The organism is Paenarthrobacter sp. NPDC090520 (assembly GCF_044769205.1).
Taxonomy (GTDB): domain Bacteria; phylum Actinomycetota; class Actinomycetes; order Actinomycetales; family Micrococcaceae; genus Arthrobacter.
Genome location: NZ_JBIVXM010000005.1, coordinates 1 through 56,250, shown reverse-complemented (window position 1 = coordinate 56,250; position 56,250 = coordinate 1). Strand labels below are relative to the sequence as shown.

Annotated in this window: 54 protein-coding genes, 1 tRNA gene and 1 pseudogene (1 of these 56 only partly in view); 35 read left to right on the top strand and 21 right to left on the bottom strand. The window is 62.8% G+C overall.

Annotation, left to right across the window (positions count from 1 at the left end):
* A protein-coding gene (locus ACIQTZ_RS08050; RefSeq protein ID WP_402979297.1) for an ABC transporter substrate-binding protein crosses the window boundary here: on the bottom strand, positions 1-1,021 show its 5' portion. The gene continues 299 nt to the left of window position 1, outside the view; the window shows 1,021 of its 1,320 coding nt (coding positions 1-1,021); it begins with the start codon at positions 1,019-1,021; the stop codon falls past the left edge of the window.
* Between the two features lie 204 nt (positions 1,022-1,225).
* Here ACIQTZ_RS08050 and ACIQTZ_RS08045 point away from each other — a divergent pair, with 204 nt between their 5' ends.
* The 4 genes from ACIQTZ_RS08045 to ACIQTZ_RS08030 all read left to right on the top strand — a co-directional run bounded on the left by ACIQTZ_RS08045 (position 1,226) and on the right by ACIQTZ_RS08030 (position 4,805).
* Entirely contained in the window at positions 1,226-2,248 is a 1,023-nt protein-coding gene (locus ACIQTZ_RS08045) for a LacI family DNA-binding transcriptional regulator (RefSeq protein ID WP_402979294.1), read from the top strand.
* 159 nt (positions 2,249-2,407) lie between these two features.
* On the top strand, positions 2,408-2,647 hold the full coding sequence (locus tag ACIQTZ_RS08040) for a hypothetical protein (RefSeq protein ID WP_400333848.1): 240 nt from the start codon (positions 2,408-2,410) through the stop codon (positions 2,645-2,647).
* A 78-nt stretch (positions 2,648-2,725) separates the two neighbouring features.
* Positions 2,726-3,490, top strand: coding sequence for a DUF6882 domain-containing protein (locus tag ACIQTZ_RS08035; RefSeq protein WP_402979291.1), 765 nt, complete (start codon positions 2,726-2,728; stop codon positions 3,488-3,490).
* Positions 3,491-3,596: 106 nt separating this feature from the next.
* On the top strand, positions 3,597-4,805 hold the full coding sequence (locus ACIQTZ_RS08030; protein WP_402979288.1) for a MinD/ParA family protein: 1,209 nt from the start codon (positions 3,597-3,599) through the stop codon (positions 4,803-4,805).
* On the opposite strand, the gene ACIQTZ_RS08025 is transcribed toward ACIQTZ_RS08030, so the two are convergent.
* From ACIQTZ_RS08025 to ACIQTZ_RS08000, 6 genes are all read right to left on the bottom strand, one after another.
* Entirely contained in the window at positions 4,796-5,548 is a 753-nt protein-coding gene (locus ACIQTZ_RS08025) for a DUF6177 family protein (protein WP_402979285.1), read from the bottom strand. The genes ACIQTZ_RS08030 and ACIQTZ_RS08025 overlap by 10 nt on opposite strands.
* 71 nt (positions 5,549-5,619) lie before the next feature.
* Positions 5,620-6,000 carry a hypothetical protein gene (locus ACIQTZ_RS08020; RefSeq protein WP_400333839.1) on the bottom strand — a complete coding sequence of 127 codons (381 nt, stop codon included), beginning with the start codon at positions 5,998-6,000 and terminating at the stop codon, positions 5,620-5,622.
* A complete protein-coding gene (gene eccCa / locus ACIQTZ_RS08015; RefSeq protein WP_402979282.1) occupies positions 5,990-9,967 on the bottom strand; it encodes a type VII secretion protein EccCa in 3,978 nt (1,325 codons plus the stop codon). The genes ACIQTZ_RS08020 and eccCa overlap by 11 nt, the downstream gene beginning before the upstream one ends.
* A 4-nt stretch (positions 9,968-9,971) precedes the next feature.
* Positions 9,972-10,898: a hypothetical protein gene (locus ACIQTZ_RS08010; protein WP_402979279.1), complete on the bottom strand. Its 927-nt coding sequence runs from the start codon at positions 10,896-10,898 to the stop codon at positions 9,972-9,974.
* Positions 10,899-11,064: 166 nt separating this feature from the next.
* On the bottom strand, positions 11,065-12,420 hold the full coding sequence (locus ACIQTZ_RS08005) for an EsaB/YukD family protein (RefSeq protein WP_402979276.1): 1,356 nt from the start codon (positions 12,418-12,420) through the stop codon (positions 11,065-11,067).
* Positions 12,417-12,686, bottom strand: coding sequence for a hypothetical protein (locus tag ACIQTZ_RS08000; protein ID WP_400333828.1), 270 nt, complete (start codon positions 12,684-12,686; stop codon positions 12,417-12,419). The genes ACIQTZ_RS08005 and ACIQTZ_RS08000 overlap by 4 nt, the downstream gene beginning before the upstream one ends.
* Before the next feature lie 258 nt (positions 12,687-12,944).
* On the opposite strand from ACIQTZ_RS08000, the gene ACIQTZ_RS07995 reads away from it, so the two are divergent.
* The 12 genes from ACIQTZ_RS07995 (at position 12,945) to ACIQTZ_RS07940 (ending at position 22,277) form a co-directional block, all read left to right on the top strand.
* On the top strand, positions 12,945-13,283 hold the full coding sequence (locus ACIQTZ_RS07995) for a hypothetical protein (protein WP_402979273.1): 339 nt from the start codon (positions 12,945-12,947) through the stop codon (positions 13,281-13,283).
* A 6-nt stretch (positions 13,284-13,289) separates the two neighbouring features.
* The gene (locus tag ACIQTZ_RS07990) at positions 13,290-13,589 is read left to right on the top strand and encodes a pore-forming ESAT-6 family protein (RefSeq protein ID WP_402979270.1); all 300 of its coding nucleotides are present in this window, start codon (positions 13,290-13,292) and stop codon (positions 13,587-13,589) included.
* 15 nt (positions 13,590-13,604) lie between these two features.
* Positions 13,605-13,976, top strand: coding sequence for a DUF6507 family protein (locus ACIQTZ_RS07985; protein WP_402979267.1), 372 nt, complete (start codon positions 13,605-13,607; stop codon positions 13,974-13,976).
* Between the two features lie 5 nt (positions 13,977-13,981).
* Complete coding sequence (locus tag ACIQTZ_RS07980; protein ID WP_402979264.1) at positions 13,982-16,387, top strand: hypothetical protein; 2,406 nt, start codon at positions 13,982-13,984, stop codon at positions 16,385-16,387.
* Complete coding sequence (locus ACIQTZ_RS07975) at positions 16,384-17,046, top strand: hypothetical protein (protein WP_402979262.1); 663 nt, start codon at positions 16,384-16,386, stop codon at positions 17,044-17,046. The genes ACIQTZ_RS07980 and ACIQTZ_RS07975 overlap by 4 nt, the downstream gene beginning before the upstream one ends.
* A 78-nt stretch (positions 17,047-17,124) precedes the next feature.
* The gene (locus tag ACIQTZ_RS07970; protein ID WP_402979259.1) at positions 17,125-17,490 is read left to right on the top strand and encodes a hypothetical protein; all 366 of its coding nucleotides are present in this window, start codon (positions 17,125-17,127) and stop codon (positions 17,488-17,490) included.
* Positions 17,491-17,582: 92 nt separating this feature from the next.
* Positions 17,583-18,149, top strand: a complete 567-nt coding sequence (locus tag ACIQTZ_RS07965; RefSeq protein WP_402979256.1) for a hypothetical protein — start codon at positions 17,583-17,585, stop codon at positions 18,147-18,149.
* A 485-nt stretch (positions 18,150-18,634) separates the two neighbouring features.
* Entirely contained in the window at positions 18,635-19,297 is a 663-nt protein-coding gene (locus ACIQTZ_RS07960) for a hypothetical protein (protein WP_402979253.1), read from the top strand.
* 322 nt (positions 19,298-19,619) lie between these two features.
* The gene (locus tag ACIQTZ_RS07955; protein WP_402979250.1) at positions 19,620-20,282 is read left to right on the top strand and encodes a hypothetical protein; all 663 of its coding nucleotides are present in this window, start codon (positions 19,620-19,622) and stop codon (positions 20,280-20,282) included.
* A gap of 158 nt (positions 20,283-20,440) precedes the next feature.
* The gene (locus ACIQTZ_RS07950; RefSeq protein ID WP_402979247.1) at positions 20,441-20,902 is read left to right on the top strand and encodes a hypothetical protein; all 462 of its coding nucleotides are present in this window, start codon (positions 20,441-20,443) and stop codon (positions 20,900-20,902) included.
* Positions 20,903-21,381: 479 nt separating this feature from the next.
* A complete protein-coding gene (locus tag ACIQTZ_RS07945) occupies positions 21,382-21,555 on the top strand; it encodes a hypothetical protein (protein ID WP_402979244.1) in 174 nt (57 codons plus the stop codon).
* Positions 21,556-21,800: 245 nt separating this feature from the next.
* The gene (locus ACIQTZ_RS07940) at positions 21,801-22,277 is read left to right on the top strand and encodes a hypothetical protein (RefSeq protein ID WP_400333803.1); all 477 of its coding nucleotides are present in this window, start codon (positions 21,801-21,803) and stop codon (positions 22,275-22,277) included.
* A gap of 89 nt (positions 22,278-22,366) precedes the next feature.
* Here ACIQTZ_RS07940 and ACIQTZ_RS07935 read toward each other — a convergent pair whose 3' ends face one another.
* Entirely contained in the window at positions 22,367-23,071 is a 705-nt protein-coding gene (locus ACIQTZ_RS07935; RefSeq protein ID WP_402979241.1) for a hypothetical protein, read from the bottom strand.
* Positions 23,072-23,094: 23 nt separating this feature from the next.
* On the opposite strand from ACIQTZ_RS07935, the gene ACIQTZ_RS07930 reads away from it, so the two are divergent.
* Entirely contained in the window at positions 23,095-23,826 is a 732-nt protein-coding gene (locus tag ACIQTZ_RS07930; protein ID WP_402979238.1) for a DUF72 domain-containing protein, read from the top strand.
* A 24-nt stretch (positions 23,827-23,850) separates the two neighbouring features.
* Here the strand turns inward: ACIQTZ_RS07930 and ACIQTZ_RS07925 are convergent, their stop codons facing one another.
* The 3 genes from ACIQTZ_RS07925 to ACIQTZ_RS07915 all read right to left on the bottom strand — a co-directional run bounded on the left by ACIQTZ_RS07925 (position 23,851) and on the right by ACIQTZ_RS07915 (position 27,837).
* Positions 23,851-24,312 (bottom strand): GatB/YqeY domain-containing protein, encoded by a 462-nt coding sequence (locus ACIQTZ_RS07925; RefSeq protein WP_402979235.1) that lies wholly within the window; start codon positions 24,310-24,312, stop codon positions 23,851-23,853.
* 34 nt (positions 24,313-24,346) lie between these two features.
* The gene (locus tag ACIQTZ_RS07920; protein ID WP_402979232.1) at positions 24,347-25,672 is read right to left on the bottom strand and encodes an NAD(P)/FAD-dependent oxidoreductase; all 1,326 of its coding nucleotides are present in this window, start codon (positions 25,670-25,672) and stop codon (positions 24,347-24,349) included.
* Between the two features lie 113 nt (positions 25,673-25,785).
* Positions 25,786-27,837: an ALF repeat-containing protein gene (locus ACIQTZ_RS07915; RefSeq protein ID WP_402979229.1), complete on the bottom strand. Its 2,052-nt coding sequence runs from the start codon at positions 27,835-27,837 to the stop codon at positions 25,786-25,788.
* Between the two features lie 241 nt (positions 27,838-28,078).
* Here ACIQTZ_RS07915 and ACIQTZ_RS07910 point away from each other — a divergent pair, with 241 nt between their 5' ends.
* Complete coding sequence (locus ACIQTZ_RS07910; RefSeq protein WP_402979226.1) at positions 28,079-28,972, top strand: glucose 1-dehydrogenase; 894 nt, start codon at positions 28,079-28,081, stop codon at positions 28,970-28,972.
* 147 nt (positions 28,973-29,119) lie between these two features.
* Positions 29,120-30,310: a cation:proton antiporter gene (locus ACIQTZ_RS07905; protein WP_402979222.1), complete on the top strand. Its 1,191-nt coding sequence runs from the start codon at positions 29,120-29,122 to the stop codon at positions 30,308-30,310.
* An 11-nt stretch (positions 30,311-30,321) separates the two neighbouring features.
* Here the strand turns inward: ACIQTZ_RS07905 and ACIQTZ_RS07900 are convergent, their stop codons facing one another.
* Entirely contained in the window at positions 30,322-30,834 is a 513-nt protein-coding gene (locus tag ACIQTZ_RS07900; RefSeq protein WP_402979219.1) for a hypothetical protein, read from the bottom strand.
* Positions 30,835-30,885: 51 nt separating this feature from the next.
* The gene (locus ACIQTZ_RS07895) at positions 30,886-31,851 is read right to left on the bottom strand and encodes an NAD(P)H-binding protein (protein ID WP_402979216.1); all 966 of its coding nucleotides are present in this window, start codon (positions 31,849-31,851) and stop codon (positions 30,886-30,888) included.
* A gap of 67 nt (positions 31,852-31,918) precedes the next feature.
* Between ACIQTZ_RS07895 and ACIQTZ_RS07890 the strand changes: the two genes are divergently transcribed.
* The 5 genes from ACIQTZ_RS07890 (at position 31,919) to ACIQTZ_RS07870 (ending at position 36,911) form a co-directional block, all read left to right on the top strand.
* The gene (locus tag ACIQTZ_RS07890) at positions 31,919-32,257 is read left to right on the top strand and encodes a metalloregulator ArsR/SmtB family transcription factor (protein WP_402979213.1); all 339 of its coding nucleotides are present in this window, start codon (positions 31,919-31,921) and stop codon (positions 32,255-32,257) included.
* A gap of 454 nt (positions 32,258-32,711) precedes the next feature.
* Positions 32,712-34,229 carry a purine-cytosine permease family protein gene (locus tag ACIQTZ_RS07885; protein ID WP_402979210.1) on the top strand — a complete coding sequence of 506 codons (1,518 nt, stop codon included), beginning with the start codon at positions 32,712-32,714 and terminating at the stop codon, positions 34,227-34,229.
* A complete protein-coding gene (locus ACIQTZ_RS07880; RefSeq protein ID WP_402979207.1) occupies positions 34,222-34,818 on the top strand; it encodes a TetR/AcrR family transcriptional regulator in 597 nt (198 codons plus the stop codon). The genes ACIQTZ_RS07885 and ACIQTZ_RS07880 overlap by 8 nt, the downstream gene beginning before the upstream one ends.
* A gap of 87 nt (positions 34,819-34,905) precedes the next feature.
* Positions 34,906-35,895, top strand: a complete 990-nt coding sequence (locus tag ACIQTZ_RS07875) for a nitrilase-related carbon-nitrogen hydrolase (RefSeq protein WP_402979204.1) — start codon at positions 34,906-34,908, stop codon at positions 35,893-35,895.
* A gap of 8 nt (positions 35,896-35,903) precedes the next feature.
* Positions 35,904-36,911: an agmatine/peptidylarginine deiminase gene (locus ACIQTZ_RS07870; RefSeq protein ID WP_402979201.1), complete on the top strand. Its 1,008-nt coding sequence runs from the start codon at positions 35,904-35,906 to the stop codon at positions 36,909-36,911.
* A gap of 49 nt (positions 36,912-36,960) precedes the next feature.
* On the opposite strand, the gene ACIQTZ_RS07865 is transcribed toward ACIQTZ_RS07870, so the two are convergent.
* From ACIQTZ_RS07865 to ACIQTZ_RS07845, 5 genes are all read right to left on the bottom strand, one after another.
* Positions 36,961-37,515, bottom strand: coding sequence for a TOPRIM nucleotidyl transferase/hydrolase domain-containing protein (locus ACIQTZ_RS07865; RefSeq protein ID WP_397323281.1), 555 nt, complete (start codon positions 37,513-37,515; stop codon positions 36,961-36,963).
* Positions 37,516-37,566: 51 nt separating this feature from the next.
* Complete coding sequence (locus ACIQTZ_RS07860) at positions 37,567-37,746, bottom strand: hypothetical protein (protein WP_397323282.1); 180 nt, start codon at positions 37,744-37,746, stop codon at positions 37,567-37,569.
* Between the two features lie 125 nt (positions 37,747-37,871).
* Complete coding sequence (locus tag ACIQTZ_RS07855; RefSeq protein ID WP_402979198.1) at positions 37,872-38,231, bottom strand: hypothetical protein; 360 nt, start codon at positions 38,229-38,231, stop codon at positions 37,872-37,874.
* A gap of 23 nt (positions 38,232-38,254) precedes the next feature.
* Positions 38,255-38,331: transfer RNA gene (locus ACIQTZ_RS07850), tRNA-Thr, on the bottom strand.
* A 139-nt stretch (positions 38,332-38,470) separates the two neighbouring features.
* Positions 38,471-39,349, bottom strand: a complete 879-nt coding sequence (locus ACIQTZ_RS07845; protein ID WP_397323284.1) for a DsbA family protein — start codon at positions 39,347-39,349, stop codon at positions 38,471-38,473.
* A gap of 166 nt (positions 39,350-39,515) precedes the next feature.
* Here ACIQTZ_RS07845 and ACIQTZ_RS07840 point away from each other — a divergent pair, with 166 nt between their 5' ends.
* The 5 genes from ACIQTZ_RS07840 to ACIQTZ_RS07820 all read left to right on the top strand — a co-directional run bounded on the left by ACIQTZ_RS07840 (position 39,516) and on the right by ACIQTZ_RS07820 (position 46,183).
* Entirely contained in the window at positions 39,516-40,994 is a 1,479-nt protein-coding gene (locus tag ACIQTZ_RS07840; RefSeq protein WP_397323285.1) for a trehalose-6-phosphate synthase, read from the top strand.
* On the top strand, positions 40,984-41,787 hold the full coding sequence (otsB, locus tag ACIQTZ_RS07835) for a trehalose-phosphatase (RefSeq protein WP_400333746.1): 804 nt from the start codon (positions 40,984-40,986) through the stop codon (positions 41,785-41,787). The genes ACIQTZ_RS07840 and otsB overlap by 11 nt, the downstream gene beginning before the upstream one ends.
* A 207-nt stretch (positions 41,788-41,994) precedes the next feature.
* On the top strand, positions 41,995-43,077 hold the full coding sequence (locus tag ACIQTZ_RS07830; RefSeq protein WP_402949233.1) for an ABC transporter ATP-binding protein: 1,083 nt from the start codon (positions 41,995-41,997) through the stop codon (positions 43,075-43,077).
* A 95-nt stretch (positions 43,078-43,172) separates the two neighbouring features.
* Entirely contained in the window at positions 43,173-44,774 is a 1,602-nt protein-coding gene (locus tag ACIQTZ_RS07825; protein WP_402979194.1) for a beta-N-acetylhexosaminidase, read from the top strand.
* The gene (locus ACIQTZ_RS07820; protein ID WP_397323290.1) at positions 44,771-46,183 is read left to right on the top strand and encodes a DUF4032 domain-containing protein; all 1,413 of its coding nucleotides are present in this window, start codon (positions 44,771-44,773) and stop codon (positions 46,181-46,183) included. Before ACIQTZ_RS07825 ends, ACIQTZ_RS07820 begins: the two co-directional genes overlap by 4 nt.
* Before the next feature lie 21 nt (positions 46,184-46,204).
* On the opposite strand, the gene ACIQTZ_RS07815 is transcribed toward ACIQTZ_RS07820, so the two are convergent.
* Both ACIQTZ_RS07815 and ACIQTZ_RS07810 read right to left on the bottom strand, forming a co-directional pair.
* Positions 46,205-46,888 carry a GntR family transcriptional regulator gene (locus ACIQTZ_RS07815; protein ID WP_397323291.1) on the bottom strand — a complete coding sequence of 228 codons (684 nt, stop codon included), beginning with the start codon at positions 46,886-46,888 and terminating at the stop codon, positions 46,205-46,207.
* A 53-nt stretch (positions 46,889-46,941) separates the two neighbouring features.
* Positions 46,942-48,408 carry a chlorohydrolase family protein gene (locus ACIQTZ_RS07810; protein WP_402979191.1) on the bottom strand — a complete coding sequence of 489 codons (1,467 nt, stop codon included), beginning with the start codon at positions 48,406-48,408 and terminating at the stop codon, positions 46,942-46,944.
* Positions 48,409-48,552: 144 nt separating this feature from the next.
* Here ACIQTZ_RS07810 and ACIQTZ_RS07805 point away from each other — a divergent pair, with 144 nt between their 5' ends.
* The 6 genes from ACIQTZ_RS07805 to ACIQTZ_RS07780 are packed head-to-tail and all read left to right on the top strand — an operon-like array spanning position 48,553 to position 55,675.
* Entirely contained in the window at positions 48,553-49,590 is a 1,038-nt protein-coding gene (locus ACIQTZ_RS07805) for an ABC transporter permease (RefSeq protein WP_402979188.1), read from the top strand.
* Between the two features lie 34 nt (positions 49,591-49,624).
* Positions 49,625-51,346, top strand: coding sequence for an ABC transporter substrate-binding protein (locus tag ACIQTZ_RS07800; RefSeq protein ID WP_402979186.1), 1,722 nt, complete (start codon positions 49,625-49,627; stop codon positions 51,344-51,346).
* 11 nt (positions 51,347-51,357) lie between these two features.
* Positions 51,358-52,359 carry an ABC transporter permease gene (locus ACIQTZ_RS07795; protein WP_400272393.1) on the top strand — a complete coding sequence of 334 codons (1,002 nt, stop codon included), beginning with the start codon at positions 51,358-51,360 and terminating at the stop codon, positions 52,357-52,359.
* Between the two features lie 5 nt (positions 52,360-52,364).
* On the top strand, positions 52,365-53,405 hold the full coding sequence (locus ACIQTZ_RS07790) for an ABC transporter ATP-binding protein (RefSeq protein WP_402979183.1): 1,041 nt from the start codon (positions 52,365-52,367) through the stop codon (positions 53,403-53,405).
* A gap of 7 nt (positions 53,406-53,412) precedes the next feature.
* Positions 53,413-54,435: an ABC transporter ATP-binding protein gene (locus ACIQTZ_RS07785; RefSeq protein WP_402979180.1), complete on the top strand. Its 1,023-nt coding sequence runs from the start codon at positions 53,413-53,415 to the stop codon at positions 54,433-54,435.
* A 22-nt stretch (positions 54,436-54,457) separates the two neighbouring features.
* Positions 54,458-55,675 (top strand): amidohydrolase family protein, encoded by a 1,218-nt coding sequence (locus ACIQTZ_RS07780; RefSeq protein WP_400333720.1) that lies wholly within the window; start codon positions 54,458-54,460, stop codon positions 55,673-55,675.
* 97 nt (positions 55,676-55,772) lie between these two features.
* Here ACIQTZ_RS07780 and ACIQTZ_RS07775 read toward each other — a convergent pair.
* Positions 55,773-56,250: pseudogene (locus ACIQTZ_RS07775) on the bottom strand (hypothetical protein); the annotation flags it as partial.

The window sequence follows — 56,250 nt, the reverse complement described above, 5'->3', positions numbered from 1 at the left end:
TGGCGATGAAGGCCTGGAGTTTCTTGGCTTCTTCGAGATTCTTGGTGGATTTGGGGATGTAGGTGCCACCGGGCATCCACACCGTCAGTTTGTTCTTGGAGGCGTCGTCGCCCGGGAGCGGGAAGAGTCCCAGGTCATTGAGCTGGTCTGGGTATGTCACCTTGATGTTGTTGATGGCGAAGCTAAGGATCGGGTACTGAGCGCCCTCACCGTTGACCAGCTTCTCCTGGGCTTGCTGGTAGGTGGTGGAGGCGTAGTCATCGTTGAAGAGTCCGGCCTTACCCGCCTCCTCCAGGTGCTCAAAGCCCTTGATCGCTGCGGCGTTGGTGGAGTATTTGGCTTTGTTGGCTGTGTAGTCTGACGGGAAGTCCGGATCGGCCGTCACAACGTTCGCGAAGTCCCCCAGGACGAAGAGCTGTGATGTCCAGGTGGTTTGGTAGGACTGAATGATCGGCGCGATGCCGGCGTCCTTGATCTTGCGGCTGTTGGCCATGAACTCATCCCAGGTCTTGGGGATGGAGAGTCCGAGCTTCTCGTAGACCTTCTTGTTGTACAGCACCGCCCCCGCCATGCCTGTGCTGAAGGGGACACCGTAAACCTCTTTCCCGGACGTCACCACCGGCTTGAAGGAATCCGCAACGTTTCCGAGGTAGGACTCGCTGGTGATGGGCTGGAGATTGTGCTCCGGGTTGATCTGCTGCAGCAGGGACCCGGTGTTGTAGTTGAAGACGTCCGCCATGTCACCAGTGGAGAGGCGTGTCTTGACGATGTTGTCACCGTCGCCGCCCTGGGGGCGGGTTTCAATTTCCACTTTGATGCCGGGATTTGCGGCGGTGAACTCCTCAGCCACCTTCTCGGCGGAGCTTACGGTGTTTTCAGCATTGTCCACCAGCCACGTGATGGTCTTCTGCTCTCCCCCACCGGCGTTACTGCTTCCCCCGCTGCAACCGCTCAGAGCCAAGGCCAGGACGGTCACTCCGCCAGCCAAGGCAGCCAAGCGGTGTTTCCTCGTAGCAGCCATCTTTACCTCCTCGTAAAGCCACAGCCTCAGCGAGCCTGTGGAACGTTTCAAAAGGACCCTGCGCACACTGATTGGGCCATATGTTTGATCGTGTAGATCGGTCTACGTTTGTCTACTGTAAGTCATGTCACAGTGCTTGCCAAGAGTTTTTTGTAGATCAATCTACAATTACGTGCAGGGACACTGTGGAGAAGGGGATTTCCAATGACGGAGCAGCTCAAGCGCGCCACCATCAGCGACGTCGCGGAGCATGCCGGCGTGTCCCGGGCGGCAGTGTCCAAGGTCCTGCGCAACGCCTACGGCGTCAGCCCTGCCATGAGGACCAAGGTGGAGGAATCCATGGCTGCCCTCAACTACCGCCCCTTGGCGTTGGCCCGGGGCATGCGGGGGAACAGCTATACGCTGGGCGTTTTCCTGGTGGACCTCTCCAACACGTTCTTCTCCGTCCTGGTTGAAGGCGTGCGCGACGTTGCCGAAGAACTTGGTTACCAAGTCCTCATCGGCCAAGCGCGCCACGGGCTCGACGCCCAGAAAAAACTCATCGAGGCCATGGTCGACCGCCGCATGGATGGCCTCCTGCTCATCGCACCGTTCGGACCAAATGAGGAACTGGAACGCCTGGGCAGCACCATTCCGGTAGTAGTCCTCGGGCGGCACGGTCCGGCGAAACACTTCGACACCGTTGCCAGCGACGACATTGCGGGCAGCGCCCTCATCATCGACCACCTCGTCTCACTGGGACACGAGCGGATCTCCATGCTCGCCAACACCCAACCGGACAGTGAGCCGGGCATGCCGCAGACCGTCCGTCGCCGGGGTTATGACCTGGCCATGGAAAAGTACGGACTCTCGGAGTGGATCGATCACGTCCCCGGCCGTTGGGGCTACGCAAGCGGTCTCGAAGCCGGGCGCTCCATTGCCGCAAGGTCACACCGCCCAACTGCCCTGCACGGCGGCGCCGACATCGCGGCCCTGGGCGCCTTTACCGGCCTTTTCGATGCCGGCGTCAACATCCCGGGAGACATTTCCGTGGTGGGATACGACAATGTTCCCGCTGCCTCGCTCCCGCCGATTGGGCTCACTACGGTGGACCAATCCGGCGTGCAAATGGGCCGTCAGGCGGCAGAATTGCTGCTTTCCCGCATTGAGGGCCGCGGCGAGTCGGAGCATATACTCGTTCCTCCGCGGCTTATCGTCCGGAAGACCACCGCACCGCCAATCGGTTAGCCTCCCCCGAAACCCGTAGACAAGTGCACAAGCAAATGCCAGTCCGATATGCATCCGTCCATATCACCGGGTTTTCAGTTATGCAAGGATCAGAGTTCATATCCCTTTAAGCGTTTCCAAGGCTGCACCCGTGCGGCCCGCACTTTCCGGAATGGACCCATGAATCTCCCTCTCTTCCACGATCCCCTGCAGGGCTCCGTCACCGTCGACGCGCCCCTGCGTGAACCGAGGACGGCACGCGACGCCGCGTTCCGCCGCAACACGCAGCCGAGGACTTCCCAACCGCGCCAGGCCTCGAAACCCAAGCACGGTTCAGGCGTCCTGACGCGCAGCGCCCGCCAGGACAAGGTTGCCGAAGACCTTCAGGCCCTCATCGCGCGCACCGCAGACCGGCACTGACCTCAGGCAACGAGGTTATCCACAGTTCCGCCAGCCGCAATTTGCCTGCCCGCAGCGAGCCATGCCTAGGGTGGCCGCATGACTGTGCCCAGCTTCCAAAACGTCGTCGATGACGCCGCCGTCCTGTTCCTCGAAACCCACCAGATGCAGGACAACCGCTTCGAGGAGTGGGAGTACCAGCGCTGGGATACTGCGGACCAATTCGCAAGCCTCGAGTTCCATTTCGCGGGGCACAGCTCCAAGCATTCGGACACCGCCTTCCTGGGAACCGCGGCTCCCGGACCGCAAAGCTTCCTCTGGGCGTGGGCCAATCCGCACGTTGAGGCATCACCCGCCCAGCAGGCCGTCTTGGACCAGATCCTCGATTTCGGCAAGCACCACAGGATTCCGGAGCTGACCACGGGCGAAGTCCCGTTCACTGCGATCGTGCCGGCGTATGCCGATGACGAGGTCCGCCACAACGGAGCGAAGGGCGGGGCCACCTTGGTGGCGTTCAAGATCGCTGCCGCCGCGCTTCTGATTACCGGCAGGCCAAACCATTTCACGGCGGACATCGGCCGCGGCTCCATGGCCGTAGTCACCTACAACCATGACAGCCTGCAGTTGGGTCCCGCGTCTGCCTTGACGTTCCAGATGCGCCTGATGGAGGGCATCTCCGGCTTGATGATCGAGGACCATCGGCGCGCCGTCGAGAGTTACGCCAGGTTCCGGTTGGGGAGGCCGGTTACGGACGTCTCGCCGGGCGTCGTTGAACTGACGTTCGACGACGGCAAAGTCACCATCGATTTCGACGAGGCGAACCGCGTGGCCAACCTCCATGCATCCTTGGGTGGCGGGAAGTAGGCCAGTGAATGAAAGCCATGTGACAAGACCAGTGTCTGCCGGCCCCGCTAGGATCTCTGGTTGGGGCGTCGCCTTGGCGCCGTATGGAATATCGAAGGGTGCAGCGATGGAACTGGGGGCCACACGCGTTGAAGTGTTCGCCGACGGCCGGGTAACAGTCGGTGGAGAATCCATTTCAACCACCGAGGGAACGGATCCGTATTCGGCGGCCATCACCGTCCTTGCGGGCTATGCCCAGGCGTCCGGCGCTCCGGTCCTCGCTGAGGCCATCGACCACGTCAAGGGACAGGAAGGCCGCTTTCACGTCCACCCGGATGGCCGGGCGGAGGCTCTGGGAAGTTTCCCCGTCGCCGAAAAGACCATCCAGGCGCCGTCCGTCCCCGTGGCAGCCCCTTCGGCCCACTTGGAGACCCAGTTCGTCCGGCCTGACAAGCCGCGTCCCAGCACCGGGTTCCGCAGCGTCCTGTACTCGGCAACGGGCGGCTTCGTGAACCTTGGCCCCAGCGCGAAGGACCAGGACGAGGCCGAACTGGAACGCCGGATTGCCCGCCCGCTGTCAGGGAGCTTCAACACAGCGATCCTGAGTTTGAAGGGCGGCATCGGAAAGACCTCCACCACCGTAGGCGTCGGCATGATCCTGGCCGAGTACCGGGGAGACCATCCCTGCGCCATTGATGCGAATCCTGACAGCGGAGATCTGGCCGAACGCGCACTCGGGGAAATGCTCTACCAGAAGGTCAAACCGCGCACCGTCACGGATATTGTCCGCGACATCGACCACATCAACTCCCTGACCATGCTCACCGACTACATGCACCACGCCAACAGGCTCCACCTGGTGGCCGGCGAGCAGGACCCGGCCTTGTCGGATGCGCTGACTGCCGGGGAATACCTCCGGATCAAACAGCTCGTTTCGCAGTATTACTCGGTGACGCTCACCGACTGTGGCACCGGCGTCTCACACCCGGCCATGGCAGGCGTCCTGCCCGAGGCAACCAACTTGGTCATCGCTTCCGGGTACGCCGTGAGCGGCGCCAAGAGGGCACGGAACACCTTGCAGTGGCTTGCGGACCACGGCTATGAAAACCTGGCCCGCAACGCAATCGTCGTCGTGACGGACAAGGACCAGGTTTCCAGCCGCGTCAACAAGCGCGCCATTGAGGAACACCTCGCGGGGTTCTGCCGGCAGCTCATTACGGTGCCGCACGATCGCGGGGTAGCCGATGGCGACCGCATCTCCCTGGATAAGATCGCTGCGGGAACCCGGCGGGCCTACAAGGAGATCGCAGCGGCAATCGTGGATGGCTACGTCTGAGCAACGGCTCCAGGGAAGGCAGCAACCAAGTGCTGGAACGGGGCCCGGCCGCGCAGCTCGACGTCCGCGTCCAGCTTTTCCGGTAAGCCACGGTGCAGTGAGGGACCCAATACCCTGAGCCGGGGTACCCTGAACCGTTCTCCCCCGACTCGTACAAACCCGTCCACCAGCCCGCGATGACCGTCGATGCCGATTTCCTGGGCGTTCGCTTCCACGGCCGCGTCTGCCAATGCCGGTGCCGAATCTGCTTCCGGTAGCCCGGCAGGCAGCAGGACATCGAAGTTTTCCACCACGCCGGCCTCAGTGCGGTACGCGCTCACGGTGCCGGAAAACCCGTCGCCGGACACCAAGGCGACCCCTTTCGGTGCCTGCCTCTTCAGCTCAGCGGTCAAGGCATCCATGTCCCACGCTTGGTGCAGTGGCTCCGTGAGTCCCATGTACTCCGGACTCAGGGAGCACGCCCCAAGCATCCGCGTCGTAAAGGCGCCCACGGGAAGGTCACCTCCTTCGGCGTGGAGCACACTGCCGAAAAGCACGACGGCGGTACTCGCCGCTGGAGCCTGGTCCCAGCCGACGACGGGGTCCAGCAGCCCATTCCTGATTTTTCCGTGAGGCCCTTCCACCAGCCACAGGATTGCGCTCGCTCTAAGGAAAGACACCAGCGGATAGCTCAGGCACGCCTCGGAAGATGTCTGAAGGGCCAGGGCGTAGCGATCCGGGGCGTTGGCCACGGCTTCGGCCAATTGCCTCCGCAGCCCGGTCCCCACTGAAGGCCGTGGGCCGTGTACTGCGACTGTAAGCAGCGGCGCCGGTTTCACGATCCCCAGTCCGCGTTGATCACCTGCTGGGATTGGGGATCGATCAGCACGCCCTTGGTACCGATCACGGCGATCATCAGAAAGGCCCGGACCGACTCGGCATCTTCCTTGTCAAGAGGAATGTTGACGTCGGAAACCCAGCCCTGCCCACCCAACTGCGTGGCTACGTCGTCGCCGAAGAGCCGACGGAGCTCGCTCTGCGGAACCGGGATGGGCTCGGTGATGAGGCCCAAGGCTTCGCCAGCGAGGCTCAGGATCAAGTCTTGGGAATCCTTGGCTTTCTCATAGGTGAACTTGTTCTCGAACTCCCCCGCGGCATAAGCGAAGCGCTCTTTCCGCGGATCTTCTTCGCAGATCAGGTGGAAGTCATAGCTCATGGGTTTGCACCTCGTTGTGGTGGAAGGACTGGATGGTGGTTGGTGGGCGACCAGTCCGGACAACCCTTGCCCGGCCGGTTGGCAGGGGCACGGGCCGGATGCCGCTGGCCACCGCGCCTTCGCTGCGGTCCCCGGAGAACATGATCACGGGAGCACCGGACGCCCTGGTTCCTGCGATGAAGGTGTCATGGATCAGCAGGCTGCTCCCGCTGGTCCTGGTGGTGACCATGGCGTGGTAACCGATATCCGCTCCGGACGGCAAGTAGCTGGCCAACGCGTGGAGCGGTTGGTTGCCGGTGGCTACGAGGATGTCGTAGTCGTCCACCAGCAGCACGATCCTGGGTTTGCGCAGGGGTTCCTTGGAGCCGTCGCCCAACCGTTCCTTTGCCTGGTCCGAGAGGTACACGGCCAGTTCAGAGGCCCGGTGGCTGTTGGCCGCGTATTCGCCCAGGTAGTCGTCCGGGATGAACCCCTGCGACTGCTGGCGCGGGTCGAAGACGGCAAACACCAAGTCACTGGGCTCGTGGGTGGCCATCAATTGGGCTGCGGCACTCCGCAGGAGGTTGGTGCGGCCGGTCTCCGGATCACCCACCACAATGGCTCCCCTGTCCGTGCCGAACAGCTCAAGGTTCTCCGTACCGCCGTCGTGCTCCCTGAGCCCCAGCGCGATGGTGCCTGGCGCAGCGTCGTGGTTCCCGGGCAGACCCACCAGGCGGGGCAGGACCCGCACAGGCGCAGCGCTCGTGGAGGCGTACTTCCGAAGCGTGCCAGCGAGGGCAGCCAGTTCCTGCCCGGCATTGTCGCGGTCAGGTTCGGTCTCCAACGACGGCAGTGCGAAGTGGCCGATCTTCTTTTCCCTGGTCAGTGCCCGGCCGGGGCGATCCGCACCGATACTGCCCGCAAGCCGGCGGTCCATCGAGTCGGCCGGATCGGTCAGGTGCAGTTCAATCCTGTTTCCGAGCAGCGACTGCCGGTTCATCTTGATGTCGGACCAGTTCCGGGCGCTGACAACCACGTGGACGCCCAAGGTGCTGCCGCGCATCATGACGTCGTCCACGGCTTCTTCAAGCTCGGGAAACTCCGAACCCAGGCTGCCGAACCCGTCGATGAAGAGGAAAGCGTCGGTGCAGCTCAGTTCCGGCAATGCTCCCCTGTTCCGCATGGTCCGCATGGCGTGGAGCGAGTCGAGTTTGTACCGGTCGAAAACCGTTTGCCGGGCGTTGAGCAGGCTTTGGACTTCTTCCACGGTCCGCCGCAGCAGTTCCCGGTTCCCTCTGCCTGCAACACCGCTGCAGTGCGGCAACTCCGCCAGCCCCGCCAGGGAGTTACCGAGCAAGTCCACCGCGTAAAGGTTGACCTCAGCCACGCTGTGGCTCAGCGCCAACGACGCCGCGATGGTACGCAGCGCCGTCGACTTCCCGCTTTGCAGGGCGCCGAGGACGGCCAGGTTGCCGCCGCGGCCGGCCAGGTCCAAGTGCCACGGCCCCTGCCACTGGCGGGCGGGGTCGTCCAGGATCCCAACGGCGGGGCTCAGGTACCGGGGCTGGGCCAGCCGTGGTCCCGTGGACGTGAGGTCCAAGGAAGCACCGGTTTCGGAGAAGGAGACAGCAAAGGGCAACGGCGGCAGCCATACAGGCTGGGTCAAGCGTGGCTGCCCCGCCGCGAAACCAACGACGGCGGAAAGGATGGTCGCGCTGTCGGCGTCACGGGGCTCGGAGTGGCCAGGCGACGACGGCGCAGGGCTAGCCGGCGCAGGGGTAGTCGCCGCCGCCGGCACGGACGGCGGGGCATTGGCGTCGTCCGACAGGCGGAAGGTACGGACGGGGACAGCCTCTGGAACCAAGCTGCCGGCGTCGTTGTCAGCAGAAGGCAAGGGACCCGAAACATAAGCTGCACGGAACCGCTTGAACACCGAGGTATCCACCTTGAGGATGCCATGGCCGGGGGTGCTGGGCAGGTGGTAGGCGTCCGGGACGTCGATGATGGTGCGGCTTTCCATCTCCGAGTTGGTGTGCAGGGCGATCCGGTAGGCCAGGTAGGTGTCCAGGCCGCGCAGCATGCCCTGTTCCACTTTCTGCGACGCCAGGAGCAGGTGGATGCCGATGGACCGCCCGATCCTGCCGATGGACAGCAGGAGGTCGATGAAGTCCGCCCGGGCGGTGAGGAGCTCGCCAAACTCATCGATGCACACGAACAGGTAGGGCATCGGCTCCGCGAGCGCAGGGTCCCCCGGACGCCGTTTCCGGGCCTCGCGGTAATCGTTGATGTGGGCGAAGTCGCCGCCGTTCTTCAGCAGCTCCTGCCGACGCTTCACTTCTCCGGCCAGGCTGGAGTAGATCCTGTCGATGAGGCCCGCGTCGCTGACCAGGTTGGTGACAAGCCCAGAGACATGCGGCGCCTGCTCGAAGGGCGCAAAAGTAGCGCCGCCCTTGTAGTCCACCAGGACCATGGTCAGGTCTTCCGGCGGATGCGTCGCGATCAAGGAGAGGACTATGGTCCGCAGCAACTCCGACTTTCCCGAGCCCGTGGCACCCACGCACAGTCCATGCGGTCCCATGCCCTGCCGGGCCGGTTCCTTCAGGTCGAGGTGGACGGGCGTGCCGTCCTCGTCCTCGCCGATGGCCACTCGGAGGAAGTCAGCACCCCGAGGTGTCTTCCACAGGTTCAGCATCTCCTCAACGGTGTAATCGGCCAAGCCCAGGGCTTCGGCGTAGCTCCGCGAAGACCTGTGCTCCCCGAATTCGTGGGACAGTTCGGACAGCCGGAGCGGAGCGAGCGCCCGGGCCACGGAGTCGGCCACCACCGCCGGGACTTTGTCCGCTGTGCCACGGATGGTTTGGCCCGTAGCCGTCCATTCAAGGGTGACCTCGTCCGGAGCGGCCCGGAGCCGCAGATCCACCCGTTCCGGCTCCTGCTGTTGTTCGGCCAACAGATGGATCCGGGTGACGGCCAGCCTCGCCGCAGGCATGTCCGACGGCATTCCGGGAAGGGAGGCGGCGTTGTGCCCCGGACGATCCGAGATAACGATCAAGCGGGGAAGGGCGTCGGGAGCCACCTGTTGGAAATTGCGTGCTGCGCTGTTCATGACGGCCAAGCGGACGGCCAAGGGACCTTCCAGGAGAAGGGCCAATTCTGCTGGAGTGGACGCCCGGCGCAGCGATCCGCGGTCCTGCAGATGGGGCAGCCACTTGGCCCACTCCCAATCCTCGGCCTCGTGGTTCCCGGCCAGGATGGCCAGCTCAACGTCCTCCGGTGATTGCGCTGACGCGAGGTGGCACAGCAGGCTGCGGCAGATGTCGAGGGCCGTTGCCCTGTCCCCCACGATCGATATTTCAGAGGCCGCGGCCAGTGGCAAGGTGAGGGGCATGTCCGGATTGGCCGCGAACCGCCCGCGGAGCTGCTCAGCTTCGGACAGCATGAAGGCATCGGGCCGTTCGACGGCGTCTCCGCTGTCCTGGACGGTGATCCTGCGGCGGGGCACGCTGCCCGTTCCAAAGCGGGTCACGAGGAAATCCGGACTTGTCCGTCGCCGTTCCCACAGCCGGTGCGGGTGGTTCACCACGGCCTGGACAAGCACGTCGGCCCGTGGGTGGGCCGCGTTTGCCTTGGTCCGGGCAGCTTGTTCATCTGCCTCGAAGTCGCTGCGGCGGCGTCGAAGGTAGTCCATGTACAGCCTGCGCTTGGAGGCCCGTTGCCGGGTGGCCTTGCCGCGCTGCGAGAACATGAGGACCACGGAAGCCAGCACAGTGGCAACCATCATGAGCGCACCGATCCCGGCCAAGGACGAACCACGGAACAACATCATCACTGTCACTGACGTAGCCGCGCCGAGCATGGGCACCAGGGCCAGCAGGTTCATTCCTCCGGCACCGCTGGCCAGCTGGGGAGGTGCATCAATGACCGCGGCTTCGGGCGGCTGTTCCGGGAGCGTGGTGCGGGCAGGGCGGTGAACCAGGCGGGTGGTCATGGGGTCACGCCCCGTTCGCGGCCATGAGTGCCTTGCCGGCGAGTTCGGTGGCTGCGATCCTGGTCCGCGCTCCGAGTTTGCCAAGCTGCAGGGTTCCTGCTGAGGCGAGGTGCCGGTCAAAGGGCAGCACGCCGTCGGCGAGCGCACCACCGTGGCCTTGCCGCGAGTGCACGGTGACGTGCACCTGTTGCACGTCGGGATAGGAGCCCATCAGGTCTTCCCTCATCTCCTGCAGCTTGGCCGGGTCCGCGCCCACCGGCGAGACAAGGACCACTGCGTGCGCGCTGTCCAGCAGGGCCGCGGCGTGCCGTGAGAAAGGTGAGGCACCGCCGTCGACGATCGTGACGGCCATGAATCGCGAGAGCGTGGCCGAGACGTCGGTCCATTCCTGCAGGCCAATCGGCGCATCCGCTGCGGCTGGCACGTCGCCGCGTCCCACCGCGAAAACCCTGTTTCCACTAGTGCCGGCGGCAGCAACGGCATCCGGCAATGTCCTGACGGGTTGGGCCGTGTATTGCCGCATCAAGTCAGACAGCAGGGCCGTTTCCTCCACACCGAGGTATTTCAAGAGACGGCCGTGGAGGTCCGTGGCATCCACAGCCATGACCGGTTCCTGGCGGATGCTTCCCAGGAGCTTTGCGAGCAACGCCGTCACGGTGGATGTGGCAGCTCCCCCGGCCGTTCCCAGGACCACCACCCGGCGCCCCGTGGTGATGGGAGCTTCCACGGCCGAACTGGCCCGGATCAACCGCTCGGACAATGATCCGGAGGTCACGGCATCGGTGACCTCGAAACGAACGCGTTCCCACCAGGTATCGCCGCCTTTCCTGGACGCCTTCGCCATGGTGGCCGGCTCGGAAGGAGCAACGCCCGACGGCGGCAGCGAACCGGACGGTGCGAGCGGCGGCAATGACGGGGCTGCTGTCGTCACGGGCGCTTGCGGCGGCGTAGCCAGGGCGGTTGTTGGAGGGCCAGGCACGTCGTCTACCGCAGGCCGGCTCCCAGGGGAGCCGGCCATACCCGGAAAGCCGCCCGCCGTCGTCGTGCGTGTTCTTTTGCCGCCCGGTTCGTGGAACGGGAAGCCGGTGCGTGGTTGTTCAGCCAAAGGTATGTCCCAACTGTGTGTAGGCGCCTGAGAGGCCCAGGACCAGCGGCACGGCGGCGAGGATGGAGATCAGTTCAAGACGCGACGCCACGACGCGAAGGCTGGCGGCAGTCTGTTCGCGGACCGTGAGCATCGAGGCAAGCAACACGAGGAGGGCCACCGCCGCCGCAGCGGCCAGCATGAAGGGTTGTTTGGCAGCCACAGCCAGAACATACGTGGTGCCCCAGCAGCCTCCTGCGGCCGCGAGGTAAACACCGGCACGCTGGGCAAACAGCGGGAGCGCCAGGCCGCGGAGCGTCAAAGCCCCGAGCAGCGACACCGAGAGGAGGACGGCCCACACGGACCTGTCCCGCGCCGTCGCCACAACCAGTGCGGCAGTTCCTGCGACCACCGCCGCCGTCAGCGTCCAGCCGGTCAGCGTGGCGTGGGCAGCGTGGATGGCATCGAGGGTGGTGTTCCGGGTGATTCGCTTGCCTTGGCGCTGGTCGTCGTCCAGGGCGCCGAGTCCCGTGAGCACAGTAGCGAGCCGGGGCGCAATGCCCAGCGCGAAGATTGCCAGGACCCCCACGATCCCTGCGGAAAGGGGTTGGTCCCGCGTCACGAGGCCCAGGACGGCCCACAAGCCACCCAGGCCAAGGAGCAATCCCGCGCTGGAGAGGAGCGGAGTATAGTTTCCTGTCGCCAACGCCCCTGTTGCCATGGCAAGCACCAAGGCCGCTGCGAAGAGCAGCGAACCGGTCGCGAACGGAACCACGATTGAGCTCGTGGCGGCTGCGGTGGCCAAACCGGCCGTCAGCAGGGACAGGCCTCCCGGGGTGGAGCGTGTCCGCCCAAGCACAGCGCCGGCCACCATGAGTGCGGCGGCAATGGCGATGCCGGTCAGTGCTGCCGTGCTATTTCCGATGGAACGAAGCAGCAGTACAAACGAACTGGCCGCCGCCGCCAAGAGCAGGGCGGAGACCGCCGACAAGCCGACGGTCCTCAGCCGCCCCTTCCACAACGCCTGCATGCGTTCCAGCGATTCCGCGGCAAACGAAGGAACGTCGTACACGTCGGGGGCGGCCGGCACGTCACGCTCATCGCGAAGGTAGAGCACCGAGCCGTCCTGGATTCCAGCCTCGCGAAGAGAGCCGGAGCTTTCCAACGTGGAGCCGAGGCTGGTAGTGAGGACGGACGTGGTCACCACCTGCAGGCTTCCGGGCGAATGCTGGCTTTCGGCGTCACCGGGGTCCGCCATCATGGTGATGATCTGCGGCAGCAGGGTTGCAATGGGTTCATCCGACGGAAGTCGCAGGTCCAGGTGACGGTGCGCGGCCATCACCGTCACCCTGCTGAGGGCGGTGCTCATACGGTTCCTTCGGTCATGGTCACGGCTGTAGCTGAGGACGCCGGGGGCTGCTTGGCTGCTTGCTCGCTGAGGAGGTGCTGGACGAAGCTGAAGCCGACGCAAACGGCCGCGACCAGCGCGGCAATCAGGAGCGACTGCATCAGCCTGGCGGTAGCGGACTTGTAGGTGCGTTCCTGCGGATTCTGCCCGAACAACAGCGCATCATCGAGCCTGTGCTTACGCACGCGTGCGGACTCCAGCAGACGGGAATCGTAGTCTTCAGCCAAGTACACTCCCCCATTCGGGCATCGTCGTGGCTACCGCTCAGCTGGGGTGCCACAGCCCTTAAACCTATCCCGCCATTGATCCGCCAGCGCAAGTCATGGCAACCCGCCCTGTGGAAATCCAGCCGTATGACTATTAAGTCATCATGTTTATGGATCATGTTTACTTCATCGACTGGACATAACCAACGCTTGTCACCATGCTGGATAAGGTCGTCCGCTGGTTCAGCGGAACAGAACTGTCTTCAATTGGGGGACCTCATGGCTATTTTCGATATGGGTGCGCAGACGCTCGCCACCCTGGGTAAGCAAACGGATGCTTCGCATCAGGACCTCGGTGCGTTGGTGCGCCGCTTCGTGGACGCCGTCACCCCGCTGGAAGGAAAGTTCAGCGGCGCAGGCAAGGCCGCGTTCGACTCCTTCAAGAACCGCTCCGACCTGGTCGCCTCGGAGTTGAACACCGCACTGGGCGCGATCGTGCAGGGCCAGTCCGGGATGGACACCGCCTTCACCCAAGGCGACCAGGCCGCCTCCGACACGGCCCGCCGCTCAGAGGGGTCCGCGAACTTCGACGCCGCACGCTTCCAGGGAAGGGCCTAACCCATCATGAGCCGCATTGCCTACGACACGAACGTCTCCGCCCAGGTCCAATCCGACATCCAAGCCCTGGCTGCGCAGTTGGAGAACCTCATCACCGCCCGGCAGCAGGACGTGAGCCACGCCATGGCCGACTTCCGCGCCGACGGGGTCGACGCCGAATACCAGGCGGTCGAGGCCCGGTGGACCTCCGCCGCCTCCGAAGTCCGGGCCATCGTCGCGCTGGTCCGCTCCACCCTCGCCCAAACCGACGAGACCGCCACCACCGCTGCGACCGCCGCACGGAACGCCGTGCAAGGCATCGGCTAACCCACCGGATTTCTGATGGCTGTCTGGAACATCGACATGGCCGGCGCCGCCTCAACACTGAAGGCAGCCGCCTCCCACGTCGAAGCTTCGCAACCCTCGCTGGAGGGGATGGGCAAAGCACTCGAGCAGGCCGCTGCGTCGATCCCCGGTGACGCTGCAGTGGTCCTCAATGCACTCAACGACGTAGTGGTCCTCGGGCTTACACCGTCCGCCGGAGAAGTGGCCGGCCGGTCCGAAACCATCCTTACGTCCACCGCCAAGGCCCTGGCCTTCTACCAGCAAGGGGACCTGGCCATGGCCAGCGCTGCACAACGCAACGCCGCCTTGGCCGAGACCGCCGCACCCGCTCCCGTGCACGGCGGTCCGGCGCAAGCGTTGAAGGAATAGGACAGATGGCTCTAACCCCTGAAGTGTGCGTCCAGACGGGCTCGTCCGGGCTGGACCCTTCCGGAGGCTTTCGTCTCCCGGATGTTGATACTCTCGACACCGCGTCCAAGTCACTGCGCCAGCACGCAGAGGACTACCTTGTCAGTTTCACCAACACCACGGGAGCGTGGCGGGGCCTCTCGGCCCACTACACCGCCGACGAATCCGCCACTGTGCTGTCCGCTTTTGACCACCTGACGCCGACCGCGCAGCGGGTACAAAGCACGGCGAGCTCCACAGCCGCAGCACTCGAGACCTTCTCCGGTGTCTGCAGGGATTTGAAGCTGCGTTTGGAGGCCTACGGCCGGGCCGTACACGCTCTGGACGCCGACATCGACGCGTTCCCAACGTCGGTTGAAAAAACGACCATCACCCAGGGTGGTCAGCAAATTACCACTCACGAGCAGCGACACTGGACTGGTGACTCAGACCTGACGGCCATACGAAATCGGTTGTCTTCCGACGTTGAGGCCATCCGCTCTGAGTACTTCGCCGCCCAGAACACTTGCGCAGCGTCCTTGGCTGAAGTCTCGGGCGGACAGGTTCACCGGGTGGACCTCCCCGAGGAGTCCGACCTTCGGTCCGGAAGCGTGGTGGATGAAATCCTCTACGACGCCGGTTCGTTTTTTGGAATCCAGCATGACGAGCAACGTCCCTGGGGAAATAAAACCGTTGTGTACCGGCCTCACGATGTCCTGGGACTGATGCAGGGCATCGGCGCAGGCGCCGTCGAACTCGTCGACGGCGTCTGGTCGTTCAATCCATGGACCAACGAAGACAAACGTGATGCTACCTACGGCGGCATCAATGCCATGGCTGGGGCAGCGGGGACCCTGATCGCCTCGCTCTGGCACTTGGACGATAAGGAATACCAGAAGCGCGAGGGTCAAAAGATCCGGGAAGCACAAGACCTTTTTGGTTCCCTTCCTTCCGCGTTCATCCATCTCAAGGATGGTGAAACCAACGTCGGTTGGGCCATCGGCGGTGCCACTTTCAACATCGGCAGCACGGTTATCGGCGTCGGGGCCGGCGCAGCGGTGAAGGGCGGAACTTTGGCCAGCAAGGCAGGGCTCGCTGCCGAGCACCTGAGCATCGCAACGATGGACAGTGCACGCTTAGCAGCCTTTTCTGCCAGGCTGAGTGCCACGTCCAGTGTGCTCCTCAAGACCGGCCAATTCCTTGACAAGCCGGGCTCCCTGGCTCTGAAAGTCTCCGACATCCTTGCCCCCAACACCACTGCGAAGGTCCAGGGAGCGCTTACCAAGGCCAGCGTGGGTAGCTGGAACCTTGTCACCAAGGCGCAGGACGGATTGGTCTCCGGGGTGAAGAACACGGCCGCCAACAGCCTTTCTGGCGCTGCCCACGGTTTCCGGAGAATGGACGAGGCCTTCTCCCGAGCCGTGATTCCCAATCCCGACGGCGTCCTGATGCGCACCGGAGGCCACACCGCAATGGCCGACAAGCTGGATAGCATCGCGGGTTCAATCAAGGAGAACAACCAGCCCGCGTTCACCCCGCCAAGGACATCCGGGAGCCACGCACCCGCAAGTACATTCACCTCCACCATGGAGACGAAGTTCCCCAAACCAGAGCACATCACCGACACCGTGACTCTGCGACACGGCGATATCGAATTCCCGATCCACCGCAAGGAAAACTTCGCCGCTCGCACCAACCTCAAGCCGAACACCGAGTACGTCATTGAAAACCGGCGTTTGATGAAGGACAACACCGGCGGAGTCAACGCCGCAACCATCGAGAAGTACTACACCGACGAAACAGGCAAAGTGACCAGGGTGGACACCTACGCGGGCGTGAAACGCGCGTGGTCACCGGAACTGATGAAGCCTATGCCGAACGTGACCTACAACGTTGTTGCCGAAGTCGACGGCGGCTTACAAAACACCTTCACACTCGTTATGGATCAAAACGCCCATCTTGCATCGGCAAAGGGCCACATCGTCTCCACCCTCGCCGGAAACTCCAACCGCAACGGCTACCAGCAACTCAAGGCTGGTCGGCTGGGCGGCCCAGGCTACGACGGTGGCCACGCCAGCCCCTCGGCCCTCGGCTTCATCGGCGAGAAAGCCGGGCTGTTCCCCCAGCATGAGTGGCAGAACCGCGGCAAAGGCACACCCAATGAGGTCAACGAGAGCAACAACTTCCATAAGGTCGAAATGGATGTCATTGGTCGCGTGAAGCGCGACTTGAAAGCTGGCAAGCCTGTAGATCTGGGGTGGGAGATGAGGCTGGCATCTGGAGATCGCGCTACACCTGATTCGCTGGATTTGGCCTACACGTTCGGAGACGAGCTTCCTGTGCGAAGAGAATTTAACAATCTCTCCGAACCGACAGATAGGCTGACACAGTGAGTGCCCTCGAACTGAATGAAGACCCCTTCGTGCTTGCCGGCTTGGAGAAACTAGCCAAGGAAGCTTTCAATCCCACAGGATTTGCACACGGCATGGATGAGGTCGTTCACGTGCTTGTAACCATGGCATCCGGGTCATTTGGGTACGGGCACAAACTCTCCGGCGACAAGGTGATCTACAAGGGACGAACCTTCGAGGACGACTTTTCGCGCGACGCTCTGGACAAATGGCTGAAGGAAGTCAGGGTGCTCGCATATCGTCCCGGACGAGGAACTTGGACCTCAGCAGAGGTGCATGTACTGCCCGACCGGCCTGGGTACATTCGTGTTTCTGACGAAGAGCAATTACCACGGATGAGCGACGGGAGTTGGTTCCCGGGCGGTACGCCGGCCAACGCAACCGCGTGGGCGCAGCAACTCCTTGCCTACCCTCGCACTGCGGACAATATCCCTTCGTGGATGTGGGACATCTTCCGCACGGAGGGCGTGACACCCCCGATCTACAACCCGGAATTCAAGTCCGTTGATTGGAAGAACAGGCGCCGCCCCGTCACTGACCGCGGCACTGACTTCTCCGTCGAACCAACCGTCATCGATCCTTCCCTGGAGCCCGGTGTCTTGTCACGGATCGGCAAGAAGCTCTTCGGCGGCCGCTCCTGAGGGACGAAACCCGTCACATACAAACTCTGCACGTTTCGGCACCCCGGGCGCACGCGAGTCCTTTTGGACTCAGGGTTAGTGCAGGAAAGTGACCAAGATCGACACCTACGCTGGCGTGAAGCGCCTGCAACGTCGTCGCCGAAGTCATTGGCGAGAAAGCCGGGCTGCTTCCCCCAGCATGAGTGGCAGAACCGGATTGAAGGCACACCCAATGAAATCGACGAGCACAACAACTTTCACATGGCCAAAATGGAGGTCATTGGTCTCGTGAAGCGCGACTTGAAAGCTGGCAAGCCTGTAGATCTGACGTTGGAGATGAGGCTCGCCTCTGGAGATCGCGCTACACCTGATTCGCTGGATTTGGCCTACACGTTCGGCGACGAGCTCTCTGTGCGAAGGGAATTTAATAATCTCTCCGAACCGACAGATCGGATGACACAGTGAGTGCTCTCGAACTGAATGAAAACCCCTTCGTGCTTGCCGGCTTGGAGAAACTAGCCAAGGAAGCTTTCAATCCCACAGGATTTGCACACGGCATGGATGAGGTCGTTCACGTCTTTGTAACCATGGCATCCGGGTCATTTGGGTACGGGCACAAACTCTCCGGCGACAAAGTGATTTACAAGGGACGAACCTTCGAGGACGACTTTTCGCGTGACGCTATCGACAAATGGCTGAAGGAAGTCAGGGTGCTCGCGTATACCCCCGGACGAGGAACTTGGACCTCAGCAGAGGTGCATGTACTTCCCGACCGGCCTGGGTACATTCGTTTTTCCAACGAAGAGCAACTACCACGGATGAGCGACGGGAGTTGGTTCCCGGGCGGTGAGCCGGCCAACGCAACCGCGTGGGCTCAGCAATATCTTGCCTACCCGCGAACCGTAGACAACATCCCTTCGTGGATGTGGGACATTTTCCGGGAAGAAGGCGTGACGCCGCCGATCTACAACCCGGAATTCAAGTCCGTTGACTGGAAGAACCGGCGACGGCCTGTCACTGACCGCGGCACGGACTTCTCCGTCGAACCAACAGTCATTGGTCCCTCCCTGGAGCCCGGTGTCTTGTCACGGATCGGCAAGAAACTCTTCGGCAGCCGCTCCTGAGACGCGAAACCCGACACGTACAAGCTCTGCACTTGTCGGCATCCTTGGCGGATGCGAGTCCGCATGGACTACGGGCTTAGTGCAACAACAGTGACCAGGATCGACACCTACGCGGGCGCGATACGCGCATGGTCACCGGAACTGATGAAACCCATGCCGACTGCGACCTACAACGTTGTTGCTGAAGTAGACGGCGGCCAGCAAGCCCCTCAGCCTCGGTTTCATCGGAAAAAAGCCCGGCTCTTTCCTCAGCATGAGTGGCAGAACCGGGGTTAAGGCGAATTCCATGCGAGTGAGATGTGCGTAATCCGCCGAGTTAAGTCGACATTAGAGGCCGGAAGCCCGGTAGATTTACACTGGTCCTTAGACTTGCACGAGCCCGATAGGACCGGTCCGCCTAAAAGAGTCAACCTGAAATTCTACTTCGGCGGCGAAAGACCGCATGAGCAAATTCTCTGCAATGTTTCTAGTGAAAGTAGGAATCAATGACCCCGACCAACATGACCAATGATCCTTTCGTCCAGTCTGGCCTACAGCAACTAAGCAATGAAGCATTTGGTCCGAATGGCTTTGCAAACGGAATGGAAGAAGTTTTCCATGTTCTAATTCATCGAGGATCCGACACACTCGGCTATGGGCATATGATTTCGGGTGACGAAGTGATTTTCACAGGCAGGACGGACTCGGATAGTTTCTCGGACGCCGCCCTCAATGTATGGCTTGATGAATGCCGCATAAGAGCTTATTCGATGGGCGCAGGAACCTGGACCACGGCTGAAGTTCATGTATATCCCGACAAGCCGGGGATTCTGGATCTGTACGATGAAGAACGAGTTGAAAGGGATGCCCAGGGAAACTGGCCACCGGGTGGTGGGCCAGCAGGAGCGCAGGCATGGTCCCAACAACTCCTTGCCTACCCTCGTACTGCAGACAATATCCCGTCCTGGATGTGGGACATCTTCCAGGCTGAAGGCGTGACTCCCCCGATCTACAACCCAAAATTCAAGTCTGTTGACTGGAAGAACCGGCGCCGTCCTGTGACTGACCACGGCACCGACTTCTCCGTCGAACCAACTGTCATCGACCCATCTCTGGAACTCAGTGTCTTCTCACGAATCCGCAAGAAACTCTTCGGCGCCCACTCCTGAGTGCGAGACCCGTGTCGGCACCTTTGGCGGATGCCAGTCCACGTAGACTATCCCCCAGCGTGAGTGGCTATACCGCCGCAAGGGCACACCTAATTAGATCAACGAGAGCAACAACTTTCATGGACCTAAATGAAGGTCATCACGAAAGTGAGAAGCGACCTGATGTCCGGCGAGCCAACTGACCTCACCTGCGAATTGAAGCTATTGCCGGCCCCTAGAAGCCGCGTACCCGGACACGCACGGTCGAGCCACACCGTCGCAGCACAGCGATCTATTTCCGGTAGATTCAACGCCATACGTGAGGCCAAAGTAGGCTGAATTGGTGGATTCCTTGAGACTTAATTCCGATCCATTTGTTATTGCGGGCCTTGAGCGCTTGGCAGATGAAGCTTACGGTTCCTCAGGTTTTGCCCTCGGGACGGATGAGGTAGTCCGCGTCTTGGTTCATTACCGGACATACACGTTTGGTTACGGTCATGTGGTTACTGAAGGTAAGACGACGTACAAAAACAACAACTTCGACGAGGATTTTTCGGCTCAAGCACTCGACGATTGGCTGGATGAGTGTCGGACGAGGGCCTACTCGCCCGGTGTTGGAACCTGGACAACAGCAGAAGTTCATGTGTTCCCGAGTCAACCCGGACAACTGCACATCTTCGATGAGGAACACCTTGAAAGGATGACCAACGGACGCTGGTATCCGGGTGGTGAACCGGCAGATGCCGCCACGTGGGCCCAACAACTCCTCGCCTACCCGCGAACCGTAGACTACATCCCTCCGTGGATGTGGGACATCTTCCGCGCTGACGGCGTGAGTCCCCCGATCTACAACCCGGAATTCAAGTCCGTGGATTGGAAGAACCGGCGCCGTCCTGTCACTGACCGCGGCACGGACTTCTCCGTCGAACCAACAATCATCGACCCGTCCCTTGAACCCGGCATCTTGTCACGGATCGGCAAGAAACTGTTCGGCAGCCGGAGATAACCCCGCACATGCAAGTCTTTTCCCGTGTAGGTAATCTCTAGTGAGTGCGGATGCTGCCCGGAGCCAGGTTTCTTAGTACAGGCGAAGTGACCAAGATCGACAACTTCGCGGGCGTGAAACGCGCGTGGTGACCGGAACTTATGAAGCCCATGCCGCACATGACTTACAACGTTGTTGCCGAAGTCGACAACGGCGTACAAAACACCTTCCCACTCGTCATGGATCAAAACGCCCATCTCGCAAAGGCGAAGGCCGGATCAAGGCAGGTCTCCGAGGTGGACCAGGCTACGACGGCAGCCAAGCCAGCCACTCTGTCCTCGGCTTCATTGGCAAGAAAGCCGGGCTGTTCCCACCACGAGTGGCAAAACCGGGGCAAAGGCACACTCAACGAGGTCGATGTAAGGAACAATTTCCACGACAGCGATATGAATATTATTAACAGGTTCAAGGACGACTTATCGAACGGGAAACCCGTTGACCTAAGCTGGAGCATGGAGTTAAAGCGATCCGACGATGCGTCCGTTCCATCATCAGTCAGGCTTGAACACTCTTTTGGAGCGGAAGATCCGGTAGTCGCCAGATATGACAATCTCTTAGCGGCTGGAAAGTTTAGGGCGTGACAACAAACTTCGTGTGTGACAACGGCTGGACCACGGATGGATTGGATCGCTTGCGCGAGGAAGCCTTCGGTTCCAAAGGCTTCGCTCACGGAGCAAGTGAACTGGTCGACGTGCTGGTTCATAGAACCACAAGCACTTTCTGGCGTGGCCAAATGTACCAAGACGGCAAGCGGGTTCGTAGAGGCTCAGAACTTCAGTTTTCCGAAGAGGCCTTGGCCGAGTGGCTGGATGAGTGTCACACTCGCGCGTACAAGCCCGGTCTGGGCACTTGGGTAACTGCGGAGGTCCACATATACCCCGACCGGCCCGGCGAACTTAACCTCTTTGATGAAGAACACCTGGAGCGTGCCTCAAACGGTGAGTGGTATCCAGGCGGATGGCCATCTGATAGCACGGCCTGTTCGCAACAATTGTTGGTTTTCCCGCGCACGGAAGACCACATACCTCTCTGGATGTGGGACATTTTCCGGGAAGAAGGCATGACTCCCCCGATCTACAACCCGGAATTCAAATCCGTGGATTGGAAGAACCGGCGACGCCCCGTCACGGACCGCGGCACTGACTTCTCCGTCGAACCAACAGTCATCGATCCCGCCCTGGATCCCGGTGTCTTGTCACGGATCGGCAAGAAGCTCTTCGGCAGCCGCTCCTGATGGCGAGACCTGACGCATAGAAACAATAACCTTTAGAAAGCTGGGTAACTGCAGAAGTGACGGATTCGGGATTGCAAGAGAATTCCTACGTCAGCGCGGGCCTTGAGAGGCTGCGTGACCAAGCATTCGGTGAGTCAGGTTTTGCTCATGGCGTCGACGAACTGTACTACGTGCTGATACATCGGGGCTCGAACATTATCGGATTTAGGTATGCGGTAGTAAACGACCAAACTCGAACGCGGGGCATGACCGAGCCGGACGACGAATTCACCTATGAGGCCTACGATGAATGGCTCGACGAGTATCGGAAAACAGCCTACGAGCCGGGCCTCGGTACCTGGACTACAGCGGAAGTTCGTATTTTTCCGCACAAGCCGGGCACCCTCCATGTCTCAGACGACGAGCACCTCAGACGAATGAGTGATGGAAGCTGGCATCCGGGAGCGAGGCCGGCGGACGCGTCCACGTGGGCACAGCAACTCCTCGCCTACCCGCGAACCGTAGACAACATCCCTCCGTGGATGTGGGACATTTTCCGTGAAGAAGGCGTGACTCCCCCGATCTACAACCCGGAATTCAAGTCCGTTGATTGGAAGAACCGGCGCCGCCCCGTCACTGACCGCGGCACCGACTTCTCCGTCGAACCAACAATCATCGATCCGTCCCTTGAACCCGGCACCTTGTCACGGATCAGCAAGAAACTCTTCGGCACCCGGTCCTGAGGGGTGAAGCCCAGCTCAGGTAAGCAACACGCGGCCACCTGGGTGCAGCAGGGAGTGCAAGTTTGCGCGAGCCGAGTATGGGGTCGCAGCTAGCTGGCCGTGGCCATCTTGTGCAGGAACCACACGGGAAGCTCCATGCGTTCGGTTTCCGCCAAGTAGTCCCCGGCTTCGGGCTGCTTCGCCCACGCGGGTTCCCGGTAAATAAACTCCGTTTCGTAGTGACCCGGTTTCGCAGGGTTGAGCTCGGCTTTGCATTCGAACCACGTGCTGCCGCCGGGACCACGCGTCAATTGCCGGACTTCCGATAGCTGGTCCATCAACTGCGCGGGAACGTCGTTGGTGTAGCGCCCACCGTCCATCTCGAAAACAAAGAGGCCTTCCTGGTGGGTACCGATCTCCCTGAACTCCAACCACGCGGCAGACCACTGAGGCGGCAGCATGGGGAAGAGCCCCGCGAGCACTTCACCTACCTGGCCCACGGCCGCAATGGAGTTTTCACTCACTACTGCGGAACCCCCAGGTTGAGCCACTGCCACGACTCTCGGAGCGTGCTGCCTGAAGCACCAGGCGGAGGAAATGGCCACCAGCGGACCAAGCACTTGCGTCAAGAGTGGGAAGAGTGGATCCATGCCGCCACTCGTCGTCAACGCTGAAATGCCCAGGGTTACAAGAAACAGGACCAAAGCCAATCCGATGTAGCCCTTGGTACGTCTCGCCCACCTTTGCAAGAGCACGTACAGTATGACGGCCAGCACCAGGACCAAACGGGCAGAGACGAGCTGTGGATAAACCACGAAGAGCAACTACCATCCAAACCATGGCCATCCACATCGGCACTTCCGGCTGGAGCTACGACCATTGGGCCAACGTGCTCTACCCGCCGGGCCTGCCCACAGCCAAGAGGCTGCAAGCCTACGTGGAGCGGTTCAGCACGGTGGAGCTCAATGCCAGCTTCTATCGCTGGCCGAGGGACACCACGTTTGCAGGTTGGCGCGACCGGCTTCCACCCGGCTTCGCCATGTCCGTGAAGGCACCCAGGGGCCTCACCCACGGCAAGAAGCTCTATGCACCGGAGGTCTGGCTGGAACGGATCGCCCGGTGCTGGCACGAACTGGGAGACAAGAGGGCCGTCCTTTTGGTTCAGCTCCCGCCGGACTTCGCCCGCGACGACGCGCGGCTCGACTACTTCCTCACAGCCGTGCCGCACTGGATCCGGGTATCCGTGGAGCTCAGGCACGAGTCCTGGGACCATCCTGACGTTTATGCACTCCTGGAGCGCCATCAGGCCGCCTACTGCATCATGAGCGGCGCAAACCTGCCGTGCATCCTCCAAGCCACGGCACCTTTCGTCTACATCCGCCTGCACGGACCGGACCATCAGCACCTCTATGGCGGCTCCTATTCGGACGATGACATGCGCTGGTGGGCAGACCGGATCCGTGAGTGGGCCGGCACCGGCAGGGATGTGTACGCGTACTTCAATAACGACGGCGGTGGGAACGCCGTGCGGAATGCTGACACGCTGCGGGGGCTGCTTGGCGCCGGTTGACGCGAAGCAGCCCCGCGTACGGCATCAGGACAGTCGGGAACGCACGATTTCGCTGACGGTCTTGCCGTCGAAACGACCCGCGACCTTGGCCGTCACGGGCTTCATGACAGCCCCGAGGGACCGCATGGAAAGTTCCTGTCCGCCCGCTTTCAGTGCCGCGATCTCCTCATCAACAATCGCCTCGACTTCGTCGCGCGTGAGCGGCTTGGGCAAGTAAGCCTCGATGATTTCTGCCTCGGCAACCTCGGCGGCGGCACGGTCCGATTCTCCGGCTTCCGTGTAGATCCTGGCCGTGTCGCGGCGCTTGGCGGCTTCCTTCTGAAGCAGTGCCGTTACCTGCGTATCGTCCAGGTCCACTGGGGTCTTACCGGACTTCTCACGCGTGGTGATCTCGCCCAGCACATTGCGGACAGTAGTCAGCGCGGTCTTGTTGCCGGCTTTCATGTGTTCAACGACGTCTGCTTTGAGACGATCCTTCAGTGACATGGTGCTCCTCGCTAGGGGTTCTCCCCCCAGCCTATTACCCGGGGGACCCCGCCCCTTGCGGACCTGCGGCACCGGACGTACCAGAGGCCCCGGACGAACCAGAAGCATCAGGTTCCCTATCCACCGGACCACTGACCACCACCTGCGCGGGACTGTGAAGGACATACCCGTTGAGCCAGGAGAACAATGCGCGGGCCTTCTGCTGCAGGCCGGACAACAGCGCCAGGTGCACCAACAGCCAGGACAGGAAGGCGAAGGTGCCCTGCAACTGAAGTCGCTTACGGCCCAGCTCGGCCACCGCCGCGCCGCGTCCCACCATTGCCATGTAGCCCTTGTCTACGTAATGGAAGGGCTTGCGGGTGCCACCGTTCAGGTCCGCAAGCACGTTTCCGGCTGCCCACTTGCCCGCTTGTTGAGCCACCGAACCCAGTTGGGGCAGCTTGGTGCCGGAGGCGTCGGTGATGTTCGCGGCGTCCCCGAGCACGTACACACCGTCAACATCCGGCGCGGTCAGGTCCGGACGGACGTCAATCCGCCCGCCCCTCCCCTGCGCAAGGCCCGAGCCGGAGATGAGATCGCCGGCCTTCAAACCGCCGGCCCACACCACGATCTGCGCCGGAATGAACGTGCCATCGGCCAGCGAGACGCCATCTGCCCGGACCTCCGTCACACCCACACCCATGTGCAGTTGAACTCCCACCTTCCCCAGATGGTCGGCCGCGTAGTCCTGTGATTTTTTCGAGAATGCGTTCAGGACCACCGGAACCATGTCCACAAGGTGCACCCGGCAGCGGGCTGCCAGTTCAGGCGAGAAATACTTGCGGACGACGTACTTGACGTTCTCGGCCATCGCCCCGGCTGTTTCCACGCCGGTGGGCCCTCCGCCCACAACCACCACGTCCACCATGCCCTCGGAGCCACGGTCGGCCTTGTCCAGGAGACGGGTGAGCCCGGTGCCAAGTTTCGTGGCATCAGTGACGGAGTAGAGCGGGTAGGCGTACTGCTCGGCCCCGGGGGTGTTGAAGAAATTGGGGACAGCACCCACGGCGAGAATCAGGATCCGCCCATTAAACGTCCGGCCATCCTCGATGGTCACGCTCTTCCCGGCGGTATCAACGGACGCGACTTTGGCTGTCAGGACCTTGACGCTCTTGAAGCGACGGAACACGGACCGCAGCGGCCGCGCAATGGCCGAGACGCCGATCTGCGAGGTGGCCACTTGGTAAAGCAAAGGCTGGAACTGATGGTAGTTGTTTGAGTCGATCAGCAGGACCCTGACGCCCTTGCGCCCCAGCTCCTTGGCTGCTGCAACGCCAGCAAATCCGCCACCAACCACAATGACTTGGTATGTGTCGTCCATTCCAGCAACTTACTTCACCACGCGCGGCGGCAACAGGCCTTGACGCCTTGCCACCTTTGCCGCAGCGAACCGACGGCAACGCACGACGGCGGCAGGTCGCCGTCGTGCGTTTGCTAGGACTTCTTCGCGGGGGCGCTGGCTGCCGCTGCCGGAGCTTTACGTCGCAGCAGTAGGGTGATGGCCGCCGCAGCAGCGAGTACCAAGCCCACAATGAGTCCGATGGTCCAGCCGCTCAGGGCTGTAGTGCTGGTCTGCGCTGCGGGTTCTGCCGAAGCTACTTCGTTGGATGCGTCTCCCGATCCTGCTTCGGGGGACGGAACAGTGATGGTCGGCAGGAGCCCGGCAGCATCAGCGGCGGCCGGCGAAGCTCCGGCATCTGCCAGAGGAAGGACGGGCGCCTGGGCCTGGGGCCACGCCATGACGATCGGGGCGGAGCCACGCGCAGCGTCGAAGAACGGCGCATTCGCTGACGTACCGGCCGACTGGCGAGCGGCTTCAGCGGCCTTGGCGGCTTCAGCCGCGCGCGCAGCCTCTGCTGCACGGGCTGCCTCAGCAGCTTCAGCCGCCTTGGCCGCTTCAGCCGCAGCACCGGCGTCGAGCCTTGCCTTGTTGGCGAGGGCCGTCAGCTCCGCAATCATGGAGTCGATGCGCCCAATGTGCGCGGCAGTGGCCGCATCACGATTGGAAGCGGTGGATTGCCCCGCAGTTGCGAAGGCCTGCTGATCCTCCCGGTTGCCACTCAAGGCCACGTCCGCGGCAGTGCGCTCTTCCAAGCCACCGTTCGCAATGCTCCTGTACGCGAAAATGGAGTTGTCCAGCTCCGCGGCCTGGCCCCATCCGTACTCCAGGAAGTAGCGGACATCCGGGTGGCTGCCCGTTTCCAGCGCCACCTTCGCAGCCTTTTGGACCGTGGGACCGCCGGTGCCGATGGCGTTATAGGTGCGCTGGCGGTCGGACTCGAACTCCGAGCCGCCGGCCGCCCTGGCTTCATCCAGCCCGGTAGTAATGAACGTCTTAACCGCTTGGTCACCGCCCTCCAGGGCGTCCTTCGCAGCCTTCTGTACCGTCGGAGTTTCAACCAGCGAGACGTACAACGTCGCTTGACGGGCCTTGGCGATGACCTGGTCCAGGTCCGCTCCGTCCAGCGCCTTCAACAGCCCAGGGAGCTCTTTCGCAGCATTGGCAAACGCCTCACGCGCCGGCTTTTGCCGGGCGAGGACAACGCCCTCCAGAACGGCCCTTTTGTTGGCCTGGGAGACGAGAACCGTCCTGTCCGCCCCCAGCCTCGTCTGGTCTTCGGTCCTCGCTGCGGCGGCGATGTCTTTGGCCTGCCCGACGGCGGCTTCCGCCCTGTCAGCCACAGCTGCGGTTCCAGTTGGGTTGCCTGCGACGTCGGCCTTGACCTGCTCCAGAACCTTCGTGACAGAGGCTGCTTCAGCATCGCGGCCGGCGGCCACATGCTGGCCGTAGCGCAGGAAGTCTGCCAGCACAGCCGGCTCGTAGGTATCGAGGGCAGCCTGCGCGCCGAGGGTGACGCTGGGCGAAGAGGAATCCGTCAACCACGTCACTTCCACGCGGTCGTTGGTGGCCGCGGCCTTCTTCCAGCCGTTGAGCACGAATTCCTCCACAGCGTCCTCGGACGTATCCAGGCTGGTGGAGGCAGCCTTCTGCACGCTCGCCACTCCGTAGTGGAGGAAGTTGGTGGCCGCTATCCGCAAGTCAACCTGCCAGGCGCGCTCCCACCCTGTGGCCAGGAAAGCGTCAATCTTTGCGGGATCGCCCGTGGCCAGCATCTTCGAGGCGGACGAACGCACGTGTTCCGTGCCGCTCTGCGACAATTCGGTCACCAGTTGCTTCCGGTCAGTTGCCAGCGCCGCGTCCTGTCCGCCGTCGATGAAGGCCTGCACGGCACCGGTGCCACCCGTCAGCGCCACGCCTGCAGCCTTCCGCGTGGCCGGCCCGCCGCTGGTCCAGAGTTCCAGGACATCGGCCGCATCAGCAGCCCGGCCAATGTAAGGCAAGGGCTCCTGCGAGGCATCCGGTACGTCGAAGACAGGAGAGTCGTAAGCCTGCGCGGGAGCTGCGAAGAGGAGCGACGCGCCCACTCCGGCGGCAAGAATGGCAGCAGAAACGCGGCGCCGGCTACGGCGGAGTACAGAGCTCAAGAGTCCCCCAATAAAGATGCGAAGACAGGGTCCGAAGGTGTCCGTAGGCGACGCTGGAAGCGAGGGATGCCTACCGGTACAACCACCTGTCCGCGGCTATCTTATCCGACTGCAGGCACCGCCCAGACCAAGCCTCACTTGCGACTCCAAACCATCATGCCTAGGCTAAAACAGTAAGCCTACTTACTAATGGGCATGCGAAACCGCCAGTGTTCCACGCCTACTCTCCAGGAGGATCACCATGACCGATCAGTACACGTTCCGAAACCCGGTCACTGCCTACGAGCACATTTCGCCACCCAAGCAGCACCAGCCAGAGCCGGGCCTGGATGCGGAGCTGACCCCGAAAGCGGACCTTGGCGAGGACACGTACCGCGGAACCGGGCGCTTGGAGGGCCGCAAGGCCATCATCACGGGAGCAGACTCAGGCATCGGGGCAGCAACTGCCATCGCGTTCGCCCGTGAGGGTGCCGACGTCGTCCTTTCCTACCTGCCCCAGGAAGAAGAAGATGCCAGCCGCATTGCCCGCATCATCGAAGCCGCAGGCCGCAAGGCCGTCAAGGTTCCCGGCGACCTCAAGGACGCCGAAGCCTGCCGCAACGTTGTGGACACCGCAGTGGATTCCCTGGGCGGGATCGACATCCTGGTCAACAACGCCGGCAAGCAAGTGGCCCAGGAAGAGCTGGAACAAATCACTGACGAGCAGTTCGACCACACCATCAAGACCAACGTCTACGCCATGTTCTGGCTGACCAAGGCCGCCCTCCCCCACCTGCCCGAAGGTTCCACCATCATCAACACCACGTCCATCCAGGCCTACAACCCCTCGCCAACGTTGGTGGATTACGCCACTACCAAGGCCAGCATCAACAACTTCACCAAGGGCCTGGCCCAGCAACTCGCACCGAAGGGAATCCGGGTGAACGCCGTGGCTCCCGGGCCCATTTGGACTCCACTCCAGGTCAGCAGCGGCCAGCCTAAGGAAGCATTGCCGGAGTTTGGTAAGGACACACCCCTGGGCAGGGCCGGGCAGCCGGCCGAACTGGCACCGGCGTACGTGTTCCTCGCATCGCCGGAATCCAGCTATGTGGTTGGGGAAACGCTGAATGTGAACGGCGGCAGCCCCACGCCATAGCGAGACGTACGACGACGGGACTCACCACCAGCGGTGAGTCCCGTCGTCGTGCGGTGTCCTTTGAGGCGCCCGGGTTTTTATGGCTCCTCGCGAGCCGTGGCTGTAGCTTTGGATTACTCTTCCTTCAATGCGGCGGAGGTACCGCTGATGCAAGGCTTATCAACGTCACTGGTGGTCATCGCCTTACTCGCTGTCGCAGCGCCGCTGGCCGTCCGTTCACTGGACCGGGTGGTGAAGGTTCCACTGGTGGTGTTCGAGATTGTGCTGGGCATCCTTCTGGGTCCCAGCGTGCTCGGCTGGGTCCAGTCGGTTCAATTCACGGACACGCTGGCCGATTTTGGGCTGGCCATGCTGTTCTTCGTCGCGGGCAACGAAATCGACTTTGCCCTGATCCGCGGCCGGCCGGCGTCGCGCGCCGGACTCGGCTGGCTGATCTCCTTGGCCGCAGGCATAGGGGCCGGACTGCTGCTGGGACCAAGCGTGGAAGCAGCAGTGATTATCGGCGTCGCGCTCTGCTCAACCGCGCTTGGCACGCTGCTGCCAATCCTTCGGGATGCCGGAGAGTCCCGCACGCCGGTTGGCATCGCGGTGACCGCCCTCGGAGCAATCGGGGAATTCGGTCCGCTGGTGGCAATCTCACTCTTCCTCAGCGGCAAGCAACTGGGGCCGGCCACTGGCGTGCTCCTCGGTTTCGTGGTCCTCACCGGTCTGGCCGTCTTCCTCGCATCCCGCTCTAAGCACCGGTTCCTGCACGCCCAGGTGACCCGGACCCTGCACACCAGCAGTCAATTCGCCGTGCGCTCCATCATGTTCATCCTGACGGTACTGGTAGTGCTGAGCATGATCCTGGGTCTGGACATGCTGCTGGGTGCGTTCGCGGCCGGGATCCTCTGGAAGGTAGTGATCGCCCGCGCCCCGGAGCAGGACCGCTCAGTCATCGAGGCCAAAGTTGACGCCATCGCCTTCGGATTCCTGGTCCCGATCTTCTTCATCGACACAGGCATCGATTTCGACCTTGGCGCACTTATTGCGAGCCCACTGACTCTGGCCCTGGTTCCCCTGTTCCTGTTGCTGCTCCTGGTTATCCGCGGCCTGCCGTCCATGCTCGCCGCACCCAAGGGCTCCACATTTGCGGAGAAACGGGCTGTTGCCCTGTTCGGCGCAACCGGATTGCCCATCATCGTGGCCGTGACCGGCATTGGGCAGGATACGGGGATCATCCCCAACGGCATAGCGTCGGCCTTGGTAGGCGCAGGGATGCTTTCAGTGCTGCTGTTTCCGATGCTGGCCCTGCGGCAGCGTGGGCGGAAAGCCGCGCGGATCCAGGAACCGGCGTGAGGCGTTCGTCCCTAAGGCGTATAGAACGGGTGGACGCTTTCGCGGACAGGTCCCGGCGTAGTCACCACGGGTTTCATCCGGAGCAGGCGGATAGATTGGATAAGGAGGGCAACGTTGATGAGGATGGCAGCCACCGCGGGCATCCTTCCCGTCGACATCAGCGCATCGACGCTGTTGATCACGGCGAAGGTCAGCGTGAGGGCGGACAAAACCAGCGCGATGATGAGCGGCGCGATCGACGTCCCGCGTCGGGCCACAATGTTCCATATGCCGCAGGCGAGCAACGCGGCAAGAAAAAGGACATTGAGCGCCAAAGCGCCGATTTCAATAATCTTGTCCGTCTCGTCCAAGATCGCCATGAGGTGCCAGCTGTTGACGTAGCCAATGGTTAGGAACACGGCGTTGATCGCACCCACGACTATCAGCCCCACCCCTAGGCTTCTCCGCCCCTTGAGGTACTTGTCAGCATCGAAATCGGGCTTGGCCGCGGGCAGTTCGCCGGGACTGGGAATGTGCAGGCTCATACGAGGATCCTTGGAGATTACAGGGAGTACCCTGTGCGCCCCCAACGAGAACTATCTAGGACCGCGGCTGCTGTCGTCAAGAGTTGGCAATGGGCCGCTGGCCCCCTGAGTTCTCCGCCCCTTCGCGTGCCACGAATTCACGACCCGCAAGTCCTTGAGTCCGAACTTTCCCTCCGGCAGGGCAGCCCTGATGCGGTCCTCCGTAAACGGGAGCTTCGGTTTGAGGTCCTGCGGAAGCGCGGAGGCGTAGGGCGCTGGGTCGCTCACTCCCTCGTCGAGCATCCGGGCTTGCGCCTTGGCCACGAGGGGAACAACCATCAGCCATTCTGTGAGCTGCGCCAAGGCCCGGATGGTCCACACGGGCACCGGCACGAACAATGGCTTGCGATCCGCAACCCGGGCAATCCTGCGCACGGCAGTCCCCAACTCGAGTTCTTCGGCGCCCAGCAAGGCTACTGTGGCGTCCGGCAGCCGACCATGGAGGGCCGCGATCAGAACGGACACCGCTTCCTGTACCGGCACCGGGCTGACCGTCCGCTCACGGAAACCCACGGTCGCGAAGATTGGCCAGGTCCGCACCGCTTTGGTGACGTGATCCACCATGTGATCTCCCTGCCCGTAGATCATGCCCGCCTTGATGATCGTGTAGTCCAGTCCGGACGCGCGGACCAACTCCTCGGCTGCCCACTTCGTTTCGTGATAGCCGGAACCGCAGTCCGGCCTGGCCCGAAGGAAGCTGAGCATGACAATCCGCTTCACGCCGGCGCGCCGCGCTGCCTCGAGCACTGCCTTGGTGCCTTCCACATGCACCTTTTCAAAGGTTTGTCCGCCTATTTCCCGGTTGATGCCCGCACAGTGCGCCACGGCATCAACCCCTTCGAATGCTGCGGTCAAGGCCTCCACGTCATCGATGGCCACGCCGGTTCGGCGTGAAACGACAACCGTGTTGGGACTGGCCAACCGTTCAGCCAAGTGACTCCCCACGAATCCGGTCCCACCAGTAATGGCTACCCGCATGTTCTTGCTCCTTCGCTTATTAGCAATGAAGCTAAACTGTATATAGCTAATGTGCTATATTGCAAACATGGCAGATGCAGCGTCCGAGATCTTCGCCGCCTTGGCACACCCCACCAGGCGGCAAATCCTGCAGGATCTCAAGGATGGCGAGCTGGCCGCCGGGGAGATCGCTTCCCGCTTTAATGCCACCGGACCCACCATCTCCAGGCACCTCAGCGTGCTGCGTCAGGCCGGGCTCATCACCGAGCGCCGGGAAGCCAACCGCATCCTTTACTCGCTGGTCGGCGAGCGCCTTGCACTCTCGGTCGGCGACTTCCTCTCGACGGTCTGCCCGGAACAAATCGTTCTCCGCGAAATCCGAAAGCGCCCCGCCAAGCCGGCAAAGGAATCCCGCGCCCAAGCATGAGGCCCGCGGGTGCACCCACTCCCGCCCCACGCCCCACCAAAGCCCACCCAGCGCACCCACCCCCGCCCCACGCGCCCACTCCCGCCCCACTAAAGCCCACCCAGCGCACCCACTCCCGCCCCACGCACCACTAAAGCCCACCCAGCGCACCCACTCCCTCCCCACGCACCACCAAAGCCCACCCAGCGCACCCACTCCCTCCCCACGCACCACCAAAACCCACCCAGCGCACCCACTCCCTCCCCACGCACCACCAAAACCCACCCAGCGCACCCACTCCCGCCCCACGCACCCGCGAGAAGCGTGGCGCAGGGCGTCAGCGGGTGCGACGCATTCATGACTGCCGCCACTCCCCTCCGGATTGAGACCCCCGAGCACTCTTGACTGAAATTTCAGTCAGGATCTATAGTGAATGCATTGCATCAACGTGATGTAGTTCACGAAAGGCTCTGACATGTTCAGCACGCGCTTCCGCAAAGACGCGGATCCCGTCGGTGCCGAGTCCTCTCCGAAGGACAGCTTCGGCCGCATCGAATCAGTCGGCATCGAGTACATCCCCGACGAACAACGCACTTCCCGCCCACGTAACCTTTTCTCCGTCTTCTTCGGCGGAAACTTTGCTTTCTCGGTCATCGTTTTCGGCTGGCTTCCCATCACCTTCGGGCTCAATTTCGTAGGTGCCGCAACGGCCAGTCTTACCGGACTCGTCATCGGAACCATCCTCATTGCACCCATGGCACTCCTTGGCCCCCGCACCGGCACCAACAACACCGTGTCCAGCGCCGCACACTTCGGCACCCGGGGAAGGTTGATCGGATCCGGACTGACTCTCCTCTTCGCACTGGCCTATGCAGCCATTGCCGTATGGACCTCCGGGGACGCGCTCGTGGCAGCTGCCCAACGACTCCTGGGCATACCCCTGGACAGCACCACGCTCGCCATCGGCTACGCGATCATCTCCATCGAGATCGTGCTGGTAGCACTCTTCGGCCACGGCACGGTGGTCGCCATGCAGAAGTTCGTGGCGCCGGTGGTCGGACTTCTCCTCATCGCAGGGATCGTGGCCTTCGCCCCCACGTTCAGCCCCACAACCGTGCACGGCGACTACCTCCTGGGTGACTTCTGGCCCACGTGGATTCTGTCCGTGGTGATCTCCATTGGCGGCCCGCTGTCCTATGCGCCCACTCTGGGTGACTACAGCCGGCGTATCTCCCGCAAAGCCCACTCGGATCGCGCCGTCCTCGCCGCAACCTGCTCTGGTGTTTTCCTGGGCCTGTTCGGCACAGCGCTCTTCGGCGCGTTCACCGCCTCCGCCATTCCAGAACTGGGCGGCTCGTACGTCGCTGACCTGGTGCATGCTTCGCCCGTTTGGTACCTGCTGCCCATCCTGGTCATCGCGTTGGCGGGCGGCCTGGGCCAAGGGGTCCTGAATCTCTACGCGAGTGGCCTCGACCTTGAAGCCCTCTTTCCGCGGCTCCGCAGGATCCACACCACGCTCATCACCTCGGCAGCCGCCGTCGGGCTTCTTTACCTTGGCGTCTTCGTGTTCAACGCCGTGGACTCCATCACAGCGATGACGCTGGTACTCAACGGCTTCGCCGGTTCCTGGGTGGCCATCAACGTGCTCGGTTTCCTTGTTGCCCGCCGGGGAAAGTACAGTCCCGCAGACCTCCAACTGTTCAGGGCAAACGGTCCTTCAGGACGCTATTGGTTCACCAAGGGTTGGAATCTGAGGGCAGTCATTCCGTGGGCACTCGGTTCCGTGTTTGGCGTGCTCGCCACGGACACCTCCCTCTATACCGGCCCCCTCTCCCACCTGGGCGGTGGCGTGGACCTGAGTTTCGTGGGATCCACGGTGATCGGATCGCTCGGATACCTGGCAGCCCTGCGGCTTTGGCCGGAGGCTCCGGCTGTACAGGATGGCACGGCAACGGAGCGGGGTGAGCACGTATTACTGTCAAACCATGACTGACAAACTAGCCAAGATCCTGACCGCCGCCACCACCTGCATTGCCAGGAGCGGCGTGCGGGGACTGCGGGTCAACGATGTTGCGAAGGAAGCCGGCGTCTCCTCCGGACTGCTGTACTACCACTTCACGGACAGGGCCGGCCTGCTCGCCGCTACCCTCGAGCACATCAACAAGCAGGTCAGCAAGGACGACGCACCTTCGGCGAAGGTGAGCCAAGACGGCGGCAAGCACTTACGGCATCTCCTCCTGGACGAAATCAAGGACGAGGCCGACGTCCGCCGGAACTCGGTGGCGTGGAACGAACTCCGGGCCTGTTCCATCTTCGAACCGGAACTGACCGAGCCCCTTTCCCGCACTACGTCCGAATGGAACCGCGAAATCGCCGAGGCCATCCAGGCGGTCCACGCAGGCACCAGCAACCAGGAAGCAGCCGTCACGGCAGAAATCCTCACCAGCCTGGTGGAGGGCATCTCGGGACGCTGGCTCAGCGGCTTCATCACCACGGAACACGCACGTTCCCTGGTGTCCGGCGCCATCGACTCACTGACCGCTCCCCTGGGCAAGGTTTCCGAAGAGGACCTTGGCTCATGAACAACCACAAGCACCACAACCACATACCGGGTTCCTCGAGAACCCCACGAGACAAGGACCCCTAGGTCCAGTCAGGACGATCCAACCATGGACATCATCAGCAACACCACGCCGCCCGAGTCGTTCGCCCGAAGCCGCGAATCCAGCCGCCAACCCCTCCGCGTGGCACTTGTCCAGCACCGCTGGCGGAATGACGCCGCCGCACTCCGGTCAGTGTTGACCGAGGCCATCGGCAAAGCAGCCGCAGCGGGCGCCACGTCCGTCTTCCTTCCGGAACTGACTCTCTCCAAGTACCCGGCCAACGTCCGCGCGGGAGCCAACCCAGCGCAGGACGCCGAGGACCTCCTCACGGGCCCAACGTTCGATTTCGCAGCCGCAGCGGCCAGCAAACATGGCGTCGCAGTCCACGCCTCCCTCTACGAACGGGCCGACGGCGACGACGGGCTGGGCTTCAACACCGCCATCCTCGTCTCCCCCTCCGGTGAGCTGCTCGCGCGGACACGCAAGACGCACATCCCCATCAGCGCCGGCTATTACGAGGACACCTATTTCCGGGCCGGACCTGCCGACGACGCCTACCCGGTGTACCGTCCAGCGGAACTGGACCATGCCGCCGTCGGGCTTCCTACCTGCTGGGACGAATGGTTCCCCGAAGTAGCGCGGCTCTACTCGCTGGCCGGCGCCGAGATCCTGGTGTACCCCACCGCCATCGGTTCCGAGCCGACGTTCCCGGACTTTGACCACCAACCGCTGTGGCAGCATGTGATCACCGGCCACGGCATCACCAACGCCACCTTCATGGTGGTCCCCAACCGCACAGGCGACGAGGGGGACATCACGTTCTACGGGTCCTCGTTCATTTCAGATCCCTACGGCCGAGTCCTGGTACAGGCACCGCGGGACAAGGAGGCAGTGCTCATTGCCGATCTGGACCTCGACCAGCGCAAGGACTGGCTGGACCTGTTCCCCTTCCTGACCACGCGCAGGCCTGACACCTACGCGGAACTCACGCGCGAGGTGGACGTCGAACGCCCGTACGGCGCCGAGACCGGCGTGCAGAACGCGGCACGGCCATGACGTGGCGCATGCCCAGCGAGACGGCTCCACAGGAGCGCGTCTGGATGGCGTTCCCGCCCGAACGCTCCTCGATCGGGCACACGGACCAGGAAACCCACGAGGCACGGACGGCGTGGGCTGCGGTAGCCCACGCCGTGTTGCGGTTCGAGCCAGTCACCATGGTCGTCGATCCGCCGGATATGGAAGCTGCGCGCCGCTACTTGTCGGTCGATATCGAGCTGGTGGCAGCGCCGCTTGATGACGCGTGGATGCGGGACATCGGGCCGACTTTCGTGATTGACGACGGCGGTCGGCTCGGTGGCGTGGATTGGGTCTTCAACGGGTGGGGCCAGCAGGATTGGGCCACGTGGGGCAAGGATTCCGCCGTCGGGGCCGAAGTAGTGCGGCTGGCCGGCGCGGGCCTGGTGGACAGTAGTTTGGTGAACGAAGGCGGCGGAATACAGGTTGACGGACTGGGCACGGTCTTGGTCACCGAGACCGTGCAGTTGGACAAGTACCGGAACCCGGCGCTGAGCAAGGCCGATGTCGAGGCGGAACTGCGGCGCACCATCGGCGCCACGCACGTCATCTGGCTACCGCGCGGCCTGACCCGTGATTCAGAGGCTTTGGGAACCCGCGGCCACGTGGATATCGTCGCAGCCATTCCCTCGCCTGGCGTGTTGCTGGTCCACTCGCAGCGCAATCCCGACCACCCCGACTTCCAGGTCACGACGGACATCATTTCCCTGCTCGCCACGACGCACGATGCCGAAGGGCGCTCCTGGGACATCGTCGAGGTGCCCGCTCCGGAGATACTGCGCGACGAGGAAGGGTGGGTAGATTACAGCTACATCAACCACCTGGTGGTCAACGGCGGCGTCATCGCCTGCAGCTTCGACGATCCCGCGGATTCCGAGGCCAAGCGGATCCTGGAGCAGGCCTATCCGGGCCGCGAGGTGGTCATGGTGGACGCCCGCCCCATTTTCGCGCGGGGCGGCGGAATCCACTGCATCACCCAGCACCAGCCCGCCGTGTAGGCGTTCTGGTTGAAGGCTCGACGGCGGCACCTCCTTGGGGTGCCGCCGTTCAGTCCGCGCCGGCGAAGGCCGCCACAAGAAGTCCAAGCGGAGGCGGCGCTTCACCGTCCGGCAACGCCTCCACCAGCAGCCGGGCGTACCTCACCTTGTTGCCGCTCCGTCCGCCGAAGAACCTCCTCAGCTGCGCCGCGACCGGTCGGTCCCGTAACGAGGGTTGGCGTTGCAGAAGCCGGAACGAGGCAAGTTCGCCCTGTTGGTCAATGACATCCAGCACGCCCTCCGTCCCCAGGGCACGGATCAGCTCGTCCTCGAGGTCCTCGTGGCAAACATAGAAGCCCAGCTCATCCAAGGATCCTGGCCCGATGCCGACCCGGCCGAGTGCCCGGGCAATTCCGGGAGACTCGCCGGCGTCGCATAAACCCAGCAAGCGGTGGTTTGCACCCGTGGGCCCGTAGCGGTCGAGGAAATGGATGATGCTGGTGGCGCCACCCATGGGTACCACTGTCACCCGCTCGGTAGCCAGATGATGCCCCAGGCGTGCAGCCAGCACTTCCACAGCCACCTTGTCGCTCTCCCCTTCGACCAACACCGTCGTTTCCCGCATATGGCCAGTATGTAGGACCAAGCTGCTGCATGCAGTGCTAAGAGTTACACGCTATTCCCAGGCCGCAACCACTACCAGATCGGAGTTGCCGGCCAGGTGCGTGCCTTTATGGCCTGCGTCCAGGTTGCAAAATGCCGTGAAGCCCAAGTGGTCTGTCTCTGCCGGGCAAGCGTCGTCGTTGATACCCAACAACTCGGTGGGCAAATTGTCCCCAACCTTGAATGTACCCATCCCAGATCCCCCATATCTTTGTGATGTTTGGTTGAGTCTAGCCTGTGGGCTTCCCTGAGCACCCTTCAGTGGGTGCTTGAGCCAAGCGGCCGCCCATGCTCGTCAAAGGGTGATCCGTCCTCGGTTCATGAGGTCTGCACGGCCCGCCACCGTGCCAGAAAAGCTGAAACCCCGAACGTGCCTAATGTGGCCGCCGCACCCGCGGCGGCACCGACGAATCCCCCGAGGATCAGCGCGGTGCCCCGAAGGTCCAGGCCCCGTCCTCCCGCGAAATGCTCATCGTACGGTGGAGGGAAAAGGCGCATTGCGACAATGCCGCCGAAGGCGCAATAAGCGATGCAGGCAAGAAGTCCGGCAACCAAGAACCGGGCCATCCATCGTCTTGGCAGTTTGGCGTGGATGACTGCTCCGGCGATGATCAACAGCACAGAGGGAGCCACTGCCAGCACCCAGAACAGGATGAGTTCCAGATCGTCGTAGTCCATGACTTGATGCTAGCTGGGTGAGATGGAGCCCCCTGCCGGATTCGAACCGGCGACCCCCTGTTTACAAGACAGGTGCTCTGGCCAACTGAGCTAAGGAGGCGTGCGAAGAACGCTAGTCAAGGTTAGCCCAGACCGTCCCCCACCACGAAATTCAAAGGCCCATGGCCGGGCGGGGAAACAACAGCGGCCGGTTGCCTTCGGGAAGAAGGCAACCGGCCGCCGTCGTACTTACCGGGAAATCAGCCCTTTGCGGTGATCGCGGTCTGGATCTCTGCGTTAAGGTCGGTTGAACCATCCCACTGCTTGCCGTCGATGAAGACAGTCGGGGTGCCGGTGATGCCAATCGCCGCAGCTTCCTGCGTGGCAACCTTCACATAAGGCCGGAACTGCTTGCTGTCGATGCAGGAGTCGATGTTGGCCGCACCCACTTCCGTGGCCATGGCCTTGAGGTCCTTGTCCGAGATACCGGCGCTGCCTTCGGCGGGCTGGCGTTCGAAGAGGAGGTTGAAGAAATCGGCGTACTTCTCAGGCGAGGAGTTCACCACGCAGGCCGCGGCGTTCGCTGCGCGCGAGGAGTAGTTGGTGGTGGACTGCTGGTCCAGGAAACCGAGCGGGCGGTACTCGAGGGAGATTTTACCTTCGTTGCGCAGGTTGGTCAGGGACTCACCGTAGGTGGTCTCGAACCGCTTGCAGACGGGGCAAATGAAGTCGATGTAGGCCACTACCTTCACCGGCTTGCCGGCCTCGGCTTCGGCGCCGGGAGCCGTCACGGTTGCGGGCTTCGAAGCTGCCGGTGACGGTACGTCGGCGACGTTCACTGTTGCAGCTGCTGACTTCACGACTTCGCTGTTTGCCAGAAGTGTTACGCCACCGTGTACGTTGCCGTTGGCGGGCGTCGGGCCGCTGTCGGCAATGGGGGCGTTGTTCTGGATGTTGGTGACCACCACCAGGGCGATGACCACGAGGATGGCAACTACCGCAACCACGATGCCCCAGAGGACCAGCATCTTGTTGCGCTTGTCCTTCTTCAGCTGTTCTTCGCGGATTTTGCGCGCTTGTTCCCGGGCCTGGGCGGTCTTCTCGGCCTTGGACAGGCGCGGTTCGTTTGCGGGGCTCATCAGTTCCTCGTGGTTACTCGGCGTCGTAGTGCAACGGGGTCAGTTTACGGGAGCAAACCTGAGGATTTGCCGCCAGCACAATGACCCGGTTGTTGAACGATCAACCGGCGGCGATGATTCCGCCGGTAGGCTGGGATGTGAGTCACAGCAACCCCAGGGAGCAGTAATGCAGGATTTGGCAAGCGAAAAACTCAGTACCGAGGAAGGCGTCCGGGCATCGCCAACCAGGAAGCCGACGGCGAGCAAGTTCGACTTCATGGTGGTGTCCAACCGCCTGCCCGTCGACAGGTCCGACGACGGCTGGCGCCGCTCGCCCGGCGGCCTGGTCACTGCCCTCGCACCGATGATGACCAAGTCCGACGGCGCGTGGGTGGGTTGGCATGGCGCCCCGGATGAGACGGTGCGCCCGTTCAGCCATGAATCCATGGACCTCGTCCCGGTCCAGTTGAGCAGCCACGAGGTGGAGCTGTACTACGAAGGCTTCTCCAATGCGACAATTTGGCCGCTCTACCATGACGTGATTGCGCCGCCCGAGTTTCACAGAACCTGGTGGGACTCCTACCGGCAGGTCAACAAGAAGTTCGCTGATGCCGTCATCCGCCATGCCTCGGACGGCGCCACCGTGTGGGTCCAGGACTACCAACTCCAGCTGGTTCCCCGGATGCTCCGCACGGCCCGTCCGGACCTGAAGGTCGGATTCTTCAACCACATTCCCTTCCCGCCGCCGGAGATCTTCGCGCAGCTCCCGTGGCGCCGCGAGATCATTGACGGCCTGCTGGGCGCGGACCTCCTGGGCTTCCAGCGGCCCAGCGATGCCGGCAACTTCATGCGTTCCGCACGACGCTTCCTGGGGGCAAGCGTCAAGCAGCAGCAAATCCATGTGAAGGGCGCGGACGGCCAGGTCACCCACATCGCCCGCGCCCAGGCTTTCCCCATTTCCATTGACGTGGACCAGATCCGCGAACTCGCCAGCCGCCCGGACATCATCGAGCGGTCCAAGCAGATCCGCAAGGACCTGGGCAACCCCAAGACGATCCTTTTGGGCGTCGACCGGCTGGACTACACCAAGGGCATCGGGCACCGCTTGAAGGCCTTCGAGGAACTCCTGGCGGATGGCCACATCAAGGTGGAGGATGCAACGCTGATCCAGGTTGCCAGCCCCAGCCGCGAGCGGGTGGAGCAGTACCGGCTCCTGCGGGAGGAAATCGAAGGGACTGTGGGCCGCATTAATGGCACTTACGACACCATCCAGAACACTGCGGTGCGCTACCTGCACCACAGCTATCCGGTGGAGGAAATGGTGGCGCTGTACCTTGCGGCCGACGTCATGCTGGTAACCGCGCTGCGGGACGGCATGAACCTGGTGGCCAAGGAGTACGTGACAGCCCGTTCCGAAGACGACGGCGCCCTGGTGTTGAGCGAATTCGCCGGCGCCGCGGATCAGTTGAAGCAGGCTCTCCTGATCAATCCGCACGACATCGACGGCCTCAAATCGTCCATTCTCCGTGCGATCAACCTGGACCCGAAGGAAGCCCGACGCCGCATGAAGTTGATGCGCAAGCAAATCCTTGACCACGACGTTGACCATTGGTCGGCCGAGTTCCTCGACTCCCTTAAGGAAAAGGTGGTCCGCGATGACAGCTGAACAGACGCCCCTAACGCTGTCGCCGGAATTGCTGGACGCCATTCGAGGCATCGCGGGAACGGAACACCTCCTGGTGGCCCTGGACTTCGACGGCACGCTCTCACCGATCGTCGACCGCGCGGAGGACGCCCGCCCCCTCCCGCGGTCAGCTGCGGCCCTGGAAGAACTCGCCGGGCTGCCGCGCACGACGACGGCACTCATCTCGGGCCGCGCATTGGACAGTTTGCGGCTGGTCGCCTCACCACCGGCAAACACGTTGTTGATTGGCAGCCACGGAGCTGAAGTCTGGATGGGCGAAGGCTCGTTGGGTTTGGAGTTGGACGACGAGCAGCGTGAACGGCTGGCTTCGGTGCGCGAAGTGTTGGCCGGAATCGTCAATGTCGCTCCGGGAACACTTCTGGAAGACAAGCCCGCGGGCGTTGTGCTGCACACGAGGCTTGCCGATGATGACGTGGCGGAGGACGCCGTCGAGGCCGCCCGGATCGAGTTGCAGGACCGCCCGGGCGTGTTCCTGAAGACCGGGAAGCGCGTGCTGGAGACGTCGGTGGTCCATGCTTCCAAGGGCGAGGCAGTGGAGTTCCTGCGCCAAGCGACGGGAGCTACGGCCATCCTGTTCGCTGGCGACGATGTGACGGACGAGGACGCGCTGGGCCGGCTCCTGGGCGATGACGTGGGCATCAAAGTAGGACTCGACTTCACCCAGGCCGCGTTCCGCGTGGAAGCTCCCATGCACGTGGCCGAGCTCTTGGAGGCGCTGCTCCGTGAACGCCGTCGGGCCACCACCAACGCCTAGCGTGTGATGAACGCAACATGTGATCTTTGCAACAAATTCGACAGAGGGTCGAAGTGTCTGTAATACTCTTGCTTGTGACGTGACGCACATTATCGTGCGACGCCACGCATAACTCCTCGGCTTTGGCCGAGGAGTTTCAACTGAAGAAAATGAACCATTCACAACGGATCGTCCGGCACGTACCTGCCGGTGAAGGGATTGATAACTGTGGCTACAGTTACTTTTGATAACGCTACGCGTCTGTACCCGGGCACAGATAAGCCCGCCGTCGATAAGCTCAACATCGACATCGCCGATGGCGAATTCCTGGTCCTCGTTGGACCTTCCGGTTGCGGTAAGTCCACCTCCCTGCGCATGCTCGCAGGTCTTGAGGATGTGAACGCCGGCCGCATCCTGATCGGTGACCGCGACGTCACGGATGTTCCGCCTAAGGACCGCGACATCGCAATGGTCTTCCAGAACTACGCTCTTTACCCGCACATGACCGTTGCGGACAACATGGGCTTCGCCCTCAAGATCGCCGGCGTTTCCAAGGAAGAGCGCGCAGAGCGTGTCCGCGAAGCCGCCAAGCTCCTGGACCTCGAGCAGTACCTGGACCGCAAGCCGAAGGCACTCTCCGGTGGTCAGCGCCAGCGTGTTGCCATGGGCCGTGCAATCGTCCGTAACCCGCAGGTCTTCCTCATGGATGAGCCGCTCTCCAACCTTGACGCCAAGCTCCGTGTCCAGACCCGTACGCAGATCGCATCCCTGACCCGCCGCCTCGGCGTCACCACGGTTTACGTGACGCACGACCAGGTTGAGGCCATGACCATGGGTGACCGCGTGGCAGTCCTCAAGGACGGCCTCCTCCAGCAGGTCGACACCCCTCGTAACCTCTACGACCGCCCGCAGAACGTCTTCGTTGCAGGCTTCATCGGCTCCCCTGCCATGAACCTGCTGGAACTGCCGGTTGTTGACGGCGGCGTCCAGTTCGGTGGCACCGTCTACCCGGTCAAGCACGACGTCCTGGATGACGCTTCGGGCAAGACCGTCACGGTTGGTACCCGCCCCGAGGACCTCGAAACGGTCGGCCAGGGCGAAGGCCTGCAGGTTGAGGTTGACGTGGTTGAAGAACTCGGTGCCGACGCTTACGTCTACGGCCACACCACCCTCGATGGCAAGAGCCACGACATCGTTGCCCGCGTCGACGGTCGCCGTCCTCCGATGAAGGGCGAGTCCATCTTCGTCCGTCCGCAGTCCGGCCACGTGCACCTGTTCGACACCAAGACCGGCCTGCGCCTGGGCGACTAGTCACCCTCGCCTAACCGGCCGTCAGCAGACAGCGGCCCGACCCTCACCGGTCGGGCCGCTCTCTCGTTAACCCCTTCTCTGTCGGAAAGAACGGTATGAACTCCACGGACAACCTGATCCCCCGGCCCCAACACGTCGTGCCCCTTGAAGGTCACGCCTTCGAGATCACGAACACCACCCGGATTGCCGCGTCCGAGGGGGCGGAACCAGTCGCCGAACAACTCGCCACGCTACTCCGGCGTGGCACCGGTTTCGACCTTCCACTGGCTAATGACTTCCGCCCCGGGGACATCGCCCTGGAGCTGGACCAAGCGTTCGACGGCGGCCCCGAGGCTTACGCGCTCACCGTCACCGATGCCGGTGCCCGGCTGAGGGCATCAACACCGGCAGGGCTTCTCAACGGAATCCAAACCCTCCGTCAGCTATTCGCCCCTTCCATCGAACGCTCTCTCATCGAATCGCCCGATTCCACGGACGCTCTCGCAGGGGAACGCACCTGGGCGATTCCCGCCGTCGAAATTCACGACGCACCGCGCTTCCCGTACCGCGGCCTCATGCTGGACGTCGCCCGCAGCTTCTTCACGGTGGAAGAAGTCAAGGAACAGATCGACGTCATGGCCCAGTTCAAACTGAACGCCCTTCACCTGCACCTGACCGATGACCAGGCCTGGCGCATCGAAATCGTCATGCCGGAGAACAACCCGTCGGGGCTGGACTACGCCAACCTCACGGCTGTTGGCGGCGCAGTGAACCATCCGGGCGTCGGGCTCACGCCCGGGCACACCGGTTTTTACACGCAGCAGGATTTCCGGGACATCCAGGCCTACGCCGCTGCACGGAACATCCTGGTGGTACCCGAAGTCGACCTTCCCGGACACGTCAATGCGGCGCTGGCGGCGATCCCCCAGCTGAACCCGGACGGCATCGCCAAACCCGCCAACACCACGGGGGACGTGGGCTACTCCACGCTGACAGCTGACCTGCCGGCCACCTACGAGTTCGTCAGCGAAGTCCTGGGCCAGGTCGCTGCCATGACGGACGGTCCCTACATCCACATCGGCGGGGACGAAGCCCACGTCACCGGGCACGACAACTACGTGGCCATGGTGACGGAATTCGCCAGGATCGGCGGCGCAACGGGCAAGACTGTCGTGGGCTGGAACGAGTACGCGGAGGTGGAACTCCCGCGCGGCAGCGTGGTGCAGTACTGGTGGGGCGATCTCGCGCCCGTAGTCCGGCAGGCAGAACATGGTGGTTCGAAGGTCATCATGTCACCGGCAGCCAACACGTACCTGGACCAGAAATACGATTCCGGCAGCCCCATCGGCCTGTCCTGGGTGGAGGGCGGCCCCTTCACGTGGTCTGAGTACTACCAATGGAATCCGGCCCAGGGCGGCCTTGAGGACCAGCACTTGCTCGGTGTCGAAGGTCCGCTCTGGACCGAAACCGTGCGTGGCAACCAGCAGGCCTATTGGCTCATGTACCCCAGGGCCATCTCGCTGGCGGAGGTGGGTTGGTCCCGGCAGGAGGACCGGGACCTCGGTGACTTCCGACGTCGGCTGGGCGCCTTTGGTGAGCGGCTCGCCAACCAGGGCGTCGGCTTCCAGGCCGCGTCCGACGTCGAATGGTCCGCCACAGCGGCGGATCCGTTCACAGAACCGAACAGCACCCCTGAGTACGGAACAATTGAGGCATGAGCGAGCAAAACGGAGCCCAGTGGCACGACGAACCAACCGACTACGGGCAGATCGGCAAGCTCCCCCGGACGGAAGCGGCCAGCGCGCAGGACTCGGCCCCTCCGGCCAGCGTCATTGGCTCGCTGAACATCACGGCCGCTGCCGCTGATCCTGAACTGTTGGACCTTCCATGGCACATCGCCTTGGAAGAATGGCCGGCGGAGTACCTCGCCGCGCTCCCCCGCGGTATCTCCCGGCACATTGTGCGTTTCGCCCACTTGGGCGGTTCGGTCATTGCCATCAAGGAAACGTCAGAGCACGTGGCCCGCCATGAGTACCACATGCTGCGAAAGCTCGCCCGGCTGGATGTCCCGTGCGTGGAGCCTGTGGCGGTCATTACCGGACGGACCACCGCCGACGGCAAGCCGCTGAACCCGGTGCTGGTCACCCGACACTTGAAGTTCTCCATGCCCTACCGCGCACTGTTCTCCCAGATGCTGCGCAAGGACACCCTGACCCGCCTGATCGACGCACAGGCCCTGCTCATGGTCCGTTTGCACCTCATCGGTTTCTACTGGGGCGATGTCTCGCTCTCCAACACGCTGTTCCGCCGCGACGCCGGCGCGTTCGCCGCCTACTTGGTGGACGCCGAGACGGGCGAGCTGTATCCGGACCTGTCCCAGGGCCAGCGTGAGTACGACCTCGAAATTGCCCGCGTGAACATCGCCGGCGAGCTCATGGACCTCCTGGATGGCGGGCTCATCGAGGAAAAGGTGGACCCCGTGGCCACGAGCGAGCTGATCATGGACAGCTACCGGCGGCTCTGGGCGGAGCTCACGGAGAAGGAATCCTTCGAACTCGGCGAACGCTGGCGCGTGGGCGCACGTATCCGACGGCTCAATGAGCTGGGCTTTGACGTCGAAGAATATGCCATCAAGACCACGGCCGACGGTTCCACCATCCAACTCCAGCCCAAAGTGGTGGACGCCGGACACCACCAGCGCCGGCTGCTGCGCCTCACGGGCCTGGACGCCCAGGAAAACCAAGCCCGCAGGCTGCTCAACGACATGGACCAGTTCCGGGCGGACAACAACCCGGACCTGGACGAGGAAATCAGCGCCCATGCCTGGGTCAGCCAGATCTTCGAGCCTATTGTGCGGTCCATCCCGCGGCACCTGGCCGGGAAGTTGGAACCGGCGGAAGTGGTCCACGAGGTCCTGGAGCACCGCTGGTACATGAGCCAGAAGCAGGACCGCTACATTCCGTTGGCCGAGACCGTCCAGTCGTACATCGACACGGTCCTGCAGCACCGCCGTGACGAGGCAGCGATCATGCTGAACCCGGACACGGAGATGCTGAAGATCCTGGAAGTGGAGGTTGAGGAGTCGGGCCGCTACGACGACGAGGAATACCCCGACGCCGACGACTGACGGGCTTTCCCAAAGGTCCGGTTACGGCTCCAGGGTCTCCGCCAGCCCGGCCAGGACGGGCTGGCGGCCCAGTTCAATGTGCGAGTACGCCAGGGAGTACGCCAACTCGGGACGCCCGGCCAGGATCGCGTTGCACAGTTCAGTGTGCTCGTCCCGCTGGAGTTCGTTGCTGCGGTTGTGCGCCAACCCGAAGATCCAGCGCATCCGCCCGAACAGCGGCTTGACGGATTCGATCAGAAGGCGGTTGCCGGAGAGGCGCACGATTTCGGCGTGCAGTTCGGCGCTGATAAGTACGACGTCGTCAGTCCGGTCTTCGTCGATGGCCGCCTTCGAGGCTTCCATCAGTTCCTCGAGGCGCCCTCCGTCGCCGCTTTCGGCGACACGGGTGGCCGCCATCTTCGCTGCAAACGTCTCGAGGCAAAGCCGCACATCGAAGAGTTCGTTGACGTCGGTCAGGGTCAGTTGGCGGACCACTGCTCCACGCCGGGGGAACGTGGCCACGAAGCCGTCCTGCTCCAGCCTCTGGATGGCCTCGCGGACAGGTATCCGGGAAACGCTGTACATCTCCGACAGTTCGCGTTCCCGGAGGCGGGATCCCTGGGCGAAGGAACCGGAGACGATGCCCTCCAGGACCAACTGATAAACGTACTCCGCACGGGCTTCGTCATCGCGGACATTGCCGGCTTCCGGGATCGCCTCTGCCACTCTCAAACTCCCCTTCATGCGTGCGCCCGTGCGACTTTGCCGGACGGTTCCGCTCACTGCTCCAACCGAGCATACACGGGAGGAAACAGCTCATTTGCGGGACGGTTCAAAGCATCCCGGCTTGTGTAGGCTTCACGCATTTTCGTAAAGAGAACCTGGGCCTTGCCACGCCAGAAATCCAGGTCCACTCCCGCGATCTGGCCATCGGCCATGATGGTCCGTCCGGCCACAACGGAGAGGACAGCTTGGCGTGCCGTCCCGTTGAGGGCCAGGGTGCGGAAGGGATCGTCGTGGACACCGTCACGGATGTCGTCCAGGGAAAAGGCCACCATGTCCGCCTGGGCACCGGCTTCGAGCCGGCCAAGATCGGGGCGGCCCAGGGCGCGGGCTCCCCCGAGTGTGGCGGCATCGACATATCCGGCGAGGTCGCCGGCGTCGTTCCTACCGGCGAGGATCTTCGACAACTGCACCCCGGCGTCGATCCCCCGGATGAGGTCCGGCGGGAACGAGTCGGTCCCCAGGGAGATGTTGATGCCCGCTTCTTTGTACGCGTTGAAGGAATCCAGGGTGCTGCCATAACGCATGGACGTGAGCGGACAGTGGATGATGCTTGCCCCGCTGGCCGCCAGCTTGGCCAGGTCACCCCTGTCTTCGCCGTGGACGGCTGGATTGCGGTCCACGTAGGTGGCGTGTGGAATCAGAAGCCTTTCAGTGAGCAGGCCCACCTGGTCCAAGAGCTCAAGGGGCGTAACGCCATGCCACTCCAGGATGAGGTCCCGCTCCACGAGTCCCTGCAGCGAGTGCAAGCGAACCAGTACGTCCCGTTCCCCGGAAGCCGCAGCAGTCGCCTTGAGTGTTTCGATGTCCAGGGTCTCGATCCGGCACGGCAACAGGACCCCTTGGACCAACGGATCGTTCAATCCCGTCACGTGGTCAATGAAGCGCAAGGCGTCCGCGAATCCCTCACGGCCGCGATCGGCGTCGAACATCACTGAGCGTTCGCCGTCCTCCAGCACCACGTTCACGCCCGAGCGGTAGGCGGGCCCCAAGTACCCACGCAATCCGAGCCGCCTGCTGGTCTCGGCCATGCCGACGAGTTCCTCGAACGTCTCTGCCCATTCGGAGTGAACCTCTGACGCGATGGGCATGTAGGTGGTGATGCCGTGCAGGACCAGCTGGATGAGTGCGTACTCGCGGATCTGTTGGCGTTCCTCGGGCGTAAAAACATCCTCGCGACGATTCCTGAAGTAGTCGTCGGACCACTGGTGCCCCTTGGCGAGCTCCGGACCTGCCCAGCTGTCCAGGATGAGGTGGTCGACGTCCGTGAGGGCGTCAAGGTCGATCAACCCGGGCATCAAAAGCGCGTCGCCGAGGTGCCGTTCTTCGTCCACTGGTCCTTGGTAGTCATGGCCAACGTACTCAATGGTGCTGCCCTTGTAGACCACGCAGGCATCCTCCAACAGCACATGCTGTCCATCGAGGAAACCCAGTACATAGCGGGCGGTGGTCTTGAGGTGCACAGGAGCTCCTTCGCTCGGTCAGATAAGTCTCTGGTATTCCAAACAGTACATTAATTGTGATTTACATCCCATCAAAGGTGCTCTAATCTATTTTGGTATACAAGATTTTCCGGAGTCAGCTCCCTTCACGAAACGAGCAAACGGTTGACCCAGTTACAATCCGTCGAACCAAACACCGGCAGCCCACCGCTACCCGCGGCAACGACGCCGGACAGCACGGCTGCCGCCCCCGCTGAAGCGCGGTCCCTGCTGGCCACGGCATGGCTGAGGATCCGGCGCAGCAAGGTTGCGCTGCTGAGCCTCTGCGTCGTGGTGGCCATCATGCTGTTCGCCATCCTTGCCCCGGTACTCAGTGCAATGTCCGGCAATGATCCCTTCACCTCCAACACCAGCCCCGAGGTCCTGGATGATTTCCAGACACCGGGCCTGCCCCTGCCCGGCTACATGTACCCATCTGCTGAGCACTGGCTGGGCGTGGAACCCGGGCTGGGCCGCGACCTCTTTGCCAGGCTCGCCTTCGGCGGACAGGTATCGCTCACCATCGCCCTGCTGTCCACCGCCGTCTCCGTGGTGCTGGGGACCGTCCTCGGCGCGGCGGCGGGCTACTTCGGCGGCAAGACCGACGCCATCATCAGCCGGATCATGGACCTGTTCCTCGCGTTCCCGCACCTGTTGCTGGTCCTCTCGCTGACGCCGATCCTGCAATCGCGACTCCGGGACACGCCGTTGGGTGAAGGCAGCTTCCTTCCCATGGCGTCCTTGGTGATCATCCTTGGCTTCTTCGGCTGGGCCTATTTGGCCCGCATCGTCCGCGGCCAGGTGCTCAGTCTTCGCGAGCGCGAGTTCGTCGAAGCCGCCCGTTCCTTCGGGGCTTCCCACGTGAGCGTGCTGTTCCGCCAGATCATCCCCAACGTCATGGGCGTGGTCCTGGTGTACGCCACCATGCTCATTCCCACCAACATCTCCGCTGAAGCAGCACTGTCGTTCCTGGGCGTAGGCGTCAAGGACCCCACGCCGTCGTGGGGCCAGATGCTCAACGCCGCACAATCAGGCAACTGGTACCTCAGCGATCCCTGGTTCCTGGCCGTCCCGGGCGTGATGCTCATTGTCACCGTCCTGGCCTTCAACCTCCTGGGCGACGCAGTCCGCGACGCCCTGGACCCCAAAGCATCCCGCCACTAAATCTCCGTTTCACCCACCCTTCAAGAGGAGCACCATGAAAACCCCCACGAGAGCACTGGCGCTTTCCGTGCTGATCGCGATGTCGGCCGCCGGCTGCAGTGCAGGTCAAAACCAGGCCAACAACTCCAAGCCGGAGTCCGTCACCGAACTGGCACCGGTGGTGGTGAAGTCCGGCTTCAACGCCAAGGGCGGCAACATCAACGTCCTGATGTCGTCGGACTTCCAGACCCTGGACCCGGGCAACAGCAACTACGTACAGACGGCCAACGTCGGCCAGCTCTACTACCGCACACTGACCATGGCCAAGGAGACCGCCGGCCAGCCTCCAACGGTGGTGCCCGACCTCGCCACGGACACCGGCAAGGTTTCCGATGACGGCCTGAGCTGGACGTTCACCCTCAAGGACGGCGTGAAGTTCGAGGACGGCACGCCCATCACTTCGGCAGACATCAAGTACGGCGTGGAGCGCACCTTCGCGCAGGACGTCTTCACCCAGGCGCCGCAGGAACTGAATGCCGCGCTCGACGCCGGCGGGTACAAGGGGCCGTACAAGGACCCTTCCGCTGTGCTCAAGGCCGTTGAAACGCCCGACGATCGCACGATCGTCTTCCACCTGAAGAAGCCTTTCGCCGAATTCCCCGCTTTGGCCTCCCGTTCCAACACTGCCCCGGTCCCCGCAAACAAGGACAGCAAGCTGGATTACACCAACCACCCGGTCTCCTCCGGCCCGTACATGGTGGAGTCCTACAACCGCGGAAAGTCGCTGAAGCTGGTCCGCAACCCGCACTGGGATCCTGCCACGGACCCCAACCGTTCCGCCCTTCCTGACACGTTCAGTTTCTCCCTGTCCACGTCGCAGGCAACCATCAGCCAGCAGTTGCTGGCCGATTCGGATCCCAACGCCATCACCCTCGATTCCAACGGTGCGCTGCAGACCTCCGACTCCGCGAAACTGGCTGACGCCAAGGTGAAGGACCGTGTGGCCTCGGGACTCCTGGGCTGCAACGACGTGCTGAGCCTGAACACCCAAAAGATCAAGGACCCGGATGTCCGGAAGGCAATCGCCCTGGCACTGGACCGCCAGTCCATCCTGGTCCAGTACGGCGGACGCCGCTTCGGTGAGCTGACGCAGAGCCCGCTCAATGACAAGATGCGCGGGTACGTTGAAACGGAACTCGAATTGGATCCCGCGGGCAAGCCCAAGCTGGAGGAAGCCAAGAAGCTGCTCGAGGGTAAGGAGTACCCCAAGACGCTCACCTACGGCTACGCCAACAACCGCGATGCCTTCAAGAACACCGGTACCGTGATCCAGCAGAACCTTAAGGCCTTGGGCATCGACGTCGAACTCGTGGCCATCCCTGCACCGAACTACTACTCGATCATGGCCAGCGAACAGCTTCCGGACCTGGGCCGATCCGGCTGGTGCGGCGGTGCCGACCCGGCTTCAATCCGAACCTCCGCAGACCCCTTGCTGGGACCGAACAATGACGGCACCAGCTATGGCTTCTCCAACACTTCCCGGTACTTCGACCCGGTGGTGTCCAAGACCATGTACGAGCTCCGCAACACAGACGGCACATCGGAGGAACTGGGCAAGAAGTGGTCTGAGGCGTTCGGCACAGCTTTGAAGACCTACCCGATCGTTCCGCTGATCCGCACCCACACCAACTCCGTGGTGGGCTCCAAGGTGCGGAACGCCCAGGTTGGCTACTTCTTCGGCGGAATCGACCTTTCGATCGTCGGCGTCGAGCACTAACTCCAACCACCATGATCACTTTCATTCTTCGCCGTGCCGGATCGTTGGTCCTGCTCCTTTTCGCGGTCAGTTTCATTACCTTCACGTTGTTCCAGCTTGGCCCCTCTGATCCTGCCGCGGCAGCGTGCGGACAGGAGTGCACGCCCGAACGTGTTGCGGAAGCCCGGGTAGCTTTGGGCATGGACCAACCGTTCTTCGTGCAATACCTCGACTACATGCGTGGCCTGTTCTCTCCCCGGATGATCGGTGCCGCCGGCGCCCAGACCCTGTGCGAATGGCCGTGTCTGGGCAAGTCGTTCCAAACCAATGAGAACGTTGCGGACATCATTGCCCGGTCGCTCCCCTACACCTTCTCCATGGCCATCGGGGCGCTGGTGCTCTGGACCATCACCGGCGTGGGCCTCGGCCTCCTGGCCGCCCTGCGCAAGGGTTCACCGATGGACAAGTTCATTGTTGGGGCGGCTTCGGTGGGCGTTTCGCTCCCCATCCCGGTTACAGGCCTGTTCCTGCTGTTGCTCTTCGTCAACCAGTTGCATCTGCTGCCCTTCACCACCAATGAGATCAGCAGTCCGTTCGGCCCCCAAGGCCCCGGCGCGTGGGTGACCAACTACCTGTTGCCGTGGATAGCGCTGGCCGTGCTGTTCAGTGCCTCCTACATCCGTGTCACCCGCACCAACATGATCGAGACGTTCGGTGAGGACTTCATCCGAACAGCACGTGCCAAGGGACTCGCCCCGAGGACAGTGACGTTCAAGCACGGCGTCCGGGCCGGCATCACGCCAGTAGTCACCATGCTCGGCATGGACATCGGCCTGCTCCTGGGCGGCGCCGTCCTGACCGAGCAAATCTTCTCCGTCCCAGGCCTCGGCTTCACGGCAGTGCACGCAGCTATCTCCGGCGACCTGCCTGTCACTATGGCCATCACCATGCTGGCCGCGTTCTTCGTGATTGTCGCCAACGTGGTGGTGGACCTCGCGTACGCCGCCATCGATCCCCGAGTGAGGCTCCAATGACCCACATGCCACTCGCGCAGAAGACCAGCGCTGTTCCTGCGGGCACCAACGCCTTCCTGGACGTGCGGAACCTGTCCGTGAAGTTCCCTACCGACGACGGCCTCGTTTCCGCCGTCAACGGCATGGACTTCACCTTGGAGCGCGGCCAGACCCTGGGCATCGTCGGTGAGTCCGGCTCTGGCAAGTCCGTCACCAGCCAAGCCTTGATGGGCCTGCTCAAGGGAACATCGGCGCAGGTCACCGGCCAGGCGATGTTCCAAGGGCAGGACCTGGTCGCCCTTCCGGAGTCGACCATGCGGCAACTCCGCGGACGCAACATCGGAATGATCTTCCAGGATCCCCTTTCTGCCTTGCACCCCTTCTACACGGTGGGCCACCAGATCGCCGAGGCTTACCTGGTCCACAACAAGGCGACCAAGAAGCAGGCCCGGACAGCCGCCGTCGAGATGCTTGGAAGGGTGGGCATCCCCAGTCCCGAACAGCGCTTCGATGAGTACCCGCATCACTTCTCCGGAGGCATGCGGCAGCGCGCCATGATTGCCATGGCCCTGATCTGCGAGCCGGAACTGCTGATCGCAGACGAGCCCACCACCGCCTTGGACGTGACCGTGCAGGCGCAGATCCTGGACCTCATGTTGGAGTTGCAGGAGGAAACCAATTCAGCCCTCATCCTCATCACGCACGACCTGGGGGTTGTAGCAGAGGTGTGCCATAACGTACTGGTGATGTACGGCGGCCAATGCGTGGAATCCGGGCCGGTGGATGAGATCTTTTACGACACCCGCCACCCCTACACGCTGGGCCTCCTCAATTCGATGCCCACGTTGGCCGGTTCCTCGGGCCAGCTGAACCCGATCCCCGGCCAGCCGCCGTCGCTCCTCGACCTGCCCAAGGGCTGCATCTTCAGCGCACGGTGCCAGTACGCCGACCTTGCCGGCGACGGCGTCTGCGCCCGCCAGCGGCCCGAACTCACCGTGGAAGACGGTCACGGCAAACGCTGCCACCTCAGCGGTCCGCAGCTCCTCACCATCCGTACTGCGCGATAGGACCGCCATGGATAACCAGCCAATTCTCCAGGTGGAGAACCTGCAAAAACACTTCCCGCTCAAAGGCGGCCTCCTGCCGGGGGCCCCGAAGCGCTCGGTCAAAGCGGTCGACGGCGTGACGTTCAGTGTGGGTCGGGGCCGGACTTTGGGACTCGTGGGTGAGTCCGGGTGCGGCAAATCGACCACCGGCCGTATGGTTTCACGGCTCATGGACCCCACTGGTGGCCGCATCATGATCGACGGTGTGGACATCAGCCAGCTGCGTGGTCGGGATCTCTACAATTTCCGGCGCAAGGTCCAAATGATCTTCCAGGACCCCTTCGCGTCCCTGAATCCGCGACAGACCGTGGGCACGGCCATCGCGGCTCCCATGGTGGCGCAAAAGATCAACCCGCCGGGCGGACTCAAGAACCGGGTCAAGGAACTCCTGGACCAGGTGGGCTTGAAGCCCGAACACTACAACCGGTTCCCGCACGAGTTCTCCGGAGGCCAGCGTCAACGCGTGGGCATTGCACGGGCCATTTCCCTGAACCCCTCGGTGATTGTGTGCGACGAGCCCGTGTCAGCCTTGGACGTCTCAGTGCAGGCGCAAGTGGTGAACCTCCTGCAGCAGATTCAACGGGACACGGGCGTGTCCTACATTTTCATCGCCCACGACCTCTCTGTGGTCAGGCACATCTCGCACGAAGTCGCCGTGATGTATCTCGGAAAAATCGTGGAGCAAGGCACCCGGGACTCCCTGTTCAGCGATCCGCGCCACCCCTACACCAAAGCCTTGCTCTCGGCCGTTCCGCTCCCCGATCCCCGGGCTGCCCGCGAACAGGTCAAGATCAGGCTCCGCGGAGACCTGCCCTCACCCGCCAATCCGCCGAGCGGCTGTGTCTTCCGGACCCGTTGCCCGCTGATCGCTACCTTGCCCGAAGAGCAGCGCCAGCGATGCATGAACGAGGTCCCCGCAACAGCTACCTCCGCCGCTCCGGCCTGCCACCACACCGGGGTGGCAGCCGAGGCATTGGCGGGTGTGCAATAGATCCACAATCAAAGGAGAAACAGTGAACACCCTGATTCGTGCCGTCCGTCCGTGGGGGCAGGCGTTGAGCGATGTCGTGCTCAGCGGCGGCGAGATCACCGGCGTCGAACCCCATGACCCCGCCAGGGCGGTACCGGCAGGTACCACCGTCGTGGAGGGCCGCAACCGCCTTCTGGTGCCGTCGTTCTCGGACGTCCACGTGCATCTGGACTCCACCCGGATCGGCCTCCCCTTCCGGGAGCACACCGGGGGTCCCGGCGTGTGGACCATGATGATGAACGACCGCCTCAACTGGCGCAACGCCGAGGTTCCGCTGCAGGAACGGGTCAATGACACGCTGGGCCGCATGATCGCCCGCGGTACCACCCGCGTCCGCTCCTACGCCCAGGTAGACGTGGACTGCCGACTGGAGCGCTTCGAGGCGGTGGCGACCGCGAAGGAGGCGTTCGCGGACCGCGCTTCCGTGGACATCATCGCCTTCCCGCAGGCGGGTTTGTTGCTGGAAGAGGGCACCGTTGAGCTCATGGAAGAAGCCTTGAAGGCCGGCGCCAACGTGATGGGCGGCATTGATCCGTGCACTCTGGACCGGGACCCCGCAAAGCACCTGGATATCGTCTTTGGCTTGGCGGAAAAGTACCAGGTGCCCATCGACATCCACCTGCACGAGCCCGGCGAGCTGGGGGTCTTCAGCACGGACCTGGTCCTCGAGCGCACGCGAGCCCTGGGCATGCAGGGCAAAGTCACCATGTCCCACGCTTACCAGCTGGGTAGTGTGAATGAGGCCACGACGCGTCGCCTCATCGACTCGTTCGCCGAGCTCGATGTCTCGCTGGCTTCCGTGGCTCCGGCCGCTTCGGGACAACTGCCCATTCCGCTGCTCACGGAAGCAGGGGTCCGCCTGGGCCTCGGCGAAGACGGCCAGCGTGACTACTGGTCCCCCTACGGAAACACGGACATGCTGGACCGGACCTGGCAGCTCGCCTTCACGCACGGATTCCGGAAAGACGAGCTCATTGAGCACTGCCTGGCCATTGCCACGATCGGCGGGGCCAGCATCCTGGATCCTGAGGCCATACGGCTCAAGGACACTGCCCACCGTCCAGGAGTCGAGATCGGCGACCCCGCTGAACTGCTCTTGGTGGATGGCGAAACCGTGGCGTCCACCGTCATGGACCGCGGCAAGGACCGCACTGTGATCCATGCAGGAAAGGTAGTGGCCGACCAGCTGGAACTCGTTTAACCCAGCAGCTCGTGAGTCTGTGCGTTGTCGGGCAGCGCAGAAGCCGTAGCTGAACTGTGCTGCGGCTCGCGGCATAGGGCTCTACGGCGACAAAGGGCTATACGGCAGCATATGGCTCATGGACAGTCGCCGTGGTTCGTGATCGGGTTCGTGTCCCCGATATGAAGAGGGACGCGGCACTCCCGTCCCCCGGCGGCTCGTCCGGGTTTCCCGCGGCGAGGTTCCCGCTGATCACCCGCCCATCGGGATCTCCCGCCACAACGGACCCGTTGACCAGCGACGAGCCCTGGTCTCCCGCCGCAACGGACTTGTTGACCAGCGACCAGCCCTGGTCTCCTGTCGCCACGGACCCGTTGACCAGCGACGAGCCCTGGTCTCCTGGTGCCACGGCCCCATTGACCAGCGACGAGCCCTGGTCTCCTGGTGCCACGGCCCCCGGAACAGGTGACCCGTCAGCGTGTTCAGCGGCTGGGTTGCCGGTTCCGGGGAGTGGTGGGGCTGTGGATTGGTAGCGGTGTCCCGTGGGGGTTCTGACCTCCAGACTTCGTGGTCCCTGATCGCTTGGGTTGGTGTTC

What these genes read in the sequence shown, in the direction of transcription:
- ACIQTZ_RS08045 (WP_402979294.1), top strand. Translation starts at nt 1,226, where the DNA reads ATGACGGAGCAGCTCAAGCGCGCCACCATCAGCGACGTCGCGGAGCAT.
- ACIQTZ_RS08040 (WP_400333848.1), top strand. Translation starts at nt 2,408, where the DNA reads ATGAATCTCCCTCTCTTCCACGATCCCCTGCAGGGCTCCGTCACCGTC.
- ACIQTZ_RS08035 (WP_402979291.1), top strand. Translation starts at nt 2,726, where the DNA reads ATGACTGTGCCCAGCTTCCAAAACGTCGTCGATGACGCCGCCGTCCTG.
- ACIQTZ_RS08030 (WP_402979288.1), top strand. Translation starts at nt 3,597, where the DNA reads ATGGAACTGGGGGCCACACGCGTTGAAGTGTTCGCCGACGGCCGGGTA.
- ACIQTZ_RS08020 (WP_400333839.1), bottom strand. Translation starts at nt 6,000, where the DNA reads ATGAGCTATGACTTCCACCTGATCTGCGAAGAAGATCCGCGGAAAGAG.
- eccCa (WP_402979282.1), bottom strand. Translation starts at nt 9,967, where the DNA reads ATGACCACCCGCCTGGTTCACCGCCCTGCCCGCACCACGCTCCCGGAA.
- ACIQTZ_RS08005 (WP_402979276.1), bottom strand. Translation starts at nt 12,420, where the DNA reads ATGAGCACCGCCCTCAGCAGGGTGACGGTGATGGCCGCGCACCGTCAC.
- ACIQTZ_RS07995 (WP_402979273.1), top strand. Translation starts at nt 12,945, where the DNA reads ATGGCTATTTTCGATATGGGTGCGCAGACGCTCGCCACCCTGGGTAAG.
- ACIQTZ_RS07990 (WP_402979270.1), top strand. Translation starts at nt 13,290, where the DNA reads ATGAGCCGCATTGCCTACGACACGAACGTCTCCGCCCAGGTCCAATCC.
- ACIQTZ_RS07985 (WP_402979267.1), top strand. Translation starts at nt 13,605, where the DNA reads ATGGCTGTCTGGAACATCGACATGGCCGGCGCCGCCTCAACACTGAAG.
- ACIQTZ_RS07980 (WP_402979264.1), top strand. Translation starts at nt 13,982, where the DNA reads ATGGCTCTAACCCCTGAAGTGTGCGTCCAGACGGGCTCGTCCGGGCTG.
- ACIQTZ_RS07965 (WP_402979256.1), top strand. Translation starts at nt 17,583, where the DNA reads ATGGATGAGGTCGTTCACGTCTTTGTAACCATGGCATCCGGGTCATTT.
- ACIQTZ_RS07960 (WP_402979253.1), top strand. Translation starts at nt 18,635, where the DNA reads ATGACCCCGACCAACATGACCAATGATCCTTTCGTCCAGTCTGGCCTA.
- ACIQTZ_RS07950 (WP_402979247.1), top strand. Translation starts at nt 20,441, where the DNA reads ATGACTTACAACGTTGTTGCCGAAGTCGACAACGGCGTACAAAACACC.
- ACIQTZ_RS07945 (WP_402979244.1), top strand. Translation starts at nt 21,382, where the DNA reads ATGACTCCCCCGATCTACAACCCGGAATTCAAATCCGTGGATTGGAAG.
- ACIQTZ_RS07940 (WP_400333803.1), top strand. Translation starts at nt 21,801, where the DNA reads ATGACCGAGCCGGACGACGAATTCACCTATGAGGCCTACGATGAATGG.
- ACIQTZ_RS07930 (WP_402979238.1), top strand. Translation starts at nt 23,095, where the DNA reads ATGGCCATCCACATCGGCACTTCCGGCTGGAGCTACGACCATTGGGCC.
- ACIQTZ_RS07925 (WP_402979235.1), bottom strand. Translation starts at nt 24,312, where the DNA reads ATGTCACTGAAGGATCGTCTCAAAGCAGACGTCGTTGAACACATGAAA.
- ACIQTZ_RS07920 (WP_402979232.1), bottom strand. Translation starts at nt 25,672, where the DNA reads ATGGACGACACATACCAAGTCATTGTGGTTGGTGGCGGATTTGCTGGC.
- ACIQTZ_RS07910 (WP_402979226.1), top strand. Translation starts at nt 28,079, where the DNA reads ATGACCGATCAGTACACGTTCCGAAACCCGGTCACTGCCTACGAGCAC.
- ACIQTZ_RS07905 (WP_402979222.1), top strand. Translation starts at nt 29,120, where the DNA reads ATGCAAGGCTTATCAACGTCACTGGTGGTCATCGCCTTACTCGCTGTC.
- ACIQTZ_RS07900 (WP_402979219.1), bottom strand. Translation starts at nt 30,834, where the DNA reads ATGAGCCTGCACATTCCCAGTCCCGGCGAACTGCCCGCGGCCAAGCCC.
- ACIQTZ_RS07895 (WP_402979216.1), bottom strand. Translation starts at nt 31,851, where the DNA reads ATGCGGGTAGCCATTACTGGTGGGACCGGATTCGTGGGGAGTCACTTG.
- ACIQTZ_RS07890 (WP_402979213.1), top strand. Translation starts at nt 31,919, where the DNA reads ATGGCAGATGCAGCGTCCGAGATCTTCGCCGCCTTGGCACACCCCACC.
- ACIQTZ_RS07885 (WP_402979210.1), top strand. Translation starts at nt 32,712, where the DNA reads ATGTTCAGCACGCGCTTCCGCAAAGACGCGGATCCCGTCGGTGCCGAG.
- ACIQTZ_RS07880 (WP_402979207.1), top strand. Translation starts at nt 34,222, where the DNA reads ATGACTGACAAACTAGCCAAGATCCTGACCGCCGCCACCACCTGCATT.
- ACIQTZ_RS07875 (WP_402979204.1), top strand. Translation starts at nt 34,906, where the DNA reads ATGGACATCATCAGCAACACCACGCCGCCCGAGTCGTTCGCCCGAAGC.
- ACIQTZ_RS07870 (WP_402979201.1), top strand. Translation starts at nt 35,904, where the DNA reads ATGCCCAGCGAGACGGCTCCACAGGAGCGCGTCTGGATGGCGTTCCCG.
- ACIQTZ_RS07865 (WP_397323281.1), bottom strand. Translation starts at nt 37,515, where the DNA reads ATGCGGGAAACGACGGTGTTGGTCGAAGGGGAGAGCGACAAGGTGGCT.
- ACIQTZ_RS07860 (WP_397323282.1), bottom strand. Translation starts at nt 37,746, where the DNA reads ATGGGTACATTCAAGGTTGGGGACAATTTGCCCACCGAGTTGTTGGGT.
- ACIQTZ_RS07855 (WP_402979198.1), bottom strand. Translation starts at nt 38,231, where the DNA reads ATGGACTACGACGATCTGGAACTCATCCTGTTCTGGGTGCTGGCAGTG.
- ACIQTZ_RS07845 (WP_397323284.1), bottom strand. Translation starts at nt 39,349, where the DNA reads ATGAGCCCCGCAAACGAACCGCGCCTGTCCAAGGCCGAGAAGACCGCC.
- ACIQTZ_RS07840 (WP_397323285.1), top strand. Translation starts at nt 39,516, where the DNA reads ATGCAGGATTTGGCAAGCGAAAAACTCAGTACCGAGGAAGGCGTCCGG.
- otsB (WP_400333746.1), top strand. Translation starts at nt 40,984, where the DNA reads ATGACAGCTGAACAGACGCCCCTAACGCTGTCGCCGGAATTGCTGGAC.
- ACIQTZ_RS07825 (WP_402979194.1), top strand. Translation starts at nt 43,173, where the DNA reads ATGAACTCCACGGACAACCTGATCCCCCGGCCCCAACACGTCGTGCCC.
- ACIQTZ_RS07820 (WP_397323290.1), top strand. Translation starts at nt 44,771, where the DNA reads ATGAGCGAGCAAAACGGAGCCCAGTGGCACGACGAACCAACCGACTAC.
- ACIQTZ_RS07800 (WP_402979186.1), top strand. Translation starts at nt 49,625, where the DNA reads ATGAAAACCCCCACGAGAGCACTGGCGCTTTCCGTGCTGATCGCGATG.
- ACIQTZ_RS07795 (WP_400272393.1), top strand. Translation starts at nt 51,358, where the DNA reads ATGATCACTTTCATTCTTCGCCGTGCCGGATCGTTGGTCCTGCTCCTT.
- ACIQTZ_RS07790 (WP_402979183.1), top strand. Translation starts at nt 52,365, where the DNA reads ATGCCACTCGCGCAGAAGACCAGCGCTGTTCCTGCGGGCACCAACGCC.
- ACIQTZ_RS07785 (WP_402979180.1), top strand. Translation starts at nt 53,413, where the DNA reads ATGGATAACCAGCCAATTCTCCAGGTGGAGAACCTGCAAAAACACTTC.